Annotated in this window: 54 protein-coding genes, 5 tRNA genes and 1 riboswitch; of the genes, 21 read left to right on the forward strand and 38 right to left on the reverse strand. The window is 63.2% G+C overall.

Annotation, left to right across the window (positions count from 1 at the left end; translation table 11 throughout):
- Positions 1-251: 251 nt before the first annotated feature.
- The 3 genes from QMX96_RS16870 to phnN form a co-directional block, all read right to left on the reverse strand.
- Positions 252-680, reverse strand: coding sequence for a GNAT family N-acetyltransferase (locus tag QMX96_RS16870; RefSeq protein ID WP_054916581.1), 429 nt, complete (start codon positions 678-680; stop codon positions 252-254).
- Between the two features lie 228 nt (positions 681-908).
- Positions 909-985: transfer RNA gene (locus tag QMX96_RS16875), tRNA-Arg, on the reverse strand.
- 109 nt (positions 986-1094) lie between these two features.
- Positions 1095-1685 (reverse strand): phosphonate metabolism protein/1,5-bisphosphokinase (PRPP-forming) PhnN, encoded by a 591-nt coding sequence (phnN, locus tag QMX96_RS16880; protein WP_058540771.1) that lies wholly within the window; start codon positions 1683-1685, stop codon positions 1095-1097.
- Positions 1686-2029: 344 nt separating this feature from the next.
- Here phnN and QMX96_RS16885 point away from each other — a divergent pair, with 344 nt between their 5' ends.
- A complete protein-coding gene (locus QMX96_RS16885; RefSeq protein ID WP_003254499.1) occupies positions 2030-2356 on the forward strand; it encodes an Arc family DNA-binding protein in 327 nt (108 codons plus the stop codon).
- A 56-nt stretch (positions 2357-2412) separates the two neighbouring features.
- On the opposite strand, the gene mgtE is transcribed toward QMX96_RS16885, so the two are convergent.
- The 8 genes from mgtE to alaS all read right to left on the reverse strand — a co-directional run bounded on the left by mgtE (position 2413) and on the right by alaS (position 9211).
- Entirely contained in the window at positions 2413-3855 is a 1443-nt protein-coding gene (gene mgtE, locus QMX96_RS16890) for a magnesium transporter (protein ID WP_043860297.1), read from the reverse strand.
- A gap of 382 nt (positions 3856-4237) precedes the next feature.
- Positions 4238-4314, reverse strand: a tRNA-Arg gene (locus QMX96_RS16895).
- Between the two features lie 77 nt (positions 4315-4391).
- Positions 4392-4468 (reverse strand) — tRNA-Arg (locus tag QMX96_RS16900).
- A 77-nt stretch (positions 4469-4545) separates the two neighbouring features.
- Positions 4546-4622: transfer RNA gene (locus QMX96_RS16905), tRNA-Arg, on the reverse strand.
- A gap of 108 nt (positions 4623-4730) precedes the next feature.
- A tRNA-Ser gene (locus QMX96_RS16910) sits at positions 4731-4821 on the reverse strand.
- 72 nt (positions 4822-4893) lie between these two features.
- Positions 4894-5082, reverse strand: a complete 189-nt coding sequence (gene csrA / locus QMX96_RS16915) for a carbon storage regulator CsrA (protein ID WP_010226667.1) — start codon at positions 5080-5082, stop codon at positions 4894-4896.
- A 184-nt stretch (positions 5083-5266) separates the two neighbouring features.
- Entirely contained in the window at positions 5267-6502 is a 1236-nt protein-coding gene (locus QMX96_RS16920) for an aspartate kinase (protein WP_043860296.1), read from the reverse strand.
- A 90-nt stretch (positions 6503-6592) separates the two neighbouring features.
- Complete coding sequence (gene alaS / locus QMX96_RS16925; RefSeq protein WP_043860295.1) at positions 6593-9211, reverse strand: alanine--tRNA ligase; 2619 nt, start codon at positions 9209-9211, stop codon at positions 6593-6595.
- A gap of 213 nt (positions 9212-9424) precedes the next feature.
- Positions 9425-9576: riboswitch (FMN riboswitch) on the forward strand.
- A gap of 93 nt (positions 9577-9669) precedes the next feature.
- On the opposite strand from alaS, the gene QMX96_RS16930 reads away from it, so the two are divergent.
- On the forward strand, positions 9670-10176 hold the full coding sequence (locus tag QMX96_RS16930; RefSeq protein ID WP_043860294.1) for a 6,7-dimethyl-8-ribityllumazine synthase: 507 nt from the start codon (positions 9670-9672) through the stop codon (positions 10174-10176).
- An 89-nt stretch (positions 10177-10265) separates the two neighbouring features.
- Here the strand turns inward: QMX96_RS16930 and astE are convergent, their stop codons facing one another.
- From astE to acs, 13 genes are all read right to left on the reverse strand, one after another.
- Positions 10266-11276 (reverse strand): succinylglutamate desuccinylase, encoded by a 1011-nt coding sequence (astE, locus tag QMX96_RS16935; protein WP_043860293.1) that lies wholly within the window; start codon positions 11274-11276, stop codon positions 10266-10268.
- A gap of 12 nt (positions 11277-11288) precedes the next feature.
- On the reverse strand, positions 11289-11579 hold the full coding sequence (locus QMX96_RS16940; protein WP_043860292.1) for a hypothetical protein: 291 nt from the start codon (positions 11577-11579) through the stop codon (positions 11289-11291).
- Between the two features lie 14 nt (positions 11580-11593).
- Positions 11594-12943, reverse strand: a complete 1350-nt coding sequence (gene astB, locus QMX96_RS16945; RefSeq protein ID WP_282362070.1) for an N-succinylarginine dihydrolase — start codon at positions 12941-12943, stop codon at positions 11594-11596.
- Between the two features lie 25 nt (positions 12944-12968).
- A complete protein-coding gene (astD, locus tag QMX96_RS16950; RefSeq protein WP_173925083.1) occupies positions 12969-14435 on the reverse strand; it encodes a succinylglutamate-semialdehyde dehydrogenase in 1467 nt (488 codons plus the stop codon).
- Entirely contained in the window at positions 14432-15460 is a 1029-nt protein-coding gene (gene astA / locus QMX96_RS16955; protein ID WP_282362071.1) for an arginine N-succinyltransferase, read from the reverse strand. The genes astD and astA overlap by 4 nt, the downstream gene beginning before the upstream one ends.
- A 62-nt stretch (positions 15461-15522) precedes the next feature.
- A complete protein-coding gene (aruF, locus tag QMX96_RS16960; protein ID WP_043860288.1) occupies positions 15523-16542 on the reverse strand; it encodes an arginine/ornithine succinyltransferase subunit alpha in 1020 nt (339 codons plus the stop codon).
- A gap of 128 nt (positions 16543-16670) precedes the next feature.
- Positions 16671-17891, reverse strand: a complete 1221-nt coding sequence (locus QMX96_RS16965; protein WP_043860287.1) for an aspartate aminotransferase family protein — start codon at positions 17889-17891, stop codon at positions 16671-16673.
- A gap of 318 nt (positions 17892-18209) precedes the next feature.
- Positions 18210-19190 carry a transcriptional regulator ArgR gene (gene argR / locus QMX96_RS16970; RefSeq protein WP_043860286.1) on the reverse strand — a complete coding sequence of 327 codons (981 nt, stop codon included), beginning with the start codon at positions 19188-19190 and terminating at the stop codon, positions 18210-18212.
- Between the two features lie 107 nt (positions 19191-19297).
- Positions 19298-20062: an ATP-binding cassette domain-containing protein gene (locus QMX96_RS16975; RefSeq protein WP_043860285.1), complete on the reverse strand. Its 765-nt coding sequence runs from the start codon at positions 20060-20062 to the stop codon at positions 19298-19300.
- Between the two features lie 65 nt (positions 20063-20127).
- On the reverse strand, positions 20128-20826 hold the full coding sequence (locus tag QMX96_RS16980) for an ABC transporter permease (protein ID WP_054916584.1): 699 nt from the start codon (positions 20824-20826) through the stop codon (positions 20128-20130).
- Positions 20823-21512, reverse strand: coding sequence for an ABC transporter permease (locus tag QMX96_RS16985; RefSeq protein WP_054916585.1), 690 nt, complete (start codon positions 21510-21512; stop codon positions 20823-20825). The genes QMX96_RS16980 and QMX96_RS16985 overlap by 4 nt, the downstream gene beginning before the upstream one ends.
- A 90-nt stretch (positions 21513-21602) precedes the next feature.
- Positions 21603-22385, reverse strand: a complete 783-nt coding sequence (locus QMX96_RS16990) for an ABC transporter substrate-binding protein (protein ID WP_043860283.1) — start codon at positions 22383-22385, stop codon at positions 21603-21605.
- Between the two features lie 535 nt (positions 22386-22920).
- Positions 22921-24882, reverse strand: coding sequence for an acetate--CoA ligase (gene acs, locus QMX96_RS16995; protein ID WP_043860282.1), 1962 nt, complete (start codon positions 24880-24882; stop codon positions 22921-22923).
- A gap of 414 nt (positions 24883-25296) precedes the next feature.
- On the opposite strand from acs, the gene QMX96_RS17000 reads away from it, so the two are divergent.
- Positions 25297-25557 carry a DUF2790 domain-containing protein gene (locus tag QMX96_RS17000; RefSeq protein ID WP_043860281.1) on the forward strand — a complete coding sequence of 87 codons (261 nt, stop codon included), beginning with the start codon at positions 25297-25299 and terminating at the stop codon, positions 25555-25557.
- An 87-nt stretch (positions 25558-25644) separates the two neighbouring features.
- Here QMX96_RS17000 and QMX96_RS17005 read toward each other — a convergent pair whose 3' ends face one another.
- Positions 25645-27204 (reverse strand): sigma-54-dependent transcriptional regulator, encoded by a 1560-nt coding sequence (locus tag QMX96_RS17005; RefSeq protein ID WP_282362072.1) that lies wholly within the window; start codon positions 27202-27204, stop codon positions 25645-25647.
- Positions 27205-27475: 271 nt separating this feature from the next.
- Here QMX96_RS17005 and phhA point away from each other — a divergent pair, with 271 nt between their 5' ends.
- The 5 genes from phhA to QMX96_RS17030 all read left to right on the forward strand — a co-directional run bounded on the left by phhA (position 27476) and on the right by QMX96_RS17030 (position 31530).
- Positions 27476-28264 (forward strand): phenylalanine 4-monooxygenase, encoded by a 789-nt coding sequence (gene phhA / locus QMX96_RS17010; protein ID WP_043860279.1) that lies wholly within the window; start codon positions 27476-27478, stop codon positions 28262-28264.
- A 44-nt stretch (positions 28265-28308) separates the two neighbouring features.
- A complete protein-coding gene (locus tag QMX96_RS17015; RefSeq protein WP_036994257.1) occupies positions 28309-28665 on the forward strand; it encodes a 4a-hydroxytetrahydrobiopterin dehydratase in 357 nt (118 codons plus the stop codon).
- Complete coding sequence (locus QMX96_RS17020) at positions 28665-29858, forward strand: amino acid aminotransferase (protein WP_100634671.1); 1194 nt, start codon at positions 28665-28667, stop codon at positions 29856-29858. Before QMX96_RS17015 ends, QMX96_RS17020 begins: the two co-directional genes overlap by 1 nt.
- A gap of 203 nt (positions 29859-30061) precedes the next feature.
- The gene (locus tag QMX96_RS17025) at positions 30062-30193 is read left to right on the forward strand and encodes a hypothetical protein (RefSeq protein WP_255002693.1); all 132 of its coding nucleotides are present in this window, start codon (positions 30062-30064) and stop codon (positions 30191-30193) included.
- A gap of 137 nt (positions 30194-30330) precedes the next feature.
- Complete coding sequence (locus tag QMX96_RS17030; protein WP_058540765.1) at positions 30331-31530, forward strand: MFS transporter; 1200 nt, start codon at positions 30331-30333, stop codon at positions 31528-31530.
- Here the strand turns inward: QMX96_RS17030 and arfB are convergent.
- Positions 31524-31937, reverse strand: a complete 414-nt coding sequence (gene arfB, locus QMX96_RS17035; protein WP_043864296.1) for an alternative ribosome rescue aminoacyl-tRNA hydrolase ArfB — start codon at positions 31935-31937, stop codon at positions 31524-31526. The genes QMX96_RS17030 and arfB overlap by 7 nt on opposite strands.
- A gap of 100 nt (positions 31938-32037) precedes the next feature.
- Entirely contained in the window at positions 32038-33459 is a 1422-nt protein-coding gene (locus tag QMX96_RS17040) for an amino acid permease (protein ID WP_043864106.1), read from the reverse strand.
- Between the two features lie 426 nt (positions 33460-33885).
- Between QMX96_RS17040 and QMX96_RS17045 the strand changes: the two genes are divergently transcribed.
- Complete coding sequence (locus tag QMX96_RS17045; protein WP_282362074.1) at positions 33886-34158, forward strand: hypothetical protein; 273 nt, start codon at positions 33886-33888, stop codon at positions 34156-34158.
- Positions 34159-34162: 4 nt separating this feature from the next.
- Here the strand turns inward: QMX96_RS17045 and rluB are convergent, their stop codons facing one another.
- The 5 genes from rluB to QMX96_RS17070 all read right to left on the reverse strand — a co-directional run bounded on the left by rluB (position 34163) and on the right by QMX96_RS17070 (position 38497).
- Positions 34163-35227, reverse strand: coding sequence for a 23S rRNA pseudouridine(2605) synthase RluB (rluB, locus tag QMX96_RS17050; RefSeq protein WP_054916588.1), 1065 nt, complete (start codon positions 35225-35227; stop codon positions 34163-34165).
- Between the two features lie 153 nt (positions 35228-35380).
- Complete coding sequence (scpB, locus tag QMX96_RS17055; protein WP_058540764.1) at positions 35381-36145, reverse strand: SMC-Scp complex subunit ScpB; 765 nt, start codon at positions 36143-36145, stop codon at positions 35381-35383.
- Between the two features lie 18 nt (positions 36146-36163).
- A complete protein-coding gene (locus QMX96_RS17060; protein ID WP_162484885.1) occupies positions 36164-36862 on the reverse strand; it encodes a ScpA family protein in 699 nt (232 codons plus the stop codon).
- A gap of 128 nt (positions 36863-36990) precedes the next feature.
- Positions 36991-37620 (reverse strand): L-threonylcarbamoyladenylate synthase, encoded by a 630-nt coding sequence (locus tag QMX96_RS17065; protein ID WP_043864297.1) that lies wholly within the window; start codon positions 37618-37620, stop codon positions 36991-36993.
- A gap of 13 nt (positions 37621-37633) precedes the next feature.
- The gene (locus QMX96_RS17070; RefSeq protein ID WP_043864110.1) at positions 37634-38497 is read right to left on the reverse strand and encodes a PHP domain-containing protein; all 864 of its coding nucleotides are present in this window, start codon (positions 38495-38497) and stop codon (positions 37634-37636) included.
- Between the two features lie 66 nt (positions 38498-38563).
- On the opposite strand from QMX96_RS17070, the gene QMX96_RS17075 reads away from it, so the two are divergent.
- The 6 genes from QMX96_RS17075 to QMX96_RS17100 all read left to right on the forward strand — a co-directional run bounded on the left by QMX96_RS17075 (position 38564) and on the right by QMX96_RS17100 (position 42725).
- Positions 38564-39160 (forward strand): septation protein A, encoded by a 597-nt coding sequence (locus tag QMX96_RS17075; RefSeq protein ID WP_043864111.1) that lies wholly within the window; start codon positions 38564-38566, stop codon positions 39158-39160.
- A gap of 1 nt (position 39161) precedes the next feature.
- Positions 39162-39461 carry a YciI family protein gene (locus tag QMX96_RS17080; protein WP_043864112.1) on the forward strand — a complete coding sequence of 100 codons (300 nt, stop codon included), beginning with the start codon at positions 39162-39164 and terminating at the stop codon, positions 39459-39461.
- A 202-nt stretch (positions 39462-39663) separates the two neighbouring features.
- Positions 39664-40065, forward strand: coding sequence for a hypothetical protein (locus tag QMX96_RS17085; RefSeq protein ID WP_058540762.1), 402 nt, complete (start codon positions 39664-39666; stop codon positions 40063-40065).
- A gap of 7 nt (positions 40066-40072) precedes the next feature.
- The gene (locus QMX96_RS17090) at positions 40073-40750 is read left to right on the forward strand and encodes a response regulator transcription factor (protein ID WP_043864114.1); all 678 of its coding nucleotides are present in this window, start codon (positions 40073-40075) and stop codon (positions 40748-40750) included.
- A gap of 163 nt (positions 40751-40913) precedes the next feature.
- Positions 40914-41330, forward strand: a complete 417-nt coding sequence (locus tag QMX96_RS17095) for a Spy/CpxP family protein refolding chaperone (RefSeq protein ID WP_043864115.1) — start codon at positions 40914-40916, stop codon at positions 41328-41330.
- Between the two features lie 57 nt (positions 41331-41387).
- Positions 41388-42725, forward strand: coding sequence for a HAMP domain-containing sensor histidine kinase (locus QMX96_RS17100; protein WP_043864116.1), 1338 nt, complete (start codon positions 41388-41390; stop codon positions 42723-42725).
- Positions 42726-42853: 128 nt separating this feature from the next.
- Here QMX96_RS17100 and QMX96_RS17105 read toward each other — a convergent pair whose 3' ends face one another.
- Complete coding sequence (locus tag QMX96_RS17105; RefSeq protein WP_282362076.1) at positions 42854-43417, reverse strand: nitroreductase family protein; 564 nt, start codon at positions 43415-43417, stop codon at positions 42854-42856.
- Positions 43418-43517: 100 nt separating this feature from the next.
- Between QMX96_RS17105 and QMX96_RS17110 the strand changes: the two genes are divergently transcribed.
- Positions 43518-44972 (forward strand): TrkH family potassium uptake protein, encoded by a 1455-nt coding sequence (locus tag QMX96_RS17110; RefSeq protein ID WP_282362077.1) that lies wholly within the window; start codon positions 43518-43520, stop codon positions 44970-44972.
- Here QMX96_RS17110 and QMX96_RS17115 read toward each other — a convergent pair.
- Positions 44929-46014 (reverse strand): AraC family transcriptional regulator, encoded by a 1086-nt coding sequence (locus QMX96_RS17115; RefSeq protein WP_043864119.1) that lies wholly within the window; start codon positions 46012-46014, stop codon positions 44929-44931. The genes QMX96_RS17110 and QMX96_RS17115 overlap by 44 nt on opposite strands.
- 159 nt (positions 46015-46173) lie before the next feature.
- Here QMX96_RS17115 and QMX96_RS17120 point away from each other — a divergent pair, with 159 nt between their 5' ends.
- Positions 46174-46485: a DUF962 domain-containing protein gene (locus QMX96_RS17120; protein WP_043864120.1), complete on the forward strand. Its 312-nt coding sequence runs from the start codon at positions 46174-46176 to the stop codon at positions 46483-46485.
- A 25-nt stretch (positions 46486-46510) separates the two neighbouring features.
- Here QMX96_RS17120 and QMX96_RS17125 read toward each other — a convergent pair whose 3' ends face one another.
- A complete protein-coding gene (locus tag QMX96_RS17125) occupies positions 46511-47329 on the reverse strand; it encodes a UDP-2,3-diacylglucosamine diphosphatase (RefSeq protein WP_054916590.1) in 819 nt (272 codons plus the stop codon).
- A gap of 141 nt (positions 47330-47470) precedes the next feature.
- On the opposite strand from QMX96_RS17125, the gene QMX96_RS17130 reads away from it, so the two are divergent.
- The gene (locus QMX96_RS17130; RefSeq protein WP_043864122.1) at positions 47471-48355 is read left to right on the forward strand and encodes a DMT family transporter; all 885 of its coding nucleotides are present in this window, start codon (positions 47471-47473) and stop codon (positions 48353-48355) included.
- A gap of 1 nt (position 48356) precedes the next feature.
- On the opposite strand, the gene QMX96_RS17135 is transcribed toward QMX96_RS17130, so the two are convergent.
- Positions 48357-48641 (reverse strand): SelT/SelW/SelH family protein, encoded by a 285-nt coding sequence (locus QMX96_RS17135; RefSeq protein WP_054916592.1) that lies wholly within the window; start codon positions 48639-48641, stop codon positions 48357-48359.
- A gap of 70 nt (positions 48642-48711) precedes the next feature.
- On the opposite strand from QMX96_RS17135, the gene QMX96_RS17140 reads away from it, so the two are divergent.
- Positions 48712-50901 (forward strand): patatin-like phospholipase family protein, encoded by a 2190-nt coding sequence (locus QMX96_RS17140; protein ID WP_043864124.1) that lies wholly within the window; start codon positions 48712-48714, stop codon positions 50899-50901.
- Here the strand turns inward: QMX96_RS17140 and QMX96_RS17145 are convergent.
- Together QMX96_RS17145 and recQ are read right to left on the reverse strand one after the other, a co-directional pair.
- A complete protein-coding gene (locus QMX96_RS17145) occupies positions 50898-51332 on the reverse strand; it encodes a MarR family transcriptional regulator (RefSeq protein ID WP_043864125.1) in 435 nt (144 codons plus the stop codon). The two genes, QMX96_RS17140 and QMX96_RS17145, sit on opposite strands and share 4 nt — an antisense overlap.
- Positions 51333-51450: 118 nt before the next feature.
- Complete coding sequence (gene recQ / locus QMX96_RS17150; RefSeq protein ID WP_043864126.1) at positions 51451-53583, reverse strand: DNA helicase RecQ; 2133 nt, start codon at positions 53581-53583, stop codon at positions 51451-51453.
- A gap of 245 nt (positions 53584-53828) precedes the next feature.
- Here recQ and QMX96_RS17155 point away from each other — a divergent pair, with 245 nt between their 5' ends.
- The gene (locus QMX96_RS17155) at positions 53829-54416 is read left to right on the forward strand and encodes a YecA family protein (RefSeq protein WP_054916593.1); all 588 of its coding nucleotides are present in this window, start codon (positions 53829-53831) and stop codon (positions 54414-54416) included.
- A gap of 10 nt (positions 54417-54426) precedes the next feature.
- Positions 54427-54792 (forward strand): YbaN family protein, encoded by a 366-nt coding sequence (locus tag QMX96_RS17160; protein ID WP_058540758.1) that lies wholly within the window; start codon positions 54427-54429, stop codon positions 54790-54792.
- The last annotated feature ends 81 nt before the right edge of the window (positions 54793-54873 follow it).

Raw genomic sequence — 54873 nt, forward strand, 5'->3', positions numbered from 1 at the left:
GACTCGCTTCGATCTCTCGTAGCGGGAGGCGAATTCTACAGCGTTACAACCTGCTGTCAACCACCTTTTTCACCGCTGCCGATCTTTCGATCGAAGCACCTCCAGCCTGACCTGAAACGTCCAACTCATTGATATTCAAGGAGTTTTTCGTTCCGACTGCGCCGGAAGTGGGGCGAATTATAGAGAGATTAAATTGTGCGTCAAGGGTTTATTTCAAAATAACCTCGGCACATAGGGTCAGCATGAGCATTTCAAGACTGAAGCGTCTTTTTCAGGTAGTAGCGCTGATAACCAGGCGGGCAATCCTCCAGCATCCCCATGATGTGGTATCCCTGCTTCTGGTAGAAGTCAGGGGCCTGGAAGCTATAGGTATAAAGAAACAAACCGGTGCAGCCCCGCGCCCGCGCCTCCTCTTCGGCTCGCATCAGCAGTTCGCTGCCCAACCCATGACCGCGTGCGGCATCGCTCAACCAGAAGTAGTCGATATAGAGCCAACCCATTGCGAAATGACCGAACAGCCCACCTCTCACCTGGCCCCCGCCATCGCGGGCATACAGCTGGAAATCTTCATAGGTGTAAGGGCCGATCTGTTCGATGTTGAAGCGGCGCAGCCCTTCACGCACCACTGCCATGGCATCGGCGTCAGCGCCCAGGGTGAATCGGTAAGGGGCATCTGTCATAAGCTCTCCTGTGCGGCATTGGACTACATGAGTACGCTGCGAGCCTGCAGGCGCCGGCTCGCAGCGGATGTTAAATCGGAATTCGGGCTCACAGGTAGAAGGAGGCTCGCCAGGGGGCAGCACGAACGTCAGCCAAGGTAGCGAATCATGCGCAGAAACGAGGAGGGATGGATGGAGCAGAAGAAGAGAAGGTAAAGCGCAGGAAGCAGCCAGCCCTCGAACGAAGGATGGTGTCCCAGGCAGGGTTCGAACCTGCAACCTTCCCCTTAGGAGGGGGATGCTCTATCCAATTGAGCTACTGAGACATGCGTCTGGCGTACATGGCCCGCCATACGGAACGGCGAGCATGTTACCCAGCGAGCCAGGATTTGTCATGTCGTCTCTGCGCTTTTTACCAGTAGGTGGTTTCCAGCCTCAGGCACGTACGCCTGCCTCCTGCAAAACCATCAGCAGGCGGCGCACTGCATCGTCAAGACTGGTCGAGTTGTCCACCCGCCGGACCCGATCATCAACCTGTGTCATGGACTGTTGGTTGCGCGCCATTCGCTGCTCGATCTCGTGCTGCCCCTCCCTGCCCCGTTGAAGCAATCGCCCGCGCAATACCTGCGGATTCACACAAAGCAATATGGGCAACAGGTCCGGGTACTTCGCCTGCGCCACCGGCAGGTGCGCGCGCGACCCGTTGACCATCACGTGCCAGCCTTCGGCAAGCCACGCATCTATATAAGCAGGAACCCCATAAGCCAACCCATTGGCGCGCCACTGCAGGGCAAATTCGCCACGGTCAGCCATCTGCTCGAACTGCTGGACCGATACGGCGACTGCGTCCTCCCCCACCGCCTCGGCGGAGCGAGTGATGACACGCTTAGGAATGCGCACCTGGCTTGCCAGCAAAAGCTCACGCGCCGCATCCAGAAGACTGTCCTTGCCGGCACCGGACGGCCCCATCAAATAGATCACCCTGCCCGCCCCCGCCAAGGGAACGTCGCTTGCGTCATACTGCATAGCCACTATGCTCAGAGAAAGGAAAGCTCGCGCATTTTAGGCGCATTGCACGGTCTTTGCGCCTTTGCCGGTGATGAAAAGTCGAGCCGCCGAGGTGGCCAGGCCGAGCGCCAAATGAAAACTTTTCAAACCAGTGCGCATTTCTGATAATTGGTACTGGCATAACGCCTTTACCCAGTTCAATATTTGTCACAGAATTGACGCCAAGGAACTGGCGACACTGAGGCATGATGAAGACCTCATTCGTACTCCAGGTTGAACATTTTGTCTTAACGATGGTCGTAACACTCATCGTGCGGCCGATTTCGAGAACCGCTTCCCCCTGAACTAAACCGGTCAATTATATGCGCCCAATGAAACAGGCTATCTACTCAAGCCGCACCGCTGACAAATTTGTCGTCCGCCTGCCAGACGGAATGCGTGAGCGCATTGCCGAGGTTGCGCGTAACCACCACCGCAGCATGAACTCCGAGATCATTGCACGCCTGGAGCAGAGCCTTATTCAGGAAGGTGCACTGGGCGACGAGCTGAGCATGCGCCTGGACAGCCCAGAGCTGTCACTGCACGAACGTGAACTGCTGCAACGCTTCCGCCAGCTGTCCCATCGCCAGCAAAATGCTCTGGTCGCACTGATCGCCCATGACGTCGAGATGGCCGCAGACGCTTCCTGATTCCACCCACGCATAAAAAAGCCAGCTTTCGCTGGCTTTTTTTATGCCTTGCCTTTTTACAGCAAGAAGATCGTAGCAAGGCCCAGGAAGATGAAGAACCCGCCACTGTCGGTCATGGCAGTGATCATCACACTTGCGCCCATCGCAGGATCGCGCCCCATTCGGGCAAGCGTCATCGGGATAAGAACGCCCATCAGGGCCGCCAACAGCAGGTTCAGGGTCATCGCCGCAGTCATCACTACCCCCAGCGACCAGCTGCCATAGAGCAGGTAGGCCACAACGCCGATCACGCCCCCCCACACCAGGCCATTGATCAAGGCCACCGCAAGCTCCTTGCGCATCAATCGCGCAGTATTGCCCGGGCTGACCTGATCGAGCGCCATGGCACGTACGATCATGGTAATGGTCTGGTTGCCGGAGTTGCCCCCGATACCGGCCACGATGGGCATCAGTGCAGCCAACGCCACCAGCTTCTCGATCGACCCCTCGAACAGGCCGATCACTCGCGAAGCGACAAAGGCCGTGATCAGGTTGATTGCCAGCCATGCCCAACGGTTGCGAAGCGAACGCCAGACCGAGGCGAAGATGTCTTCCTCCTCACGCAGACCCGCCATGTTGAGGACTTCGTTCTCGCTTTCCTCACGGATCAGGTCGACCATTTCGTCGATGGTCAAACGGCCGATCAGGCGATCGCTCTTGTCCACCACCGGTGCCGAAATCAGGTCATAGCGCTCAAAGGCCTGTGCCGCATCGTAGGCGTCTTCATCGGGATGAAAACTCACCGGGTCACTGGCCATCACCTCGGCAACCTGCTTGTCGGGGTCGTTCACCAGCAGCCGCTTGATGGGCAGCACACCCTTGAGCTTGCCGTCGTAATCGACCACGAACAGTTTGTCGGTATGGCTTGGCAGCTCCTTGAGCCGGCGCAGGTAACGCAACACCACCTCAAGGCTGACGTCCTCGCGGATGGTCACCATCTCGAAGTCCATCAAGGCACCGACCTGGTCCTCGTCATAGCTCAACGCGGAGCGTACGCGCTCACGCTGCTGGGCATCGAGGGTTTCCATCAGCTCATGCACGACGTCGCGCGGCAGCTCCGGCGCAAGGTCGGCCAGCTCGTCGGCGTCCATCTCCTTGGCAGCGGCAAGCAGCTCGTGATCGTCCATGTCGGCGATCAGGGTTTCCCGAACCGAATCGGATACCTCGAGCAGGATGTCACCATCACGCTCGGCCTTGACCAGTTGCCAGACCGTCAGACGATCATCCAGCGGCAGGGCTTCGAGAATGTAGGCAACGTCAGCGGAGTGCAGATCATCGAGCTTGCGTTGCAGCTCGACCAGATTCTGGCGGTGTACGAGATTTTCGACCCGATCGTTATGGTGCCCTTCCTGACGATGTGTCAGGTCTTCGACCACTCGTTGGCGCTGCAGCAATTCGACCACCTGGGCCAGGCGATCCTGCAGGCTTTCTTGCGATTTTTTTACTTCACTTTCGGTCATACGCGTACTCCACTCCCAGCAGCGGAGCACGCCAGGAGAATCAATCAGTCAGATCGTGATTGGCAAAACAAGCTATTGAGTAACTACTGGGTAAGTCCATGGTGGTATTCCACAAGCCCCGGCGGAGCTGACGGGCGCAATCATACACGGCTTGGGCTGCTCGGGCTGAAAATATTGGCCAGAACAATCGCTTGCGAGATAAAGCTGTGACAACGTCCAGCTCTGACAGTGCGACGGCTGGCACACCCCAAAGAACACATTGAAGACGCAAAAGTTAGCAGAGGCCGGTAAACGCATCGATGACAGTTTATTCATCGCGCCTTACGGAAAAGTGAAAAGCCGAAAAGCAGAAGGCCCGCTTAAAAGCGGGCCTTCTGTTGTATGGTGCACTCGACAGGATTCGAACCTGTGACCGCTCGGTTCGTAGCCGAGTACTCTATCCAGCTGAGCTACGAGTGCAGGGTTGGCGCTTGATAGACCAGATCACCTCTGGTTGAAGCTGAAACAACTTCCAGACTGGAAACTGCTTCGTCGTATGGTGCACTCGACAGGATTCGAACCTGTGACCGCTCGGTTCGTAGCCGAGTACTCTATCCAGCTGAGCTACGAGTGCAGGGTTGGTACTTGATGGACCAGATCACCTCTGGTTGAAACTGAGGCAACTTCCAGACTGGAAACTACTTCGTCGTATGGTGCACTCGACAGGATTCGAACCTGTGACCGCTCGGTTCGTAGCCGAGTACTCTATCCAGCTGAGCTACGAGTGCATTTGTTGCCGCGCATTATAGACCGCTTAATCGATTTGCCAACCACTTTTTCGTTTAATTTCAACTACTTAGCGATTCAAGCAAGATTACAGCGCCCTACATGAATAATGGCGGAGAAGGGGGGATTCGAACCCCCGATACCCTTGTGAGGTATACTCCCTTAGCAGGGGAGCGCCTTCGGCCACTCGGCCACCTCTCCGCAACACGGGGCGTATAATAACCAGAGCCTTCCCCGTTTGCAAACCCTTTTTTGAAAAAATATCGATAAAAATTAATGGGTTGGTTCTTCGTCCTTCTCTTTCTTGATCCGCAGGTAGATTTCCTCACGGTGCACGGCCACTTCCTTGGGCGCGTTCACCCCAATCCGTACCTGGTTTCCTTTGACGCCGAGCACGGTCACGGTGATTTCGCCGTCGCCAATTATCAGGCTCTCTGCGCACCGACGAGTCAGAATCAACATACCTTTCTCCTCACGCAATTCAGTTCAGGGATAACAGTCTGCAAAAAAAAGGGCTTCAACCCGCCGCCAGAACAGCGGCGGACCTACGCCTGAACGTTGACCGACACCCGACAACCCACAGGTTTCTTGTACCGTTCAAAAACACGAAGGGCGCGGCCAGGCCGCGCCCCAGTGAGCACAACGCTTACTCGCCCTGACGGGAAGGCGCGTCGAGTTCGAAAGCGGTGTGCAAGGCACGCACAGCCAGTTCCAGGTACTTCTCTTCGATAACCACCGACACCTTGATTTCCGAAGTGGAGATCATCTGGATGTTGATGCTCTCCTTGGCCAGCGATTCGAACATGCGGCTGGCAACGCCCGCATGCGAGCGCATGCCCACACCCACGATCGATACCTTGGCGATCTTGGTATCACCCACCACTTCGCGGGCATTGAGCTTCAGGGCGGTTTCACCCAGTACCTTCTGCGCCTTTTCGTAATCGTTGCGGTGTACGGTGAAGGTGAAGTCGGTGGTGTTATCGTGCGAAACGTTCTGCACGATCATGTCGACTTCGATATTGGCTGCACTGATGGGGCCCAGAATCCCGAATGCCACGCCCGGGGTATCCGGCACACCGCGAATGGTCAGCTTGGCTTCATCGCGATTGAAGGCGATGCCGGAAATGATCGGCTGTTCCATGGATTCCTCTTCATCAATAGTAATGAGGGTACCCGGACCCTCCTGAAAACTGTGCAGTACACGCAGCGGTACGTTGTACTTGCCGGCAAACTCCACGGCCCGAATCTGCAGCACCTTGGACCCGAGGCTGGCCATTTCCAGCATCTCTTCGAAAGTGATCTTGTCCAGCCGCTGCGCCTGGGACACCACGCGCGGATCGGTGGTATAGACACCATCGACGTCGGTGTAGATCTGGCACTCGTCAGCCTTCAATGCAGCCGCCAAAGCCACGCCGGTGGTATCGGAACCGCCACGCCCCAGCGTGGTGATGCTGCCGTGCTCGTCAACGCCCTGGAAACCGGCTACCACGACCACGCGACCTGCCTTGAGGTCGGCACGAATCTTCTGATCATCGATCTGCAGGATGCGCGCCTTGTTGTGCGCACTGTCGGTGAGAATACGCACCTGGTTGCCGGTGTAGGACACCGCAGGCACACCCCGCTTGATCAGCGCCATGGCCAGCAACGCGATGGTCACCTGCTCGCCGGTGGACACGATCACGTCCAACTCGCGCGGAACCGGCTGATCGCTGATTTGCCTCGCCAGCTCGATCAGACGATTGGTTTCCCCGCTCATTGCCGACAGCACGACCACCAGGTCGTCGCCAGCCTCGCGGAACTTCTTCACCTTGTCGGCAACCTGTTCGATGCGCTCGACCGTGCCCACCGAGGTGCCGCCAAATTTCTGTACGATCAACGCCATTTCAAAGCCGCCTCAGCCCGTGAAGGGCACCCAATAAACACAATTACCCAACGCCAGGGCCCGCCATCGGATGGCGGGCCACCGGGCGCTTCAGACACCCTGTTCTACGAATGGCACGGTCAGAGCCAGTGCACCGTCCAACGCTGCGGCATCCACGCCACCGCCTTGCGCCATGTCCGGACGACCACCGCCTTTGCCGCCCACCGCTGCAGCGGCTTGCTTCATCAGATCACCGGCTTTGAGTTGGCCGGTCAGGTCCTTGGTCACGCCTGCGACCAGTACGACCTTTTCTTCGTGGACACTGCCGAGCAGGATCACTGCGCGGCCGAGTTTGTTCTTCAACTGGTCGACCAGGGCCAGCAAGGCTTTGCCGTCCTGCCCGTCCAGACGCGCGGCCAGCACCTTGACGCCCTTGACGTCGACTGCGCTGGCAGACAGGTCATCGCCGGCAGCACTGGCGGCCTTGGCCTGCAGTTGCTCCAGTTGCTTTTCCAGCTGACGGTTGCGCTCGAGCACCGCCGACAGCTTGTCGACCAGGTTCTCGCGGCTGCCCTTGACCAGCTGGGCAGCTTCCTTGAGCTGCTCTTCGGCAGCGTTCAGGTAGGCCAGTGCGGCGGCGCCAGTGACCGCTTCGATACGACGCACCCCGGAGGCCACACCGCCTTCGCTGATGATCTTGAGCAGACCGATATCGCCGGTGCGCTTGGCATGGATGCCGCCGCACAGCTCGACGGAGAAATCACCGCCCATGCTCAGCACGCGCACGCTGTCGCCATACTTCTCGCCGAACAGCGCCATGGCGCCCTTCTGCTTGGCAGTCTCGATGTCGGTCTCTTCGGTCATGACCTCGGTGTTGTTGCGCACTTCGCGGTTGACGATGTCTTCCAGCGCCTTGAGCTGCTCTGGCTTGACCGCCTCGAAATGGCTGAAGTCAAAACGCAGGCGCTGGCTGTCGACCAGCGAGCCTTTCTGTTGTACGTGCTCGCCCAGCACCTGACGCAATGCCGCGTGCAGCAGGTGGGTGGCCGAGTGATTGAGCGAGGTGGCATGACGAACCTGCGCATCGACCCGGGTTTCAACCTGGGCACCGACGCTCAGCTTGCCGCTGGCAACCACACCGTGGTGCAGGAAGGCACCGCCGGTCTTGGTGGTGTCACGGACATCGAAGCGGACGGCACCGGCCTGCAGGTACCCGCAGTCACCCACCTGGCCGCCGGACTCGGCGTAGAACGGCGTGCGGTCGAGGATCACCACACCCTCCTCGCCTTCACCCAGCTGCTCGACGGCCTTGCCGTCCTTGTACAGTGCAACGACGCTGGCAGCGCCTTCGGTGGTGGCATAACCGGTGAATTCGGTGGCCACATCGACCTTGACCAGGGTGTTGTAGTCCAGGCCGAAGGCGCTGGCCGAACGCGCGCGCTCACGCTGCGCCTCCATCTCGCGCTCGAAACCGACTTCGTCGATTGTCAGGCTGCGCTCACGGGCGATGTCGGCCGTCAGGTCCATCGGGAAACCGTAGGTGTCATACAGTTTGAACACCACGTCACCGGGCACCACGCTGCCCTTGAGTTCGGCCAGGTCCTGCTCGAGGATCTTCAGGCCCTGCTCCAGGGTCTTGGCAAACTGCTCTTCCTCGGCCTTGAGCACGCGCTCGATGTTGGCCTGCTGCTGCTTGAGTTCCGGGAACGCCTCGCCCATCTCGGCAACCAGCGCCGCAACGATCTTGTAGAAGAAGCTGCCGGTGGCACCGAGCTTGTTGCCGTGACGGCAGGCGCGACGAATGATGCGACGCAGCACGTAGCCACGGCCTTCGTTGGAAGGCAGCACGCCATCAGCAATCAGGAAGCTGCACGAACGAATGTGGTCCGACACTACCTTGAGCGACGACTGGTCTTCGTTGCTGCAGCCGATGGCGGCAGCCGACGCGCTCAGCAGGTTCTTGAACAGGTCGATTTCATAGTTCGAATGCACATGCTGCATCACCGCACTGATGCGCTCCAGGCCCATGCCGGTGTCCACCGACGGTGCAGGCAGCGGGTGCAGCACGCCGTCGGCAGTGCGGTTGAACTGCATGAAGACGTTGTTCCAGATCTCGATGTAACGGTCACCGTCTTCTTCCGGCGAGCCTGGCGGGCCACCCCAGATGTCGGCGCCGTGGTCATAGAAGATCTCGGTGCACGGGCCGCACGGGCCGGTATCGCCCATGGTCCAGAAGTTGTCCGAGGCGTAGGGCGCGCCCTTGTTGTCGCCAATGCGCACCATGCGCTCGGCCGGCACACCGATGTGCTGGGTCCAGATGTCGTAGGCCTCGTCATCGGTGGCATACACGGTGACCCAGAGCTTTTCCTTGGGCAGTTGCAGCACGCCGGTGAGGAAGGTCCAGGCGTAGGTGATGGCATCACGCTTGAAATAGTCGCCGAAACTGAAGTTGCCCAGCATTTCGAAGAACGTATGGTGACGCGCGGTATACCCGACGTTTTCCAGGTCGCTGTTCTTGCCGCCGGCGCGCACGCACTTCTGGCTGCTGGTGGCGCGGGTGTACGCGCGCTTTTCCTGGCCAAGGAAGCAGTCCTTGAACTGGTTCATCCCCGCGTTGGTGAACAGCAGGGTCGGGTCGTTGCCCGGGATCAAGGAGCTGGAGGCAACTCGGGTATGGCCCTGCTCTTCGAAGAAGCGAAGGAAGGCTTCACGGATTTCTGCGCTTTTCATAGGTTCTTCCACGGAAACGGCGGCCTGCGTCAAATTGACGAAACGACGGCAAAGGGCCGCATTATATCGAGCCTTAACACGAGGTGCAGTGAGTTTATACATCGCCAACCGCCATTTGAGGATGAAATGACCTTCATCCGGCGCGGTTTGCTTAGCAGGCTATACGTTCTGCCGACATCTATGCTACAACGTGTGCGTCGTCAGCCACTGGCGGCACGTTCTCAGGGCGGGGTGCAATTCCCCACCGGCGGTAATTGCGCCCATTGCGCATAGCCCGCGAGCGCTTGCAGGCAACCCTGCAAGGTCAGCAGACCCGGTGTGATTCCAGGGCCGACGGTCATAGTCCGGATAAAGAGAGAGCGGGATAGGCACGCGAGTGCCTGCGTCTGCACATCTGCGCAACGACAATCCCCTTCGATCCACTGCCCTGTTTCTCATACAAACAGGAGTTCGTTTCAATGCAAGCTACCCCAATCGACAGCAAAGGCCATCACAACGATCGCATCGCCTTCGTCCAGGCCTGCTGGCACAAGGATATTGTTGACCAGAGCCGCAAGGGTTTCGTCGAAGAGATGGCCAAGCAAGGCTATCAGCTGAGCGATATCGACTTCTATGAAGTCGGCGGTGCCTTCGAAATCCCGCTGCACGCCAAGCTGCTGGCCCGCAGCGGCCGTTACGCCGGCATCGTGGCTGCAGGCCTGGTGGTGGACGGCGGCCTGTACCGCCATGAATTCGTCGCCCAGTCGGTGATCAGCGGCCTGATGCAGGTGCAGCTGGAAACCGAAGTGCCGGTGTTCTCGGTGGTACTGACCCCGCATCACTTCCATGCCGGCGACGAGCACCAGAAGTTCTTCTTCGATCACTTCGTGCACAAGGGCGCCGAAGCGGCAGTGACCTGCGCCGACACCCTGCTCAAGCTGCGCTCGCTGCGCCGCAATGAAGTACCGCAGAAGATGGCGGGCTGATTGCACTGCCCCTTTCGCCGGCAGGGCCGGCTGCTACGGGATGCGCGACACCTGTAGCAGCCGGCCTTGCCGGCGAAGGTGTTTCATCTTCAGACCAACTGCTCATCCGACGCAGGCACGATCAGCATCCCCGCACGCAGCCCGTTCTTCACCTTGGGGTTCGGGAAAATGATCCGCGCGCCCTCCTCCTCGACAACCCAGCGCGTCTCGGCCAGGTCCTCGGCCAGCAGATACCCTCTGGAAAGCTCGGAAAAGTTCTCGATATCCGCCGGCAGGTGCAGGTGGAAGCTGTCGCTGTGCTTGATGATCTCGCGCGCGACGCTGAACAGTTGCAGCCCGCCGATCCCTTCATCTTCAGCCGGCTCGTTACCCTCGATGATCGCCCTGAGCCGCGCTTCGAGCTTACCGAGTTTGATCTCGCCGTTCTGGCCGAACGGCCGCGCCTTGCCCAGCTCGAGGGTGAACGCTTCGGCCCCCAGGGTTTCGTAGGTAAATGCGGTAAAGGTGATCGAAGGCTTGCTCTGCAGCAGCACAGCCTGCATGCCGGCGGCGCGCAAGCGAGCCAGTTCCCGACGCGAGTGCTGACGGCCTTCCTTGTAGGGATACAGCGCAAACTGCTCGATCTTGGAGCCGCGAATGGCGGTGTGCAGGTCATAGTGCAGGCGGGTACGGCCCTCTTTATAGAAAAAAAAGGCCGTTGCCAGACGCTCCAGCGCACAGGCACGCAATGCCTCGACACCACTGGACTGCTCATGACGCCGGTTGAACAGACGGTTGACGTCGTGCTCGATATACCGCGCGCCCGTGCGCATCGCCTCGGGGTTGCCGAACAGGAACAGCACACGCGCCCGCGGCTTGATCTCCCCCCTGGCAATGCCATGCAGGAGCTCGTCGAGCAACTCGATCGGTGCAGTCTCGTTGCCATGAATACCCGCAGACAGCAGCAGGTCCATGCCATTGTCACGCCCCTCGGGCGGGGTCACTTCAAGCGCCCCCTCGTCGAGCCAGCGCATGCGCACGCCTTCGACAGTCAGCTGGGTCTTCTCTGCCGGTTCACGACCGGCAAGGGTCAGTTCAAGCAGTTTGCCGAGGGCGAGCATGGGCGGTGTTCCTTAGTGGTGATGCCCGCAATCGGGGCCGTGGACGTGGTCGTCATCTTCGCCAGCATCGGCCGGCTCCATTTCCAGCTGCAGGCTCACCAGGTTGGTGGCCAGCGGGCGCAGCAGCAGGTTGGCATACTCGGCGTCGCCTTCTTCAACATCGACACCGATCAGCAGCTGGCCGCGGCCATCCTGCTGAATCCACACTTCCTTGCCTTGCCACAGCACGGCAAAACGGGTGCAGGAAGTTTCCAGCTGGGTGCCATCTTCATCTTCGAGGATCAGCTGCAGGGCATCGGACATAATCGAGTTCTCTTTCAAGGTTGGAGTTGGAACGGATACACCGAACCCAGCTTGAGGATCTGGGTCAGCTCATCCAGTGCCGTGCGACATTCCAGCAACAGCTGCGGGTCAGCCAGGTCGCGTTCGCTCAGGCTGTCGCGGTAGTGCCTGTCGACCCATTGGGTCAGGGTGTCGTACAGCGGCGCGGTCATGATAACCCCTGGGTTGACGGCCGCCAGTTCCGTTTCGTTGAGCGCCACGCGCAAACGCAGGCACGCGGGGCCGCCGCCATTCTGCATGCTCTGCTTGAGGTCGAAGACCTTGACCTCGGTCACCGGCCCGCCCTGGCCGGTCAAGGCCGACAGATAGGCCCAGACCCGCTCGTTGTTGCGGCATTCCTCCGGCACGATCAGCAGCATCGAACCGTCTTCACGGGACAGCAACTGACTGTTGAACAGATACGAACGCACGGCGTCCTCGACCATCACCTGGGCCCGCGGCACGCAGATGGCCTTGAACTTGCCGCCACATCCGGCCAGTTTAGCCTGCAGCTCGGCCAGCACCGCTTCGGTGTCGAGGAAGGCGTCCTCGTGATAGAACAGCACCTCGCCGTTGCCCACCGCGATCACATCGTTGTGAAACACGCCCTGGTCGATCACGGCAGGGTTCTGCTGAGCATAGACCACGCCGTCGGCACTCAGGCCATGCAGCCGGGCAACCGCCTGGGAAGCCTCCAGGGTCTGGCGGGCCGGGTATTTGTGCGGCGCCGGGTAGCGCGCATCGAATGCACTGCGCCCGAACACGAAGAACTCCACGCCCGGTTCGCCATAGGCACGGCAGAAGCGCGTGTGGTTGGCAGCACCTTCGTCACCGAACTGCGCCACCGCCGGCAACGCGGCATGGTGGGCAAAGTGCTGCGTATTGGCGAACATCGCGCCCAGCACACGACTGGTGGTCGGGTGCTCGATACTGCGGTGGTACTTGCAGTTCAGGTTGGCCGCCGTGAAGTGCACGCGTCCATCGGCCGTATCGGCGCTCGGACTGACCGTGGCGGCGTTGGCCACCCACATGCTGGACGCAGAGCAACTGGCGACCAGCAACGGCATCGCCTCCCTGGCCGCCCGCTCGATGACCTGCGCATCGCTGCCGCCAAAGCCCAGGCGACGCAGCGCAGCCACATCCGGACGCTCCTGCGGGGCCAGTACGCCCTGCACAAAGCCCATCTCCATCAGCGCCTTCATCTTCGCCAGGCCCTGGCGCGCCGCTTCACGCGGGTTGGATGCCTGCTGGCTGTTGCTCTGCGAAGCAACGTTGCCGTAGGACAGCCCGCCGTAGTTGTGCGTCGGCCCCACCAGGCCATCAAAATTCACTTCAAATGATTTCATCGGCTAAGGCTCCGTGAAGCTGTTGTTATAGGGTGACGCCGGGCGTCAGCGTGGCGGGCAGCACAAGGCTGGATGCCTCCAGCGACGCCACCGGGTAGGCGCAGTAGTCGGCCGCGTAATAGGCGCTCGCCCGATGATTGCCACTGGCCCCGACACCACCGAACGGTGCGCTGCTGGCGGCACCGGTCAGTTGCTTGTTCCAGTTGACGATACCGGCGCGGCTTTCCAGCCAGAACTGCTGGTAGCGCGCCTCGGAATCGGACAACAGCCCTGCGGCCAGGCCGTACTGGGTGTTGTTGGCTTCGCGGATCGCGGCATCGAAATCGCTGTAGCGGATAACCTGCAGCAGCGGCCCGAAGAACTCCTCGTCCGGGCGCTCGGCCACCGAGGTCACGTCGATGATGCCCGGGGTCAGCAACGCCGCATCGGCCTGTGGCTGGGTCATCGGCAGCAGCGACTGTGCGCCGCTGGCCAGCAACTGGGCCTGGGCATCGAGCAGCGCGCGGGCCGCCCCCAGGGAGATCACCGAGCCCATGAACGGCGCCGGCTGCTGATCGAACGCGCCCACCGAAATGTTCCGGCTTACGGCCACCAGCCGCGCCAGCAGGGTGTCGCCCCATTCGCCTTGGGGTACCAGCAGGCGGCGTGCACAGGTGCAGCGCTGGCCGGCGGAAATGAAGGCCGACTGGATGATGGTGTATACCGCAGCGTCCAGGTCCTGCACCTGGTCGACCACCAGGGGGTTGTTGCCCCCCATCTCCAGGGCCAGGATCTTGTCCGGGCGCCCCGAGAACTGCTGGTGCAGCAGGTTGCCGGTGCGGCTGGAGCCGGTGAAGAACAGGCCGTCGATGCCGGGGTTGGCCGCCAGGGCCACCCCGGTTTCCCGCGCCCCCTGCACCAGGTTGAGCACGCCAGCCGGCAGCCCGGCCTCGATCCAGCACCTGAGCGTCAGCTCGGCCACTTTCGGCGTGAGCTCGCTGGGCTTGAACACCACGCTGTTACCGGCCAGCAGCGCCGGCACGATATGCCCGTTGGGCAGGTGGCCCGGGAAGTTGTACGGGCCGAACACCGCCACCACACCGTGGGGCTTGTGCCGCAGTACCGCCGTGGCGTCAGCCAGCGGGCCGCTCTTCTCGCCGGTACGTTCGCGGTAGCTCTGCACCGAAATGGCCACCTTGTTGACCATGCTGGTCACTTCGGTGGTGGCCTCCCACAGCGGCTTGCCGGTTTCTTCGCCGATGCAGCGGGCCAGTTCATCGGCGTGGGCCTTGAGGCTCGCGGCAAAGGCTTCGAGCACGCTGATACGCGCCTCCAGCGGCTGGCGAGCCCAGCCAGCAAAGGCTTGACGCGCAGCCTGTACCGCGGCCTCGACCTGCCCCGCGTCGGCGCCCTGGCCCTGCCAGATCACCTGTTGGCTGACCGGGTTCAGCGACTGCAGGGCCTCGCCCTGGCCGGCCTGCCATGTACCGGCAATGTAGTGCGTGGTCATTATTTGGCCTCCCGTGCTGCGGACAGTGGCACCGCACGTACCTGGTCACCGGCGCTCAGGCGCAGGCGCTTGGCCGTCAGCGGGTCGACCACCAGGGTGCCCGCAGCCAAGCGCGCGGGCGCTGCGGTGATACGGCAGTCCTCGCGCTTGCGGTTGTGGATGATGAAAGGGGTGGTATCGTCGCCCGGCGTGCCGATCGCCAGCACCAGGGCCTGGCTGTCGTGCACCGCGCGAATCTTGCTGGTCTGGCACTCGACCGCCGGGCCCGCGTCGAAGATGTCGACGTAGCCCTGATAGCTGAAGCCTTCGCTCTGCAGCATGGCCAGCGCCGGTTCGGTATCGGTGTGCACGCGCCCGATCACATTGCGCGCCGCCTCGGACAGAAAGCAGGTGTACAGCGGGAACTTGGGCATCAGCTCGGCGATGAACGCCTTGTTGCCGACCCCGGTCAGGTAGTCGGCCTGGCTGAACTCCATCTTGAAGAAGTGTCGGCCCAGGCTCTCCCAGAAGGGCGAACGGCCCTGCTCGTCGGACATGCCGCGCATTTCGGCAATGATCTTGTTGCCGAACAGCTCGCTGAATTCGGCAATGAACAGCAGGCGAGCCTTGGCCAGCAGACGACCATTGAGGCCACTGCGGTAGTCGCTGCGCAGAAACAGGGAGCACAACTCGGAGTTGCCGGTCAGGTCGTTGGCCAGAAACAGCGTGGGGATCTCGCGGTAGATGTCCAGTTCCTGGGACGCGCTGACGGTCAGGCCCACCCGGTAGTTGTACCAGGGTTCACGCAGCCCAACGGCACCGGCGATGGCCGAAATGCCCACCACTTCGCCTTCGTCGTTCTCGAGCACGAACAGGTAGTCGGCATCGCCACGCTCGGCTTCGCCGCGGAAGGTCTTCTCGGCCCAGCCCACCCGGTGGGCCAGGCGCTCTTCGTTGGCCGGCAGAGTGGTCAGGCCGGTGGTGCCGGTGCTGCGCGCCAGCTCGATCAGCGCCGGTAGGTCGCTGCTGCGTACGGGACGAACAATCATGCTATCTCCTCGGGCAGGTGCCTGCTGGCCCCTGCGAAACTCGACCTGGGGTAGCCAGGCAATCAGACCGCGACCAGCCGCACGCTGGCGCCCTCACCCACTCCCAGCGCCTCGGCGGCGGCCAGGTCCAGCTGCACCGGCTTGCCAGGGGCCCAGTCCAGCTCCAGCATCACGGCGCGGTAATCCTGCAACTGGCCGTTGGATACCAGGTACGGGCGCCCACCCTTGACGGCCTGCTCCTGCAGCTTGACCGGCACCAGCCGGCTCTGGGCGATGGAGCGGATGCCGGACACTCGCGCATGCAGGGTCGGCCCACCGTCGAAGATGTCGATGTAGTGATCGGTCTCGAAGCCTTCGCGCATCAGGATGTCGAAGGTGATCTGCGCGCGCGGGTGCACCTGGCCCATGGCCTCCTGCGCGGCATCCGGCAGCAGGGGCACATAGATGGGGTAATGCGGCATCAGCTCGGCAAGGAAGGTACGGCTCTTGAGCCCGCACAGGCGCTCGGCGGCAGCGTAGTTGAGGTCGAAGAAGTTGCGCCCGATGGCATCCCAGAACGGCGAGTCGCCGTGCTCGTCGCTGTAGCCGACGATCTCGGTCACCACCGAATCGGCAAACCGCTCCGGGTGCGCTGCCATGAACAGCAGCCGGCCGCGGGAGTTGAGCTCGGCCCAGCCGGTGCCCACCAGTTCGGGCAGCACGTAGAAGCTGGTCAGCAGGCTGTTGCCGGTCAGGTCGTGACACTGCGACAGCACATGGATCTTGTTGTGGATCTTCAGCTCGCGCGAGGCGTGCACGAAGGTCTCGTTGCGAAAACTGTAGAACGGCTCGGAATAGCCGGCCGAGGCCACGATGGCCGAACAGCCGACCAGCTTGCCGGTCTCGCTGTCTTCGAGCACGAAGAAGTAGCTCTCCTCGCCATTGAAGCTGACTTCGGCGGCAAAGGAGGTTTCGGACGCGGCGATCTTGTCGCCCAGGCGACCGGCATCATCCGGCAGGGACGTGACACCGATGGGACTGTCCGCGGCCAGACGCTGCACTTCACCCAGGTCAGCCATTTGCGCGGGGCGCATCACCAGCATGGTGTCACTCCTTTAGGGAAAATCGGGCCGACAGCTGCCGGCGCAGAAGAAGCGGCGCGTGCCACGGGCACGGGCCACCAGAATCGGTTCGCTGGCCACCGGGGCCAGCGAAGGACCGCAGGCCGGTATCAGGCCTTGGTCAGTGCAGCGGCAGCGCGTTCGAAGCGGTCAAGGCCTTCATCGATGTCGGCATCTTCCACCACCAGGCTGGGGGCGAAACGCACCACGTCCGGGCCGGCCTGCAAAACCATCAGGCCTTCTTTCTCGGCAGCATTGAATACGTCCTTGGCCTTGCCCTTCCAGGCATCGGACAACACGCAACCGATCAGCAGGCCCAGGCCGCGGACCTGGGTGAACAGGCCGTACTGCTGGCCGATCTTCTCCAGGCGCGCCTTGAAGCGCTCGTGCTTTGCCTTGACGCCCGCCAGCACTTCGGGGGTGTTGACCACATCCAGCACCGCAGAGGCCACGGCGCAGCCCAACGGGTTGCCGCCATAGGTGGTGCCGTGGGTGCCCACGGCCAGGTGCTTGGCCAGCGCTTCGGTGGTCAGCATCGCGGCAATCGGGAAGCCGCCGCCCAGGCTCTTGGCGCTGGTCAGGATGTCGGGGGTCACGCCGTAGTGCATGTAGGCGAACAGCTCGCCGGTACGGCCGACGCCGGTCTGCACTTCGTCGAAGATCAGCAGTGCGTTGTGCTTGTCGCACAGCTCGCGCGCGCCTTGCAGATAGGCCTTGTCGGCCGGCACCACGCCGCTCTCGCCCTGGATCGGCTCGATCACCACCGCGCAGGTCTTGTCGCTGATCTGCGCCTTGAGCGCTTCGAGGTCGTTGTACGGAACATGGCTGATGCCGGTGATCTTAGGGCCGAAGCCGTCGGAGTACTTGGGCTGGCCACCGACGCTCACGGTGAACAGGGTGCGACCGTGGAAGCTGTTCACGGTAGCGATGATCTCGTGCTTTTCAGGGCCGAAGCGGTCGTGGGCCACACGACGGGCCAGCTTGAAGGCGGCCTCGTTGGCCTCGGCGCCGGAGTTGCAGAAGAACGCACGCTCGGCAAAGGTGGCGTCGACCAGCTTGTGGGCCAGACGCAGGGCTGGCTCGTTGGTGAACACGTTGGACACGTGCCACAGCTTGTTGGCCTGCTCGGTCAGCGCACCGACCAGCGCCGGGTGGGCGTGCCCCAGGACGTTTACGGCGATGCCGCCAGCGAAATCGATCAGCTCGCGCCCCGCCTGGTCCCATACACGGGAGCCCTGGCCACGCACGGGGATGAAAGCGGCCGGCGCATAGTTGGGGACCATTACCTGGTCGAAATCGGCGCGTTGCACCGGAGCTTGCTCAACGGACATCGGAGTCTCCTGAAGAGGAACGCCTGCCTGGAACTGGCGAGCGATGGGGGGATTGTAAGGACTGATGAACGCCCGGCCTTGCCGCCAAGCGACAACTTCTTATAGCGCCAAACCCTGTTTTGCCAAGGCTTTCGGCAATGCGACAAATAGGGTCGCAAAGGCGCAGTTTAAACGGTGCGCGGTGCTGGCGGGGAGATTGTGTCACGCACGGATTTGCGGGGGCTTCTTCGCTGGCAAGCCAGCGCCCTCGGGCCTGTGCAGCCCCCTTCGAAGCTGTGGGCGCTGGTTTGCCGCCGAAGGTCGCGCTGCGCTACCGAATCAGCCGCGCTCGGCAGGCGCCGACGACAACTCGAACGGGCTGTTGCTGCGGCGCTGGTTGCGGTCTTCGCGTGGCGTTGCGCCAAAGAAGTTACGGTAAGCGCTGGAAAAATGCGGCCCCGACGAGAACCCGCACGACAGGCCGATCTGGATGATCGACTTGCTGGTCTGCATCAGCATCTGGCGCGCCTTGTTCAAGCGCAGCTCCAGGTAATACTGGCTGGGCACCCGATTGAGGTACTGCTTGAAGATCCGCTCCAGCTGCCGGCGCGATACGCACACATGCTGGGCAATCTCGTCGGTGGTCAACGGCTCCTCGATGTTGGCCTCCATCAGCAGCACCGCCTGGGTCAGCTTCGGATGGCTGGAGCCCAGGCGATTCTGCAGCGGGATGCGCTGACGCTCGCCCCCCTCGCGAATGCGCTCGACCACCAGCTCTTCGGAAACCGCACCGGCAAGCTCGGCGCCATGGTCACGGGCCAGCACGGCCAGCAGCAGGTCCAGTACCGACATGCCACCACAGGCGGTCAGCCGATCGCGATCCCAGTCGAACAGGTGGCTGGTGGCGATGACCTTGGGGAAGCGCTCGGCGAAGTCATCCTGCCAGCGCCAGTGCACCGCGGCGCGATAACCATCCAGCAGGCCCAGCTGGGCCAGCGGATACACACCTGCCGAAAGACCGCCCACCACGCACCCCGAGCGCACCAGTTGCTTGAGCGCGCTGCCCAGCGCCGCGCCTACCGCCTGCGGCGGCTCATCGGCCAGCAGAAACAGCTTCTGGCAACCTTCCAGCCGCCCCACCCAGGCTTCGCCAGGCAAGCGCCAGGCGCCCTCCGGCGCAGGTTCGGCCTGCAGGAACAGCAGCTCGTAGACCACTTCGGGGTGCACCTTCTGGGCCACCCGCAAGACCTCTTCGGCCAGCGCCAGGGTCAAGGCCTTGGTGCTGGGCCAGAGGAGAAAACCGATTCGCTGGGTGGTCATTGGATAAGGTCCGAAACCTGAGAGGAGTCTGGGAGAAAAGCCTCGATCGAGGCGCAGCATGCCCTATTCTGGTGCAAAGCGGCAGCCTCGAACTGTAGCACGGTCGATTATTTCAGGCTGCCGGACAGGAACTGCTGCAACCGCTCGGACTGCGGGTTGACCAGCACTTCACGCGGGTTGCCGCTCTCTTCGACCACACCCTTGTGCAGGAACACCAGCTGGTTGGACACCTCGCGGGCGAAGCCCATCTCGTGGGTCACCACCACCATGGTGCGGCCTTCCTGGGCCAGCGCCTGCATCACCTTGAGCACATCGCCCACCAGCTCCGGGTCCAGCGCCGAGGTCGGCTCGTCGAACAGCATCACTTCAGGCTCCATCGCCAGTGCACGGGCAATCGCCACACGCTGCTGCTCACCACCGGACATATGGCCCGGGTAGGCATCCTTGCGATGGGACACACCGACCTTGGCCAGATAGTGCTCGGCCTTTTCCAGCGCGTCCTTGCGGCTCATGCCCAGCACGTGCACCGGTGCCTCGATGATGTTCTCCAGCGCAGTCATGTGCGACCACAGGTTGAAGTGCTGGAACACCATCGACAGGCGCGAGCGCATGCGCTGCAACTGCTTGGGGTCGGCCGCCTTCAGCGCGCCGTCCTTGTTCGCCACCAGCTTCAACTCTTCGTTGTTGAGCAGGATCTTGCCGGCATGCGGCTGCTCGAGCAGGTTGATGCAGCGCAGGAAGGTGCTCTTGCCCGAGCCGCTGGAGCCGATGATGCTGATCACATCGCCCGCCTTGGCCGCCAGGGACACACCCTTGAGCACTTCGTGACTGCCATAGCGTTTGTGCAGGTCTTGGACTTCGAGTTTGTACATGCTGTCGGTTCTCACAAAGCGTCAGTCCCGGGCCTGCGCCCGGGGCGAAAAAGTTGCCGCCGGGCTCAGCCCTTGCGCGGCGCCAGGTAGCCGAGCCAGCGGCGTTCAGCCAGCTTGAACAGGCGCACCAGAATGAAGGTCAGGCACAGGTAGAACACACCAGCGGTGATGTACGCCTCGAACGGCAGGTAGTACTGGGCATTGACCGTGCGCGCCGCACCGGTGATGTCGATCAGGGTCACGATCGACGCCAGGCTGGTGGTCTGCAGCATCATGATCACTTCATTGCTGTATTGCGGCAGTGCCCGGCGCAGGGCCGAGGGCAGCAGGATGCGGCGGTACATCTTGACCCGCGACATGCCCATCGCCTTGGCCGCCTCGATCTCGCCGTGGGGCGTGGCCTTGAGGCTGCCGGCGATGATCTCGGCAGTGTAGGCACTGGTATTGATGGCAAAGGCCAGGCACGCACAGAAGGTCGCACTGGACAGCCACGGCCACAGGAAGCTCTCGCGCACCGCCTCGAACTGGGCCAGCCCGTAATAGATCAAAAACAGCTGTACCAGCATCGGCGTGCCGCGAATCACGTAGGTGTAGAGCCAGGCGCTCATGTTCACCAGCGGCTGCTTGGATACCCGCATCAAGCCCAGCGGCACTGCCACCAGCAGGCCGAACAGCAACGACAGCGCCAGCAGCTTGAGCGTGGTCAGCATGCCGCTCAGGTACAGCGGCATGGCCTCCCAGATGACGTTGTAATCGAAAATCATAGATCAGCCGCCTTTACGCCAACCGAGTAGCGTTTCTCGAGGTAACGCAGGGCCAGCAACGAGACGCTGGTGATCACCAGGTACAACGCCGCGACCGCCAGGAAGAACGTGAACGGCTCGCGGGTCGCGTCCGCCGCCTGCTTGGCCTTGAACATCATGTCTTGCAGGCCCACCACCGAAATCAGTGCGGTGGCCTTGGTCAGTACCAGCCAGTTGTTGGTGAAGCCAGGGATCGCCAGGCGAATCATCTGCGGCACCAGCACCCGGAAGAAGATCTGCAGGCCGCTCATGCCATAGGCCATGCCGGCTTCGGCCTGCCCCTTGGGGATGGCCATGAAAGCGCCGCGGAAGGTTTCGGACAGGTATGCACCAAAGATGAAGCCCAGGGTACCGATACCCGCCATCAGCGGATTGAGGTCGATGTAATCGTCGAAACCGAGCAAGGGTGCGACGCGGTTGAGCAGGTCCTGACCGCCGTAGAAGATCAGCAGGATCAGCACCAGGTCGGGGATCCCGCGGATCACCGTGGCGTACAGGTCGCCCAGCCAGGCCAGCCAGCGCACCGGCGACAGCCGCAGCGCCACGCCGATCAGGCCCAGTACGATGGCCAGGGCCATGGACGACAAGGCGAGCTGTAGCGTCAGCCATGCTCCATCGAGGATGACTGCCCCGTAGCCTTTCAACATGTTGAGGTCCTCGACCTTAGGGATGAAAAAATGGTGCAAACCTCAGCGCTTCTGCTGCTTGCACCATTGAACAGGTGAAACGTCGACGGATTACTGCGCGTCAGGGCCGTAGATGTCGAAGTTGAAATACTTGTCCTGGATCTTCTTGTACTCGCCATTGGCACGGATGCCGTCGATAGCGGTGTTGATCTTGTCCTTCAGGGCGTCGCCCTTGCGCACGGCGATACCGATACCGTCACCGAAGTACTTGGCGTCGGTGAAGGACGGGCCTACGAATGCATAGCCCTTGCCGGCGTCGGTCTTGAGGAAACCGTCTTCGAGCAGGGTCGCATCGGCCACGGTGCCATCCAGACGACCGGCGGCAACGTCCAGGTAGATTTCGTTCTGGGTGCCGTAGGGAACAATGGTGGCGCCTTTGGGGGCCAGCACTTCCTTGGCGAAACGGTCGTGGATCGAGCCACGCTGAACGCCGATCTTCTTGCCCTTGAGTTCGTCCAGGCTGTCGCTGACGGTGGTACCGTCCTTCATCACCAGGCGGGCCGGCGTGAGGTAGTAGCGCTTGGTGAAGTCCACGGACTTCTTGCGATCATCGGTGATCGACATGGACGACAGGATGGCGTCGATCTTGCGCACCTTGAGCGCCGGGATCAGGCCGTCGAACTCCTGCTCGACCCAAACGCACTTGACCTTCATCTCTGCACACAGCGCGTTGCCGATGTCGTAGTCGAAGCCCACGATGCTGCCGTCCGGCGCCTTGGAAGCGAACGGTGGGTAGGCGGCCTCGATGCCGATCTTCAGTGGTTTTTCATCAGCCAGCGATGCCAGGGAAAACACGGACAGCGCCAGGGCGCCAAGCAGTGCGAGTTTCTTCATCTGGGAACTCCATCGGTAAAGGGCAATACGTGACAGGCCGATTGGCCGTCGACGTTGCGAATGGGTACAACGCGAGCTGCGCAGGGCTCGACGAAACAGGGTCGAGGCATCACGAGCGAGTGATTGGCATTTTAGCGACAGCTCCGAACCCGATATTTCTTCAATGCGACAACTAGTTACAGAAGCGCCGGAAGTCAGGGCCGGAGATATTGACAGCTTTCGCGGAATATGCAAAAGCGAGAGACAAATAACCTATCAATCAAGCAATAACCGCGCCCATTATTGGCAAAGCCTTGTAATCCGGCAAGTGCAGCGTGGCAGCCATGCAAAATTGGCGTGGTGGATGCGCCCGGATCGGGCGGCGGCGTTTCCCAATGCCCCGTTTGTGTGCGAAACCGGTGACAGAAAAGGTTACCGATGAAAGTCGGCGTAACAGGCATGAAAAAGCCCCGCAGTGCGGGGCTTTGTGCTGACAGCCAACCGGCCCTATCGCCGGCAGGCCGACCCCTACAAGGGCCGGCCTGCCGGCGATGACTCAGGCCGACGCCAGGTTCATCGACTTGTGCGTGTCGATCAGGTGCTGCACCACACCCGGGTCGGCCAGCGTCGAGATGTCGCCCAGGCCGTCGTACTCGGCCGTGGCGATCTTGCGCAGGATACGGCGCATGATCTTGCCCGAGCGGGTTTTAGGCAGCCCTGGCGCCCACTGGATCACGTCTGGCGAGGCGATCGGCCCGATCTCCTTGCGCACCCAGTTCTTCAGCTCCAGACGCAATGCTTCGCTCGGCTCCTCGCCACCGTTGAGCGTGACGTAGACATAGATGCCCTGCCCCTTCAGATCATGCGGCACACCGACGACCGCCGCCTCGGCGACCTTCGGGTGCGCAACCATGGCGCTCTCGATCTCGGCGGTCCCCATGCGGTGGCCCGAGACGTTGAGTACGTCGTCGACCCGGCCGGTGATCCAGTAGTAGCCGTCTTCGTCGCGGCGCGCGCCGTCACCGGTGAAGTACATGCCGCGGAAGGTCTTGAAGTAGGTGTCGACGAAACGGTCGTGATCGCCGTACAGCGAACGCGACTGGCCCGGCCACGAATCGAGGATCACCAGATTGCCCTCGGCGGCGCCGTCGATCAGGTTGCCCAGGTTGTCCACCAGCGCCGGCACCACGCCGAAGAACGGACGGGTGGCCGAGCCCGGCTTGAGCGCAGTGGCGCCCGGCAGCGGGCTGATCAGGATGCCGCCGGTCTCGGTCTGCCACCAGGTGTCGACGATCGGGCAACGCTCCTTGCCCACAGTGGTGTGGTACCAGTTCCAGGCTTCAGGGTTGATCGGCTCGCCCACCGAGCCCAGCAGGCGCAGGCTCGAACCGTCGGCATCCTTCATGGCCGCCTGACCTTCGGCCATCATCGCGCGAATGGCGGTGGGCGCGGTGTAGAGGATGTTGACCTTGTGCTTGTCGACGATCTTCGCCACACGGGTGATGTCCGGGTAGTTCGGCACGCCTTCGAACAGCAGGGTGGTGGCGCCGTTGGCCAGCGGGCCATAGACGATGTAGCTGTGGCCGGTCACCCAGCCCACGTCGGCGGTGCACCAGTACACGTCACCAGGGCGATAGTCGAACACGCGCTCATGGGTCAGCGAGGCGTACACCAGGTAGCCGCCAGTGGTGTGCAGCACGCCCTTGGGCTTGCCGGTGGAGCCGGAGGTATAGAGGATGAACAGCGCTTCTTCGGCGCCCATCTCTTTCGGCGCGCAGTGGGCAGAAGCCACTTTCATCAGGTCTTCGTACCAGATGTCGCGGTGCTGGTGCCAGGCAATGTCGCCACCGGTGCGCTTGCACACGATGATCTTCTGCACGCTGGCGGTTTCCGGGTTGGTCAGCGCCAGGTCGACGTTGGCCTTGAGTGCGGTACGACGCCCGCCACGCAGCCCTTCGTCGGCGGTGATCACGACCTTGGACTTGCAGTCGATGATGCGCCCGGCCAGCGCCTCGGGCGAGAAGCCGCCGAACACCACCGAGTGGATCGCGCCGATACGCGCGCACGCCAGCATGGCGACCACGGCTTCGGGAATCATCGGCATGTAGATGGTCACCACGTCGCCGCGGTGAACGTCCTGGCCACGCAGGGCGTTGGCGAACTTGCAGACCTGCTCGTGCAGTTCGCGATAGGTGATGTTGCGGTGCTCGGAAGGGTCGTCGCCTTCCCAGATGATCGCCAGCTGATCGCCACGCTCGGCCAGGTGACGGTCCAGGCAGTTGTAGGAAACGTTCAGAGTGCCGTCGGCAAACCACTTGATGTCGACATGGTGGTCGTCGAACGAGGTCTGCTTGACCTTGGTGAAGGGCTTGATCCACTCGAGGCGCTGAGCTTGCTCGCGCCAGAAGCCGTCAGGGTTGATCACCGACTGCTGGTACATGGCCTTGTAGGTCGCCTCGTCGGTCAGCGTGTTGGCCGCAACCTCGGGACGCACGGGATACAGGGGAGCCGCACTCATCTTTGTTACCTCGGTGTAATAGTTGTTTTTGTATGACCTCGTTTTAACTGTACCAGAGCGCCAAGGGCCATTCGACGTTGGTAGTAACGGGACCTGCATTTGGTCCAACACTGCGCGCCGACCGCTCTGGCACGGGCGTTCCAGCGCGGCAACAGATAGAAAAATAAATCCCGAGGTGAAATTTCAACTGATTGTTACAGTTTCCGCCAACAGTGTTTATCAAAACGGGCTCTGTTTCGGGGCCCGCCACACTCCTAGAATTCACCTCGCCAGCAACGGCAACGCGAATTAACTGGTAACAGCCCCCACGAAGGCATGTTAATCCCGCGATAACCCTGAAAGTTTCAACTTGCTGCACACGCCGCGCCACAAGCGCAGCGTGACCCCTTACGACCTTAGACAGGTAACTTGAAGATGAAAGCTTTACTGGTATTGGCACTCGGTAGTTTTTGCGCATCGGCCATGGCGGCTGAAGTTGCAGATGTTTCCGCCGAGCAGATTCCGGTTGAACAATACAGTTACTCGCAACATCTGGACATCGCCAAAGTCATTTCCATGACCGAAGTCCCGAACGTCTGCGAAGTGGTTCCGGCCCGCATGACCTACGAGGACTCCCAAGGCCAGAAGCACATTCTCGAATACCGCGTCATGGGTAACGGGTGCTCCAACGGCTGATAGAGCACACTGACGGTAGTTGCGCCTCGGGCCTTGTGTCGACGAGGCGCACCCTCGCTGCAAACAGTAACTTCCCCGCCTTTCAAGTCACTCCACAACTTTGCCGATTGCGTAATCACGCAACTTGTTGGCAATGGTGGTATGCGAAACGCCCAGGCGTTTACCCAGTGCTCTGCTACTGGGGAATTCACCCTGCAAACTTTCAAGTACGGCTTTTTCGAAACGACCGACTATTTGCGACAAGTCACCTTCCAGGGAAAACTCGCCCAAAGGTTGGCGCGCGCCATAATCGGGCAGGCGAATATGCTCGGTCTTGACCACCCCGCCGTCGCACAATGAAACCGCCTGGAACAGTACGTTCTCCAGTTGCCGCACGTTGCCCGGCCAATGGTATTGGCTCAGGCGCTCCATCGCCGCCGGTGCCAGGCTCGGCAACAGGCAGCCAATCTGACGGCTGGCCTGGTCGAGAAAATGCTCCACCAGCGGCGCCAGGCCGTCCAGGCACTCGCGCAGCGGTGGAATGTGCAGCGACAGCACGTTGAGGCGGTGATACAGGTCCTGGCGAAACTCGCCGCGGGCGCACAACTCCGACAAGTCCACCTGGGTCGCGCAGATCACCCGCACATCCAGGTACACCTCCTCGTCACTGCCCACCCGGCGAAAGCAACCGTCCTGCAGAAAGCGCAACAGCTTCACCTGCAGGCGCGGGCTCATCTCACCCACGCCGTCGAGAAACAGCGTGCCGCCCGCGGTCAGTTCCAGCAGGCCAAGCTTGCCCTCGGCGCGGGCGCCTTCGAACGCCCCCGGCCCGTAGCCGAACAGCTCGGTCTCGGCCATCGACTCGGGCAGCCCGGCACAGTTGAGCGCCATCAGCGGCGCCTGCCCACGCGGACTGGCCAGGTGGCAGGCACGGGCCAGCAGCTCCTTGCCGGTACCGGTCTCGCCCTCGATCAGCAGTGGCGCATCCAGCGGCGCCATGCGACGTGCCTCGCGCACCACCGCCGCCATCACCCTGGAGCTCTGGAAAATGCTGTCGAACCCACGCAGCTCCTGCTTGCGCACGTTGTAGATGCGTTCGCCGATGCGGTCAGCCCGGTGCAGGGTCAGCACGGCCCCTGCCAGCGCCTCGCTGTCATCGTGCTCGGACTGCAGCGGTGCGATATCGGCCAGGAACACATCGCCTTTGATCTTCACCCGCAAGCCGTTGATGCGTGACTTGTTGGCCCGCACCAACTCCGGCAGGTCGAAATCCTCGGCATACCGCGACAATGCAATGCCCGGCACTTCGTCCACCCGTACCCCGAGCAACTGCGCCGCCGAACGGTTGGCCGCGACGATCGAGCCCCCCATGTCGATCGACAGCACCGGAAAATCCAGCGCACCCAGCAAGGCATTGAGCTCCATGTGCCGGCGCTCGCTGGGCATCAGGCCCACGCGCTTGACCCCGAACACACCGGTAATGGCTTCGAACTTGGGGCGCAGCGCCTGGAACTGCAGGTTGATCAGGTTCGGGCAGTGCAGGTAGATGGCATTGCCATGCTCGCCCCCCACCTCGCCGCGGGCCACGTTGATCCCGTACTCGACCAGCAGGTTGAGCATGTCGCGCAAGATACCGATGCGGTTCTGGCAGTGCACTTTGATACGCATTAAAGGTCCTACAAACAAGAAGACGAGGCCAACTATCTGCACAACGGCATGAATTCTCGTAAAGAATACGTTACAAAAAGGCGGATTCAAAGCTACCAGCACCTGCGTTTTCTCGGCACTTCGGCACCACCGTAAAATCTGCGTTACAAAAATACGGTTGAACCGCCCGCCGGGCACGAGGCAACGGGATGCAAACACCAGGGTGAGGGGGTATTCCTAGGGCATGGCGAAAGCCACCCTATAACAATAAGGCCCTCATCAGGAGAGCAGCATGAAACAGACGCACTACGTGGCCCGCGAGCCCGATGCGCAGGGTTTTATCGATTACCCGCCGCAGGAACATGCGGTGTGGAATACCCTGATCACCCGCCAGCTGAAGGTGATCGAGGGGCGCGCGTGCCAGGAGTACCTGGACGGCATCGAACAACTGAACCTGCCTCATGACCGCATTCCGCAACTGAGCGAGATCAACCAGGTACTGGGCGCCACCACCGGCTGGCAAGTTGCCCGCGTGCCGGCCCTGATCCCCTTCCAGACCTTCTTCGAACTGCTGGCCAGCAAGCGCTTTCCGGTGGCCACCTTCATTCGCACCGAAGAAGAACTCGACTATCTGCAAGAGCCCGACATCTTTCACGAGATCTTCGGCCACTGCCCGCTGCTGACCAACCCCTGGTTTGCCGAATTCACCCACACCTACGGCAAACTCGGCCTGGCCGCGACCAAGGAACAGCGCGTCTACCTGGCCCGCCTGTACTGGATGACCATCGAGTTCGGTCTGGTGGACACCCCGCAGGGCCGCAGGATCTACGGCGGCGGCATCCTCTCCTCGCCCAAGGAAACCGTCTACAGCCTGTCCGACGAACCGGAACACCAGGCCTTCGATCCGCTCGAGGCCATGCGCACGCCGTATCGCATCGATATCCTGCAGCCGGTGTACTTCGCCCTGCCGCAGCTCAAGCGCTTGTTCGACCTGGCCCACGAAGACATCATGGGCATGGTTCAACGCGCCATGCAGCTGGGCCTGCACGCCCCCAAATTCCCCCCCAAAGTGGCCGCTTGAGCCACCCTGTACACCTATAACAACCACTTGCGGAAGAATCACCTATGAACGCCTTGAACCAAGCCCATTGCGAAGCCTGCCGTGCCGACGCCCCACAGGTCAGCGACGAAGAACTGCCGGTACTGATCAAGCAGATCCCGGATTGGAACATCGAAGTGCGCGACGGCATCATGCAGCTGGAAAAAGTGTTCCTGTTCAAGAATTTCAAACATGCCCTGGCGTTCACCAACGCAGTAGGCGAGATCTCCGAAGCCGAAGGCCATCACCCTGGCCTGCTGACCGAGTGGGGCAAGGTCACCGTGACCTGGTGGAGCCACTCGATCAAGGGCCTGCACCGCAACGACTTCATCATGGCCGCGCGCACCGATGAGGTCGCCAGCACCGCAGAAGGTCGCAAGTAATGCACTTCGGCGCCATCGCGCGCGTGCCGGGCGACCCGATTCTGGGGCTGATGGAGGCGTACGCCAGGGACACCAACCCCGACAGGTTCGACCTGGGGGTTGGCGTGTTCAAGGACGCCCAGGGCCTTACCCCGGTGCCCAGGGCGGTCAAGCTGGCCGAACAGCGCCTGCTCGACGGCCAGACCAGCAAGAGCTACGTAGGCGGTCACGGGGATGCAGCCTTCGGACAACTGATCGCGCAACTGGTACTCGGTGACGACGCGCCACTGCTCGCAGCCCGGCGCGCAGGCGCCACGCAAACCCCGGGCGGCACCGGCGCACTGCGACTGGCGGCGGAGTTCATCCGCCAGTGCCTGCCAGGGCGTGGCATTTGGCTGAGCGACCCGACCTGGCCGATCCACGAAACGCTGTTCGCCAGTGCCGGCCTGAAGGTCAGCCACTACCCCTATGTGGGCGCAGACAACCGCCTGAACGTGACCGGCATGCTCGCGGCACTGGAATCGGTGCCCACGGGCGATGTGGTGCTGCTGCACGCCTGCTGCCACAACCCCACCGGCTTCGACCTGTCGCAGCAGGACTGGCAGGCGGTGCTGGAAGTGGTCAAGCGCCGCGAACTGCTGCCGCTGATCGACTTCGCCTACCAGGGCTTCGGTGACGGGCTGGAGCAGGATGCCTGGGCCGTGAGGCTGTTTGCCCAGGCCCTGCCGGAGCTGCTGGTGACCAGTTCGTGCTCGAAGAACTTCGGCCTGTACCGCGAGCGCACCGGTGCGCTGCTGGTATGCGCCGACAGCGCCGAAAAGCTGCAGGATGTGCGCAGTCAGCTGGCATCCATTGCACGCAACCTGTGGTCGACGCCGCCAGACCATGGCGCGGCGGTGGTGGCGACGATTCTTGGCGATCCGGCGCTCAAGCGCCTGTGGGCCGACGAAGTCGACGCCATGCGCCAGCGCATCGCCATGCTGCGGGTCGGCCTGGTCGAGGCGCTGCAGCCCCATGGGCTGAGCGAGCGGTTCGCGCATATCGCCGCGCAACGCGGAATGTTCTCCTACACCGGCCTCTCACCGCAGCAAGTGACGCAACTGCGCGAGAAGCACAGTGTGTACATGGTCGGTACCGGGCGGGCGAACATCGCCGGGGCGGATGCGGCCAGGCTGCAGGTGCTGGCGGCGGCCATCGCGGACGTCTGTCGCTGAAGCCTTCGTCGGCAAGGCCGGCTCCTACAGGGACGACGTCGATCCGTGTAGGCGCTGGCCGTGCCGGCGAAGCCGCTGAAGGCCACCAATCAGCAGGAAAATTCATACTGTCATCCAGACTCCTGTATCCTGCCCAGGCTTTATCGAAGCCAAGCGCGCCTTGCGCAGCCTTTCCACCTTATAAACTTGCGAGGAACGACGAGATGCATGAAATCCCGAATCTTCCCTTCCCAAGCCTGAACCAAGCCGAGCAGCCTGCTGCTCCTCTCAGCGCCGAACCTGCCCACGTGGCAGATTCCGATGGCGACGAAACCCCGAGCGCCGAACAGGAATAAACCGCGCACTACCCGGCGTGTGAAAACCACTACGACAGGGGACGACCCCGGCAACGGGTTTTCACACCGCCAAGAACCCTCCCCGCGCTCCACAGGTCTATGATAGGCACTCCAGCCCGTCACCTCCCGGACCTTCCATGCCTGTCACACCGCGCCCCCTGGCGGTCACCCTGCAAGTCGTCTCCATCGTGCTGTTCACCTTCATCGGCTACCTCAACATCGGCATTCCCCTGGCCGTGCTGCCCGGCTTCGTGCACGACACCCTGGGGTTCGGCGCCGTGGTCGCCGGCCTGGTGATCAGCGTGCAATACCTCGCCACCCTGCTCAGCCGCCCCTATGCCAGCCGCCTCATCGACAATCAGGGCTGCAAGCGTGCGGTGATGTACGGCCTGGCCGGCTGCGGCCTGAGCGGCGTGTTCATGTTGCTGGCCGCCTGGCTGCAGGCCACGCCCTGGATGAGCCTGACCAGCCTGCTGGTGGGGCGCCTGGTGCTGGGCAGCGCCGAAAGCCTGGTGGGTTCGGGCGCCATCGGCTGGGGCATCGGGCGGGTGGGCGCGCAGCACACCGCCAAGGTGATCTCCTGGAACGGCATCGCCAGCTACGGCGCGCTGGCCATCGGCGCACCGCTGGGGGTGGTGCTGGTACAGCAGCTGGGGCTGTGGAGCATGGGCGTGAGCATCCTGCTGCTGTGCGCGGCAGGCCTGGCGCTGGCCTGGCCCAAGCAGGCGGCGCCGATCGTCAGTGGCGTGCGCATGCCGTTTCTGCATGTGCTGGGGCGGGTGTTCGGGCATGGCTCGGGGCTGGCGCTGGGCTCGATCGGCTTTGGCACCATCGCCACCTTCATTACCCTGTACTACGCCAGCCAGTCCTGGCACAACGCCGCCTTGTGCCTGAGCCTGTTCGGCGCCAGCTTCATCAGCGCACGCCTGCTGTTCGGCAACCTGATCAACCGTCTGGGCGGCTACCGTGTCGCCATTGCCTGCCTGAGCGTGGAGACGATCGGCCTGTTGCTGCTGTGGCTGGCCCCCAGCGCCGAACTGGCACTGGCCGGTGCGGCACTGAGCGGCTTCGGCTTTTCGCTGGTATTCCCGGCGCTGGGGGTAGAGGCGGTCAATCTGGTGCCGGCGGCCAACCGCGGTGCCGCGGTGGGGGCCTACTCACTGTTCATTGACCTGTCGCTGGGTATCACTGGACCACTGGCGGGGGCCGTGGCGGCAGGTTTCGGCTTTGCCTCGATCTTTCTGTTTGCGGCAATCGCCGCCTTGTGCGGCCTGCTGCTCAGCCTTTACCTGTACCGCCAGGCACGACTGAACCCGGTACGCCACACGCTTCAGTAGTCGATCTTGCCGCGCCCGGCCTTGATCGCCCCGCGCTTGCTCTTTGACTCCAGGCGACGGGTCTTGGAGCCCAGGGTCGGGCGCGTAGGCCGCCGCGCCTTCTCGACCTTCACCGCCGCCAGAATCAGTTCGCGCAAGCGCTCCAGGGCGTCGGCCCGGTTCTGCTCCTGGGTACGGTATTGCTGGGCCTTGAGCACGATCACCCCGTCGCTGGTGATCCGGCTGTCACGCAGGCCCAGCAACCGTTCCTTGTGAAACGGCGGCAGTGACGAGGCATTGATGTCAAAGCGCAGGTGCACGGCGCTGGAGACCTTGTTGACGTTCTGCCCACCGGCGCCCTGGGCGCGAATGGCGTTCAATTCGATCTCGTCATCGGGAATGTGCACGGCGTTGGAAATGATCAGCATGGGCCTGGCTTTGCGCGAATTGGCCTTCAGGATACCCGCCCTGGTGCACAAAACCAAAAAGCCCGGCACAAGGCCGGGCTTTCATTGCAGCATCCTGCGCTTACTTGAGGGCGGCGCTCGGCACTGCAGGGGCGCCGTTGGCGCTGCGCTTGCTCTTGAGCCAGTAGAAGCCCCACATCACCACCAGCCATACCGGAATCGCGTACACCGACACACGGATGCCCGGCATCAGCAGCATGATACCCAGGATGAACACCACGAACGCCAGGCAGAGGTAGTTGCCGTAGGGGTAGATCAGCGCGCGGAACAGCGACTTCTGACCGGTACGGTCCATGTGCTGGCGGAACTTGAGGTGCGAGTAGCTGATCATCGCCCAGTTGATCACCAGGGTCGCCACCACCAGCGACATCAGCAGCTCCAGGGCGCTGTGCGGCATCAGGTAGTTGAGCAGCACCGCCACCACGGTAACGGCTGCCGACGCCAGAATCGAGCGTACCGGCACGCCACGCTTGTCGATCTTGGCCAGGCTGGCCGGCGCATCACCCTGCTCGGCCATGCCGTAGAGCATGCGCGCGTTGCAGTAGGTGCCGCTGTTGTACACCGACAGCGCCGCGGTCAGCACCACGAAGTTGAGGATATGCGCTGCGGTGTTGCTGCCCAGCAGCGAGAACACCTGCACGAACGGGCTGGCGCTGTAGGCATCGCCCGAGCTGGTCAGGCTGCTGACCAGGCTGTCCCACGGGGTCAGCGACAGCAGTACCACCAGGGCACCGATGTAGAAGATCAGGATGCGGTAGATGACCTGGTTGATCGCCTTGGGGATCACGGTCTTCGGCTTGTCGGCCTCGGCTGCGGTGAACCCGAGCATTTCCAGGCCGCCGAAGGAGAACATGATGATCGCCATGGCCATCACCAGGCCGCCGACGCCGTGCGGGAAGAAACCGCCGTGGGCCCACAGGTTGGTGACCGAGGCTTCAGGGCCGCCGCTGCCACTGACCAGCAGGTAGCTGCCCAGGCCGATCATGCCGACGATGGCCAGCACCTTGATGATCGCGAACCAGAACTCCGCCTCGCCGAACACCTTCACGTTGGCCAGGTTGATCGCGTTGATGAGGATGAAGAATGCGGCTGCCGAGGCCCAGGTGGGGATCTCCGGCCACCAGTAGTGGACATACTTGCCGACCGCGGTCAGCTCCGACATCCCCACCAGGATGTACAGCACCCAGCAGTTCCAGCCCGACAGGAAGCCGGCGAAACCGCCCCAGTACTTGTGGGCGAAGTGGGCGAAGGAGCCGGCCACCGGCTCTTCGACGATCATCTCGCCCAGCTGGCGCATGATCAGGAAGGCAATGAAGCCGCAGATCGCATAGCCCAGGATCATCGACGGGCCGGCCGATTGCATCACCCCGGCCGAACCCAGGAACAGGCCGGTGCCGATGGCGCCACCGAGGGCGATCAGCTGGATGTGGCGGTTTTTCAGGCCACGCTTGAGCTCACCTGAATGCGAGTTTTGTCCACTCATGAACGGAGTCACCTGTTTGTTTTTATCTGTGACGGAATCGGACCCACCGCGCTCGTGGCGCAGCGGAATTAACAAGGTGGTATACCTTGAGGAGTCTTGGACCAGAGCCTTCGGTACGGGCGGCAGCCCGAGGCGAATCAGCCCGGAGTCAGCAAGGTTGCGCGGTACGCAGTTGGGTCACAGTTAAAACGCGGCGCATTGTATACCCTTGCTTTGGCGCAGGGGTCAACACGTTGCGTGACTGTCGAATGACAAGACGCAGCGGTCCGGCGGGGGTTCTGAAGCCTGGGGGAGTGTACGGCGTGCATGGCGCCTCCATTTCTTGTTATGGCTTGCCCAGCTCTGCGGCGGGGCTTTTGCACTTGGCAATGGCGGCTATCACACCGTGGTTGCGGGGGTTGGGCAAGAGGTTGACGTGGACGGAAGGTGAGCGTCGCCGACGTTTTCGGCAAGGTTTGTTTACAGCCTGAAGGATGGGCGGGCTTGCCCAATCAGTACGCCACAAGTCGTAACGAATTATTTACGACGCGGTTCAAAAAGTTTCCACCGGTTGCCTTGAAGTGTCTGCGCCGGCCCTTCGCCGGCAACGCCGACTCCTACACTGCGAGTGCAATGCCTGTAGGAGCCGGCCTTGCCGGCGAAGGGCACGTGAAAACACCACAGGCACAAAAAAGCCAACCCGAAGGTTGGCTTGTGTGAGCGCTTACTCAGCCCGCGGCGGCTTGCCACGGCTGCTGCCCGGCCGCTTGGGTGCGGAGCCGGCCGGCTTGCGCTTGTTCATGTCGCTCGGACGCTCGGCCACGGTGCTGCGGCCCTTGCGTGGCGAGTCGTCACGCGGCTGGCGCGCTGCGCGCTCGGTGGTCGCGCCACCTTCCTTGGCCGGGCGCAGGGTGCGCACGCGCTCGCCACGGCCCACTGGCTTGGACGACTTGCGCTGCATGCGCTCGAGCTTGTCCTTGACCTTGGCCTTCATCGCTGGCATCGCCACCGGCTTGAGTCCCACTTCGGCAGCCAGGATGTCCACTTCGCCCTGGCTCATTTCGCGCCAGCGGCCCATCGGCAGGTCGCTGTTGAGGAACACCGGGCCAAAGCGCACACGCTTCAGGCGGCTGACCACCAGGCCCTGGGATTCCCACAGGCGACGCACCTCACGGTTGCGGCCTTCCATCACCACGCAGTGGTACCAGTGGTTGAAACCTTCACCGCCCGGGGCTTCCTGGATGTCGGTGAAACGCGCCGGACCGTCTTCGAGCACCACGCCCGCCTTCAGGCGCGCGATCATGTCTTCGTCCACTTCGCCGCGTACACGCACTGCGTATTCACGGTCCATTTCGGACGACGGGTGCATCAGGCGGTTGGCCAGCTCACCATCGGTGGTGAACATCAGCAGGCCGGTGGTGTTGATGTCCAGACGACCGACGTTGATCCAGCGGCCCTCTTTCGGGCGCGGCAGGCGATCGAACACGGTCGGGCGACCTTCCGGGTCGTCACGGGTGCAGATCTCGCCGTCGGGCTTGTTGTACATGATGACGCGGCGCACGGTCTCGGCGGCTTCTTCACGCTTGATCAGGCGGCCGTCGACCGAAATCGCGTCGTGCATGTCGACGCGCTGGCCAAGGGTGGCGTCCACGCCATTGACCTTGATGCGACCCTGGCTGATCCAGGCCTCGACGTCGCGGCGCGAACCCACGCCAATGCGCGCGAGTACCTTTTGCAGTTTTTCGCCGGCTGGACGCGGCGGGCTATCGTGCAGATCCTGTTCACTCATCTGGGCACCTCCCGGTGTAGTGCTGCTGAAAATCATTGAATTGGCCAAACAAGCGCCAAAAAAGGTCGCGAATCATACGCCGAACCGACGACAAACGCACCACAGACTAGCCGATATTGCACCCCAGGACGCTGTTTTCCGCTCGAAGGCCGCTCAGCCCTGCGGCGAACCGGGCGCTGCCTGGCCCTCATCGGGTTCATCGGCCTCCTCGAGCAGGTCGTCGAAGTCGGTCTTGAGCCCCTGCTCCATCGAGTCCAGCTCCAGCAACAGGCTGTGAAAGCTGGTCTCCTCGACCGGGGCTTCTGGCTCGGCGCTCTCGTCGGCCAGGGCCTGCAGGTGGGCCGGCACCGGTGCGTCATCCACTTCCAGCAATGGCTCGGGCTCCATCTCGCGCAACTCGGCCAGCGAGGGCAGCTCGTCGAGGTTCTTCAGGTTGAAGTGGTCGAGAAAGGCCTTGGTGGTGGCGAACATCGCCGGTTTGCCGGGCACTTCGCGGTAGCCCACGATGCGCACCCACTCGCGCTCGAGCAGGGTCTTGATGATATTGGTGTTCACCGCCACGCCCCGCACATCCTCGATCTCGCCACGGGTGATCGGCTGGCGATAGGCGATCAGCGCAATGGTTTCGAGCAACGCACGCGAATAGCGCTGCGGCCGTTCTTCCCACAGCCGCCCGACCCAGGGCGCGTAGTCCTCGCGGATCTGCAGGCGGTAGCCCGAGGCCACTTCCTTGAGCTCGAACGCGCGCCCGGCACAGGACTTGCGCAGCACCTCGAGGGCCTTCTTGAACACGCCGGGCTCAGGGCGCTCGGCCTCTTCGAACAGCTCGTACAGGCGCTCCAGCGATTGCGCCTTGCCAGAGGCGAGCAGGAAGGCTTCCAGCAGCGGCGCCAGGTCACGGGGGTCGGTCAGGTTCATTGGGGTGCTCGTGTACGGTTATTCGGCCCGGGCGCGGACATGGATGGGAGCGAAGGGCTCATTCTGCACCAGTTCGACGAGAGATTCCTTGACCAGTTCGAGGATGGCCATGAAGGTCACCACCACCCCCAGCTTGCCCTCCTCGGCCGTGAACAGCTCGACGAAGGGCACGAAGCCGCCGCCCTTGAGGCGCTCGAGCACATCGCTCATGCGCTCGCGGGTCGACAGCGCCTCGCGGCTGACCTGATGGCTCTCGAACATGTCGCCGCGGCGCAGCACCTCGGCCATCGACATCAGCACCTCTTCCAGCGCAACGTCGGGCAACAGCTTGCGCGCCTTGGCCTGGGGTGCCTCCAGGCGCGGTACGATCACCTCGCGGCCAACCCGGCTCAGGCCGTCGATGCCTTCGGCGGCGGCCTTGAAACGTTCGTACTCCTGCAGCCGGCGAATCAGTTCGGCACGCGGATCGTCCTCTTCCTGCTCCACTTCGGCCGAGCGCGGCAGCAGCATGCGCGACTTGATCTCGGCCAGCATCGCGGCCATCACCAGGTACTCGGCGGCCAGTTCCAGGCGTACGGTCTTCATCAGCTCGACATAGCCCATGTACTGGCGCGTGATCTCCGCCACCGGGATGTCGAGAATATCCACGTTCTGCTTGCGAATCAGGTACAGCAGCAGGTCGAGCGGGCCCTCGAAGGCTTCGAGGAACACTTCCAGCGCATCGGGCGGGATGTACAGGTCCACCGGCATCTCGGTCATGGCTTCGCCATACACCATCACCAGTGGCAGCTCCTGCTGGGCGCCGGCCTGTGGGTCCAGGGCCGGCTCGACCGCAGCGACCTGGTTCACGCTTCGGCCATGAAGGGCGCCGGGTCGCCGCAGCCTTCACGCACCAGCACCGCCTCCTCCCCGGTCAGGTCGATGATGGTGGAGGCCTTGAGGTCGCCGTAACCGCCGTCGATGATCAGGTCGACCTGTTTTTCCAGGCGCTGACGTATCTCGTACGGGTCGGTCATGGGTTCGTCGTCGCCTGGCAGGATCAGGCTGACGCTCATCAACGGCTCGCCCAGCTCTTCGAGCAAGGCCAGCAGAATGGGGTTTTGCGGCACGCGCAGGCCGATGGTGCGGCGCTTCTCGTGCAACAGCAGGCGCGGTACTTCGCGGGTGCCATTGAGGATGAAGGTATAGGGCCCCGGCACATGCGCCTTGAGCAGGCGGAACGTGGCGGTGTCGATCTTGGCGAACAGGCCCATCTGCGACAGGTCGCAGCAGATCAGCGTGAAGTTGTGGCTCTTGTCCAGCCCGCGCAAGCGGCGCACGCGCTCCACGGCAGACTTGTCGCCGATCTGGCAACCCATGGCGTAGGACGAATCGGTAGGGTAGACCACCACCCCACCCTTGCGGATGATCTCGACGGCCTGCTTGATCAGGCGCGGTTGCGGGTTTTCCGCATGAATCTGGAAAAATTGACTCACGTTTTCTACCTGTTCAGACGGGTGCAGTGGGCTGCTCATGTTTGAATCGACGCCACAGGGGTGGCAGGTCCTCCGGCAACGGCCGGTAGACACCGATCTCAGACCAGGCGCCCGGGCCATGGAAATCGCTGCCGGCGCTGGCCAGCAGACCGAACTCACGGGCCAGGATCGACATCGTGCCCACCTGTTCGGCGGGCATCATCCCGTTCACCACTTCCAGCGCCTGGCCACCTGCTTGAATATAGTCGGCAATCAGGCGTCGACGCTTGCTGCGGGTTAATTCGTAGTGCATCGGGTGGGCAAGGCTGACCCATGCGTGGGACTGGCGCAGGGTCTGCACGGTGTCTTCCAGGCTTGGCCAGTGCAGCTTCACATCCCCCAGCTTGCCGGCGCCCAGCCACTTGCGAAAGGCTTCGCCGCGGTCCTTGACGTGGCCGGCACGCACCAGGTACTCGGCAAAGTGCGGACGGGCCGGCGCATTGCCGCTGTCACCCAGCTCCTGCTGGATGGCACGGGCGCCGTCCAGCGCGCCGGGCATGCCCTTGAGCGCCAGCCGCCGGTCGATTTCCTCGGAGCGCAGCCAGCGTCCACGGTGCAGCGACTCGACGGCGCGCTGCAGCGGTTCGGCATCGAGCGGGAAGTTGTAGCCCAGGATGTGAATCGTCGCCCCGCCCCAGGTGCAGGACAGCTCGACCCCGCTGACCCACTGCATGTCCAGCGCCTGGGTGGCAGCCTGGGCTTCGAGCTGGCCTTCGAGGGTGTCGTGGTCGGTCAGCGAAAGCATCCGCACGCCGTGTTCATGGGCGCGAGCGACCAGCGCCGTGGGCGACAGGGCGCCATCGGAAGCGGTGCTGTGGCAGTGCAGATCAACATTCATAGGTGGCGCATACGCTCTCATTGATGTTTGTTATTATGCCGTCACATCCTGCTTCTGGCTGCCACTGTGAAACAATTCATCGATTTCATCCCGTTGTTCCTGTTTTTCATCGTCTACAAGCTCGACCCGCGCACGGTCGACGTTGCCGGCCAGTCGTTCGAGCTGGGCGGCATCTACAGCGCCACGGCGGTGCTGATCATCAGTTCGCTGGTGGTGTATGGCGCATTGCTGATCCGCCAGCGCAAGCTGGAGAAGGGCCAGTGGCTGACCCTGGTGGCATGCCTGGTATTTGGCGGCCTGACCCTGGCCTTCCACAGCGAGACCTTCCTCAAGTGGAAGGCCCCGGCGGTGAACTGGCTGTTCGCCACCGCTTTTGCGGGCAGTCACTTCATTGGTGACCGTGTATTGATCAAGCGCATCATGGGCCATGCGCTGACCTTGCCCGAGCCGGTGTGGACGCGCCTGAACCTGGCGTGGATCGCGTTCTTCCTGTTCTGCGGCGCGGCCAACCTGTTCGTTGCCTTCACCTTCCAGGACATCTGGGTGGACTTCAAGGTATTCGGCAGCCTGGGCATGACCGTACTGTTCCTGGTGGGCCAGGGTGTCTACCTGTCCCGCCACCTGCACGACAGCGACCCTACTACCCCCAAGACCGAGGACTGACATGCTCTACGCCATCATCGCCACAGACGTTGCCGATTCGCTGCAAGCCCGCCTGGCTGCACGCCCGGCGCACCTTGAGCGCCTGCAGCAGCTCAAGGCCGAAGGCCGCATCGTACTGGCCGGCCCGCACCCGGCGATCGACAGCAACGACCCTGGCGCGGCCGGGTTCAGTGGCAGCCTGATCGTCGCCGAGTTCGACTCGCTCGAGGCTGCCAAGGCCTGGGCAGATGCAGATCCTTACATTGCGGCGGGTGTATATGCCGAAGTGCTGGTGAAGCCGTTCAAGCAGGTCCTGCCGTAACCTGATCGGCGCGACGAGCCCGTCGTCGCGCCGATTCGCCTCACCTTCTGCGCACCCTCGCACACACTCCCTGCTCCCCTTCCTGGCTTTGCCCACTACAGCGGGCCTGTAGTGCTACGCCTTAAAATCCACTCGAATGTTCATCATTCTCGTCCACCTGCCGACAACCTACGCAACACCCGATTGGAATCAAGGAGTTCCGATGCGTCAAGGTCCGTTGTCCATGCTGCTGTGCCTGTTGCTGCTGACCCCGCTCGCCAAGGCCGCCGAAGCCTCCGCCAGCACCCCTTTGTCGTTGAGTGCGGGTAGCCAGATCTCCGAGCTGCAGCAACGCCTCAAGGAAAGTGAGCGCCAGCACGAAGCGCTCAAGCAGCAGCTGAAAAATGTCGAGAACGAACGCGAAAGCGCCCAGCTGACCCGCCTGCGCCAGGAGAACCAGCGCCTGAAGCAGCAGCTCGAGCAACACCAGGCCAACCCGCTGCCCAAGCTGCTCACCGATCAGCAGCAATGGTTCGTGATTGGTGCCGGAGTTGCCCTGTTGGCCGTGCTCTGCGGTATCTTTGCCAGTGGCAGCCACAGACGGCGCCGGCAATGGTTGAATTGAGTGAGACATGAGCGAGCTGCTACTGATTGATGATGACCAGGAACTGTGCGAGCTGCTGAGCAGCTGGCTGACCCAGGAAGGCTTTCAGGTGCGTGCCTGCCATGATGGCCAGAGCGCCCGCAAGGCCCTGGCCGAGCACGCCCCGGCAGCGGTGGTGCTGGATGTGATGCTGCCCGACGGCAGCGGCCTGGAACTGCTCAAGCAATTGCGCAGCGACCACGCCGAACTGCCAGTGCTGATGCTGTCTGCTCGCGGCGAGCCGCTGGACCGTATCCTGGGCCTGGAACTGGGCGCCGACGACTACCTGGCCAAGCCCTGCGACCCCCGCGAGCTCACCGCGCGGCTGCGCGCCGTGCTGCGCCGCAGCCACCCGGCCGCCACACCCACCCAGATGGAAGTGGGCGACCTGCGCTTCAGCCCCGCCCGTGGCGTGGTCGACATCGACGAACGCGAGCTGACCCTGACCCTTTCCGAAAGCCGCATTCTCGAAGCCCTGCTGGGCCAGCCGGGTGAGCCGCTGGACAAACAGGAACTGGCGCAGCTCGCCCTGGGCCGCAAGCTGACCCTGTACGACCGTAGCCTGGACATGCACGTCAGCAACCTGCGCAAGAAGATCGGCCCGCATCCCGATGGCAGGCCACGCATCGTCGCCCTGCGCAGCCGCGGCTATTACTACAGCCTGTAGGCGCCAGCCTTGCTGGCAAAGGGGCGCACGCCAACGCCCCACCGTGTAAACACCCTCGCCCACCGTCTTTACCCAAGCTTTACCCTTGCCTGACCGCCGCTGACCTTGATCTCCCTAGACTGGGCACATCCGGTAACGACCGGCCTCAACAAGGAGAGTCACCATGCGCAAGACCCTTATCGCCCTGATGTTCGCTGCCGCCCTGCCAACCGTAGCCATGGCCATGCCCGATGGCGGCCCCCGTCACGGCGCCGAGCACCAACGCGGTGGAGCGCCTTTCGCCCAGCTGGACCTGACCCGCGAGCAGCGCCAGCAGATCCGTCAACTGATGGGCGAGCAGATGAAGAGCCGCCACGAAATCACCCAGCGCTACCTGGCCAAGCTGCCGGCAGCCGACCAGAAGGCACTCAAGGACGAACTCAAGGCAAGCCACGACAAGGTCGACACCCAGATCCGCGGCATGCTCAAGCCAGAGCAGCAGAAGCAGTTCGATGAAATGAAGAAGAAGCAGGCAGAGCGCAAGGCCGAGTGGGCCGAGTTCAAAGCCTGGAAAGCTGAAAAAGCCAGCAAGGCCCAGTAAGCTGTCCACACCCCGCCCGACCTGCCCCCGCAGGTCGGGCTTCTTTCGTTTGAGGTAATGCCCTTGCGTTCACTGTTCTGGCGCATCCTGGCCAGCTTCTGGCTGGCCATCACCCTGGTTGCCGGGCTGTCGATCCTGCTCGGCCACATGCTCAATCAGGACGCCTGGATCCTCAGCCGCCACCCGGGGCTCAATACCCTGGCCATGAACTGGTCGGCGCGCTACGAACAGCAAGGGCCCGAGGCCGCGCAGCGTTATCTGGAGCTGCGCAAGCGGCGCTACAACATCGACGTGCAGGTGCTCAACGAAAGCGGCGAGGCGGTGGTGCCAGGCACGTTCCCGCGCCGCGCAGCAGCCTTCGAGGCGCGCCGGCACAACGGCGAGCCGCTGCCCTGGCGACGCCTCACCGAGGAGTACACCAGCCCCGGCACGGGCGACACCTACCTGCTGATCTACCGCATCCCTCACCCCGAACTCGACGCCTGGCACCGCGACAGCCTGCTGTGGCCGCTGAGTGCATTGGGCATTGCCCTGGTGGTACTGACCCTGTTCAGCCTGCTGGTGACCCTGTCGATCACCCGCCCCCTCAGTCGCCTGCGTGGCGCGGTACATGACCTGGGGCAGACCACCTACCAGCAGAACAGCCTGGCACGCCTGGCCAACCGGCGCGACGAATTCGGTGTGCTGGCCAATGACTTCAACCGCATGGGCGCGCGCCTGCAGAGCCTGATTGCCAGCCAGCGCCAACTGCTGCGTGACGTGTCCCATGAACTGCGCTCACCCCTGGCACGCCTGCGGATCGCCCTGGCCCTGGCCGAGCGGGCAGAGCCTGCACAGCAGCAGGCCTACTGGCCGCGCCTGACCCGCGAGTGCGACCGCCTCGAGGCGTTGATCAGCGAAATCCTGGTGTTGGCGCGGGTGGATGCCGAAAGCGCCAGCGCAGAACCGGTCGACCTCAATGCGCTGCTGGCCAGCGTGCGCAAGGATGCTCAGCTCGCAGCGCCGGAACAGGACATCCAGCTGCACGACACGCCAGGGCTGAGCCTGCAGGGCTGGCCGACACTGATCGAACGTGCGCTGGACAACCTGCTGCGCAATGCCGTGCGCTTCAATCCGCCGGGGCAACCGATCGAGATGAGTGCACAGCGTGAAGGCGAGCGTATCGTGCTGACGGTGCGCGACCACGGGCCGGGGGTGGCCGACGAGCACCTGGCGCAGTTGGGCGAGCCGTTTTTCCGCGCTCCGGGGCAGACCACGGCCGGGCATGGCCTGGGCCTGGCGATCGCGCGCAAGGCGGCGGAACGTCATGGTGGCAGCCTGGTGCTGGGCAACCATGCGCAGGGCGGGTTCGTGGCGACGCTGGAGTTGCCGGTGGCGGGGCCGGCTAGCGCCTGAATAAAGACGGGTGGTGGCTTCTTCGCTGGCAAGTCGGCCCCCACAGGCATGTCACCGTCCTCCAGGGCAAGTGCGCACCTGTGGGAGCTGGCTTTGCCAGCGAAAGGGCCATCTGATGCCTGTATAGCTTAGCGGGGCTGCTCCCAGGCGCTGACAAACGCCTCGACAGACACCACTGGCGCCGTACGCGGCGGGTTAAGCGGCGTGCCCACATACAGGAAGCCGATCAGCTCTTCGGTATCCGCCAACCCGAGGCCCTTGGCCACCTGCGGGCTGTAGGACAGCTCGCCGGTTCGCCACACCGCGCCGATCCCCTGGGCATATGCCGCCAGCAGAATGGCATGCGCCGCACACGCGGCCGCCAGCCGCTGCTCGGACTTGGGCACCTTGAAGTGATCCTGCACGTTCGCGATCACCACAATCAGCAACGGCGCCCGCAGCGGCATGGCATGGGCCTTTTCCAGCGCTGCCTCGGTGGCTTCGCCCTGCGCCTGCACCGCCTCGGCCAGCAGCGCCCCCAATTGTTCGCGGGCCGCGCCTTCGATGGTCAGGAACCGCCAGGGCCGCAATTGGCCATGGTCCGGCGCACGCGAGGCCGCCCGAAACAGCAACTCGCGCTGCGCAGCATCAGGTGCCGGCTCTACCAGGCGAGGAACGGAAACACGGTTGAGCAATGCGTCGAGAGCCTCCATCGGCTACCCCCTGTCGAGAAATGTGCGGCTATTCTACCGTTTACTTAAAGAGGCCCATAGGTAGAATGGCGCCCCTCCGTTTCAACCCAGAGCAGATCACATGGCGTTGCCGACCTTAAGGATCATCGGTTTCATTATCGGCATCTTCCTGATTACCCTGGCGATCAGCATGACCGTGCCCATGGCCACCCTGGTCATCTACGAGCGCACCGGCGACCTGCCGTCGTTTCTGTGGGCCAGCCTGATCACCTTCATTGCCGGCCTGGCCCTGGTCATACCCGGGCGCCCCGAGCACGTGCACCTGCGTCCACGCGACATGTACCTGCTCACCGTGAGCAGCTGGCTGGTGGTGTGCATCTTCGCCGCCCTGCCGTTCCTGCTGACCCAGCACATCAGCTACACCGATGCCTTCTTCGAGAGCATGTCGGGCATCACCGCCACCGGCGCCACCGTGCTCAGTGGCCTGGACAGCATGTCGCCGGGCATCCTGATATGGCGCTCGCTGCTGCACTGGCTGGGCGGCATCGGCTTCATCGGCATGGCGGTTGCGATCCTGCCGCTGCTGCGCATTGGCGGCATGCGCCTGTTCCAGACCGAGTCCTCGGACCGCTCCGAAAAGGTCATGCCCCGCTCGCACATGGTCGCCAAGTCGATCGTGGCGGTGTACGTGGGCATCACCACCATCGGCGGGCTGGGGTTCTGGCTGGCCGGCATGACCCCGTTCGATGCCATCAACCACGCCATGTCGGCGATTTCCACCGGCGGTTTCTCCACCTCCGACCAGTCGCTGGCCAAGTGGGACCAGCCGGCCGTGCACTGGGTGGCGGTGGTGGTGATGATCCTGGGCAGTGTGCCGTTCACCCTCTACGTGGCCACGATGCGTGGCAATCGCAAGGCACTGATCAAGGACCAGCAGGTACAGGGCCTGCTCGGCCTTCTGGTGGCCACCTGGGTGGTGCTGGGTACCTGGTACTGGGCCACCACCAGCCTGCCGTGGTTCGATGCCTTGCGCCACGTGGCGCTGAACGTGACCTCGGTGGTCACCACCACCGGCTTCGCCCTGGGCGACTACAGCCTGTGGGGCAACTTTTCGCTGATGCTGTTCTTCTACCTGGGTTTCATCGGCGGCTGTTCGGGCTCGACCGCGGGCGGGATCAAGATCTTCCGCTTCCAGGTGGCCTACATCCTGCTCAAGGCCAGCCTCAACCAGCTGATTCACCCGCGCGCGGTGATCAAGCAGAAATACAACGGTCACCGCCTCGACGAAGAGATCGTGCGGTCGATCCTGACCTTCTCGTTCTTCTTCGCCATCACCATCTGCATCATCGCGCTGCTGCTTTCGCTGCTGGGCGTGGACTGGATGACTGCCCTGACCGGCGCGGCCAGCACCGTATCCGGCGTAGGCCCGGGCCTGGGCGAAACCATCGGCCCGGCGGGCAACTTCGCCACCCTGCCCGACGCCGCCAAGTGGATCCTGGCCGGCGGCATGCTGCTGGGCCGCCTGGAAATCATTACGGTGCTGGTTCTGTGCATGCCGGCGTTCTGGCGGCACTGACGCCCTGGGCCGACGCCTCGGGGCCGGCACTGCGCGCCAGCTCCATGCGTGTGCGGTATTCCCCGGGGGTGAGGTCGAACCAGCGCCGGAAGGCCCGGAAGAAGTTGCTCGGGTCGGCAAAACCCAGCAGGTAGGCAGCCTCCAGCAATGTCATGTTCGGCTGCGCAAGGTACTGCTCGGCAAGTTCGCGACGGGTATCGTCGAGCAGGGTCTGAAAGCTGGTGCCCTCCTCCTGCAGGCGCCGCTGCAGCGTGCGCTGCGACAGGTGCAGGGCCTGGGCGACCATTTCGCGCTTGGGTTCGCCCTGGGGCAGCATGCGGCACAGCACCTGACGTGCACGGTGGGTCACCCGGCTTTCGGAAAAACGCGCCAGGTACTCGCCGGCAAAACGGTCGTGCAGAATCGCCATGGCCTCGTTGGCCGTGGGCAACGGCGCCTCCATGTCGGCGCGCTCGAACACCAGCGCATCGTGGGGCGCACCAAACACCAGCGGGGCACGAAACGCCTGCTTGTAGGGTTCTATATCCTGAGGCTGCGGGCCTTGTACCAGCACCCGGCGCAGCTGGATGGTGCGCCCGCTCAACCAGCAGCACAGCGCCAGGGCGCAGGCCAGCGAGGCCTCGGCGCTGTGCCGGGTGGGCGGCAGGTGATCGCCATGCACGGTCAGCACCAGCGAGTAGCCTTCCGGCCCCAGGCGAAAGCTCAGGTCGGAACTCTCCGCGATAATGCGCTGGTAACGCACCAGGCGCTCGAACCCCTCGGCCAGGGTGCGGCTGGACATCAAGGCATAGCCGACCACGTGAAACGATGCCGGGCGCACCACCCGCGCCATGTTCAGGCCGATGGCACGGTTGCCCGACAACTCTTCGGCCAGTTGCCACAAGCGGGTCATGGAGTCCTGGGTGAAACGTGCGTCGGGGTCGTCCAGCGCGGCGAAGTCCAGGCCGAGCTGCTTGAACAGCGCAGGGCAATCGAGCCCTTCGAATTCAAGTGCCTTGACGATCCCCGAGGCCCAGCTTGCTGACGTGGTTCTTTCGCTCATGGCTGGCTTCTTTTGGGTAAGACCGCTCCTGCGGTGAACGCAAAGGATACTAAAGTGGCGCTTATTGTCACTGACTGATACTGCGACACAATTCTAGACTCGGTTCAGGCTCCACGCCGTGCATGTTTCGCCACCTTCGACCGATACGGGAGCGACGCAGTGAACAGCCCCCCACGCTTCAACAGCTTTGCCGAGTTCTATCCGTATTATCTGGGTGAGCATAGCAACCCTGTCTGCCGCCGCCTGCACTTCGTCGGCACCAGCCTGGTGATCGCCCTGCTGGCCTACGCCCTGGCCAGTGCCAACGGCTGGCTGCTGCTGGCGGTCCCGGTGGCCGGTTACGGCTTTGCCTGGGCAGGCCACTTCTTTTTCGAGAAGAACCGCCCCGCCACCTTCACCTACCCCTTCTACAGCCTGCTGGGCGATTTTGTCCTGTACCGCGACATGCTGCGCGGCAAGGTGCAGTTCTGACCATCGCCCGCCCCCTGCGCGTGGCCTAGAGGCTGGGCTCACCCACCGCCCGGGCCTGGCGCAGGGCCTCACGGGCCTGGGCGTCGGCCAGGCGGTACAGCTCGATCGTGCCGTCCCAGTGCTCGATCAAGGCAGTGCACGACTCCACCCAGTCGCCGCAATTGAGGTAGTCCACCTCTCCCACCTTGCGGATTTCGGCGTGGTGGATGTGCCCGCACACCACCCCGTGAAACCCTCGCTTGACGCATTCGCGTGCAATCGCCTCCTCGAAGTCGCTGATAAAGCTCACCGCCGTCTTGACCTTGTGCTTGAGGTAGGCCGACAGCGACCAGTAGCCATAGCCATACCGCGCGCGCCAGTGGTTGAGCCAGCGATTGAGGGTAAGGGTCAGTTCATAGGCCCAGTCACCCAGGAAGGCCAGCCAGCGGTGATAGCGGGTAATCACGTCGAACTGGTCGCCATGGATCACCAGTAGCCGCCTGCCGTCGACGGTGAGGTGCTCGGCCTGGTCCACCAGCTGGATATTGCCCAGCACCAGCTTGGAGTAGCGACGCAGGAACTCGTCGTGGTTGCCGGTCACATAGATCACCTCGGTGCCGCGCTTGCTCATGGTCAGCAGGCGCCGGATCACGTTGGTATGGGCCTGGGGCCAGTACATGCCACCCCGCAGCTTCCAGCCGTCGATGATGTCGCCCACCAGGTAGATGCGATCGGCCTGGTAGCCCTTGAGAAACTGCGACAGATGCTCGGCCTGGCAGTCGCGGGTGCCAAGGTGCACGTCCGAGATCCACAGCGTGCGCACGCGCTGCTTGCGCGAAGGTTTGCCAAGCTCGGCATGGGTCATGGGCAGGCTCCGGGAGAGTTTGTGCGAGCTTGCCTGTGGGCAGTGAATCGACCATGACCGTTGTGCGGCAGTCCTGTGACAGGCCGTCGGGGCATGTACACTGCGTGGCCTGTGCTCCCGATCCAAGGCAACCGCCCGCCAATGACCCCTCGTACCGCCCTGGGCGCCCTGCATGCAGGCGCGCTGTTGTTCGGCCTGACCGGCGTGTTCGGCAAGCTGGCCAGTGCCGGCCCGTCGGTCATCGTGTTCGGCCGTGCGGCCTTCGCCGTGCTGGCCCTGGCCATCTTCGTCGGCGTTGCCCGACAACACTGGCAACCCCTGAAGGCACGGGACTGGCGCGGGCTGACATTGGCCGGGATGTTGCTGGCCGGCCATTGGGTCAGCTTTTTCGTCGCGGTCAAGGTGGCCGGCGTGGCCATCGCGACCCTGGGCTTTGCCAGCTTCCCGGCGTTCACGGTCATTCTGGAAGGGCTGTTGTTCCGTGAGCGCATCCGTCGCAACGAAGCCTTGCTGGTACTGCTGGTGAGCATCGGCCTGGTGTTGGTGACGCCCGATTTCGACCTCGCCAGCCAGGCCACCAGCGGGCTGCTGTGGGCGTTGTTCTCGGGGTTGCTGTTCGCCCTGCTGTCACTGCTCAACCGTGCAGGCTCGCGGCACATTCCGGCGGTACAGGCGGCGCTGTGCCAGAACGCCGTGGTGGCACTGTGTCTGCTGCCGGTGGCGGGCCCGCTGCTGCCTTCGGTGAGCGCGCTGGACTGGCTGTGGCTGGGGCTGCTGGGGGTGTTCTGCACCGGCGTGGCACACAGCCTGTTCGTGGCCAGCCTGGCGGTGATCAAGGCCCGTACCGCCGCCGTGGTGTTTGCCATGGAGCCGGTCTACGGCATCGCCATGGCCTGGGTGATCTTCGCCGAGCAGCCCACCTTGCGCATGCTGATGGGCGGGGTGCTGATCATTCTGGCCATCGTGATTTCAAGCCGTCTGGCCGCCGGCGCACCACACACCGCACCCGCCACCTCCGGCGGCTGAGTCAGGCGCGGTCGTTGTGGCCCAGGTCGCGCTGCGGGTCGATCTGGTCGCGGACCCGCTGCTTGAGCACCTTGGCCTCGGGGAAACCGCCATCGGCCTTGCGTTCCCAGATCTGCACGCCATCGCAGGTGATGCGAAAGTTGCCGCCCGTGGCCGGTTCCAGGGCCACCCGGGCCAGGTCGTCACTGAAGGTGCTCAGCAGTTCCTGGGCCAGCCAGGCGGCGCGCAGCAGCCATTGGCACTGCGTGCAATAGGTGATGACAATTTCGGGTTTGGATACGGACATGGGGTAACGGTCTCCTGATAGGTGGTCGCGCTTATACTAGCCACCTTTAGCCTTTGCTCCGAGAGCCGCGATGCGTCGTCTGCTGTTGTGCCTGTTGCTGTCCCTTACCTCCCTTGCCCTCTGCGCCGCCGAGGCCGCCCGGCCCAAGGTCGGCCTGGTGCTGTCCGGCGGGGCGGCGCGCGGCCTGGCCCACATCGGTGTGCTCAAGGCGCTGGAAGAACAGGGGGTGAAGATCGACGCCATCGCCGGCACCAGCATGGGCGCGGTTATCGGCGGGTTGTACGCCTCGGGCTACAAGATCGACGAGCTGGAGAAGCTGGCCCTGGCCATCGACTGGCAGCAGGCGTTGTCCGATGCACCGCCGCGCAAGGACATCCCCTTCAGGCGCAAGCAGGACGACCGCGACTTCCTGGTCAAACAGCGCCTGAGCTTTCGCGACGACGGCAGCCTGGGCCTGCCGTTGGGGGTGATCCAGGGGCAGAACCTGGCGCTGCTGCTCGAAAGCCTGCTGGCCCACGCCAGTGACACCCGTGACTTCGACAAGCTGCCGATCCCGTTCCGCGCAGTGGCCACCGATATCGCCAGCGGCGAGAAAGTGGTGTTTCGCAAGGGCCACCTGCCCCAGGTGATCCGCGCCAGCATGTCGATCCCGGCGGTGTTCGCCCCGGTCGAGCTGGACGGCCGCCTGCTGGTCGACGGCGGCATGGTCGATAACATCCCGCTGGATATCGTGCGTGAGATGGGTGTGGACATGGCGATCGTCGTCGATATCGGCACGCCGCTGCGCAATCGCAAGCAGTTGGCCACGGTGGTCGATGTGCTCAACCAGTCGATCACCCTGATGACCCGGCGCAACTCCGAAGAGCAACTGGCCTCGCTGCACCGCGACGACATCCTGGTACAGCCGCCGCTGTCGAGCTTTGGCGTCACCGACTTCGGCCGGGCCCAGGACATGATCGACGCCGGCTACCGCGCCACCCGCCTGCTCGACCCGCGCCTGGCCAGCCTGCGCCGGGTCAACGACACGGCGGTGCAACTGGCCGAGGCGCGCTCGGCCGGGCAACGCACTCCGGTGATTACCGCCATCAAGGTCGAGAACGACTCCAAGGTCAGTGACGACGTGATCCGCTACTACATTCGCCAGCCCATCGGCGAACCGCTGGAGCTCGACCGCCTGCGCACCGACATGGGCACCCTGTACGGCCTGGACTACTTCGACCGGGTGCAGTACCGCGTGGTGCACAAGGGCGACGAGAACACCCTGGTGATCAACGCCCGGGGCCGACGTGGCGGCACCGACTATCTGCGGCTGGGGCTGAACCTGTCCGATGACCTGCGTGGCGACAGCGCCTTCAACCTGGGCGCCAGCTACCGCGTCAACGGCATCAACCGCCTGGGCGCCGAGTGGCTCACCCGAGCCCAGATCGGCGACAAGCAGGAGCTCTACAGCGAGTTCTACCAGCCGCTGGATACCGGGTCGCGCTACTTCGTGGCGCCCTACCTGGACATCGGCTCGCAGAACATCGAGGCCACCCTGGACAACGACCCCATCGCCGAGTACCGCCTCGAACGCTATGGCTTCGGGCTCAACCTGGGCCGCCAGATCGGCAACAACGGCGAAGTGCGCCTGGGGGTGGGCCAGGCCTGGGGGCAGGCCGAGGTACGCATCGGCGAACAGGGCCTGCCCAAGGTGAACTTCAACGAAGGCTTCTATGACCTCAAGTATTCGTTCGACACCCTGGACAACGTCTACTTCCCCCACAGCGGCGAAGACGTCAGCCTGACCCTGCGCCAGTTCGAGCCGGGCCTGGGCTCCGACCAGCGCTATCGCCAATGGGACATGAAACTGGACAAGGCCCTGAGCAGCGGGCCGAACACCTGGGTATTCGGCGGTCGCTATGCGCGGACTCTGGATGATGCCGAGGTGGTCACCTCGAGCTTCGTGATGGGCGGCGCCCGGCAGCTGTCGGGCTTTCGCCAGGACTCGGTGTCAGGCCAGAACCTGAGCCTGATGCGCATGGTCTACTACCGGCGCCTGACCCCGCGCTCCTACCTGCCGCTGGACTTCCCGCTGTATCTGGGCGGCTCGCTGGAACGCGGCCGCGCCTGGAACAACGACAACGAGTTCGACAGCGGCTACATCAACGCCGCGAGCATCTTCCTGGGCTTCGAAACGCCGCTGGGGCCGCTGAACTTCAGCTACGGCATGAACACCGAGAACCAGAAGGCGTTCTACCTCAACCTGGGGCAGACCTTCTAGGACTTCTCCAGGTTGCCCAGGATGCGCGCGTGCACCCGCATGCACACGCGCAGCTCTTCTTCGTCGATGCCTTCGAACAGCTCGACGCGCAAGGCGTTGGCAATGGTCTCGATCTGGTCGATCAACGGCTTGGCGGGCGGGCACAACACGATCTTCTTGGCGCGCCGGTCCTCCAGCACGGCCTGGCGCTTGACCAGGCCCTGGGCCTCGAGGCTGTCGAGCAGACGGGCCAGGGTCGGCCCTTCAACCCCCACGCTCTGCGCCAGTTCACGCTGGGTGGGGGCCTCGTCGAAGCGCGCCAGGTGCAGCAGCACCAGCCAGCGCGCCTGCGACAGGTTGAGCCCGGCCAGGCGGCGGTCCAGCTCGGCGCGCCAACCCCGGGACATATGGGCCAACTGCATCCCGAAACGGTGGTGATCGGTCAACGGCATAGGAAACTCATCATCAGAACTAATTAATAGGCAGCTAATCATGCCCTTGGGCCTTAGGCAAGGCTCATGCCGTCGGCAGGCGCTGCATAATCGTCATAAATGATGACAAACAACCTTTCTACATCTCGAACTCGGCCGCCAGTGCGGCGCGCACGCAATACAGCACGCCCTCAGGCACGCGTCCGCCAAACTGCTCGATGATCGCCGACACCGGCGGCAACTCGCCTTCGCCGTCGAGGAACGCGTCCTGGATCTCGCCCATCAGGTCCTCGGGCAGGTCCAGCGCCTGTTCCAGTGACAGCTGTTGGCGACCGATGGCCTCGGCCAGCAGGCTGTAAACGTTCTTTTCACTGCATTGCAGCTGGCCGGCGATCTGCAGCGGAGTCATGCCCGCGCGGGCCAGGCTGATCAGCTCGTGGCGCAGGTCGGCGACCGGGGCCGGGGCCTCTGCAGCGCCGCCCAGCACCTCGAGGAAGGCCTGGCCGTAGCGCTCCAGCTTGCGTGCCCCCACGCCACTGACCTGGGCCATCTCGCTGAGGCTGCCGGGCTGACTGCGCAGCATCTCCAGCAGGGTCGAGTCGGGGAAGATGACATACGGCGGCACGCCATGCTCCTCGGCCAGCTTGCGCCGCAGGGCGCGCAAGGCGTCCCACTGTTCGCGTTCCTCGCCGCGCACCAGCTGGCTGGCCGGGCTGCCCGAGCTGCTGCTCTTGCTGCTGGTCTGCGGCTTGAGGTCGCGGCGCAGCTCAAGGGTGACTTCACCACGCAGCAAGGGCCGGCACGTATCGGACAGGCGCAGCCCGCCATAGCCTTCCAGGTCGATATCGGCCAGGCCACGCGCCACCAGCTGGCGGAACAGCGAACGCCACTCGCCTTCTGCGCGAGCCTTGCCCACGCCATACACGGCAAGCTTCTCGTGCCCGAAGCTGCGGATCTTCTCGTTGTCCTTGCCCAGCAGCACGTCCACCAGATGCCCCACGCCGTAGCGCTGGCCAGTACGGTAGATGGCCGACAGCGCCTGGCGCGCAGGCTCGGTGGCGTCCCAGGTCTGCACGCCGTCGACGCAGTTGTCGCAGTGCCCGCAGGGCTGGGGCAGTTCTTCATCGAAATAGTTGAGCAGGGTCTGGCGACGGCAGCGGGTCTCTTCGCACAGTGCCAGCATGGCATCGAGCTTGTGCTGCTCGACCCGTTTGTGACGCTCGTCACCTTCGGAGTTCTGCAGCATCTGCTTGAGCATCACCATGTCCTGCAGGCCGTAGGCCATCCAGGCATCGGCGGGCAGGCCGTCACGGCCGGCGCGACCGGTTTCCTGGTAGTAGGCTTCCAGCGACTTGGGCAGGTCCAGGTGGGCCACGAAACGCACGTTGGGCTTGTCGATGCCCATGCCGAAGGCGATGGTCGCGACCATGATCAGGCCTTCCTCGTTGAGGAAGCGGCGCTGATTGCTGGCGCGGGTCTCGGCAGGCAGGCCGGCGTGATAGGGCAGCGCCGGGAACCCCTGCTCGCACAAAAACGCGGCCACATCGTCGACCTTCTTGCGCGACAGGCAATAGACGATGCCGGCGTTGCCGCGCCGCTCGTTGAGGAACGCCAGCAACTGCTTGCGCGGCTGTTCCTTGGGCACGATGCGATAGAAGATGTTCGGCCGGTCGAAACTCGACAGAAAGCGCTCGGCGTTCTGCAGGTGCAGGCGGGTGACGATCTCTTCGCGGGTACGCATGTCCGCGGTGGCGGTCAGGGCAATGCGCGGCACGTTGGGGAAGAGTTCGGCCAGTTGCCCCAGTTGCAGGTATTCAGGGCGGAAGTCATGGCCCCATTGCGACACGCAATGCGCCTCGTCGATGGCGAACAGCGCGATGTCCAGGCTGCGCAGAAAATCCAGCATGCGTGGCTGCACCAGGCGTTCCGGGGCCAGGTACAGCATCTTGAGCTCGCCGCGACGAATGCGCATGGCCAGTTCGCGCTGCTGGTCGGCGCTCATCGTGGAGTTCAGCGAAGCCGCGGCGACACCCAGCTCGTCGAGGGTCGCCACCTGGTCGTCCATCAGCGCGATCAGCGGCGACACCACCACTGCCAGGCCTTCGCGCAGCAGCCCCGGAACCTGGAAGCACAGCGACTTGCCGCCGCCGGTGGGCATCAGTACCAGCGCATCGCCGCCTTTGGCCACGCATTCGATGATCGCCCCCTGGCGCCCGCGAAAGCTGTCGTAGCCGAAGATGTCCTTGAGGACGCGCTGAGCCTGTTCGAGCATAAAAACTCCATAAATCGCAGAACCATCCTGGCCACAGGCTGGATGAAAAGCTTCCCCGCCACACCTGAAATTGCGTAAGCGGCTTTTGCCGGGGCCGCATGCTGGCGTGACCGGGCGCAAAAGCCGGGCATTATACCGGACACGGCGCCCGTGCAGGGGGCTCTGCGATAGGCGTCATCCTTTGCCTCGCAGGCGCCGCAAGATGCTAGAATTCCAGCATCGTTTATTCCCAAGGTAGCCCTGTAATGTCCTTCGCTGAGCAATTAACCCGCCTGCAAGCCTTCCTCGACGCTGACGAGCTGCACGAAGAAGCACTGGACTACGTTGCCGCACACGGCTACCTGACCGCGCTGTCGATCTGCTCCGAAGCCGTTCCCGAGCGTGAATGGATCGACGCCCTGTTCGCCGAGCCGCCGCACTACAAGGACGAGGCCCAGCGCGAAGAAATCGAAAGCACACTGATCAAGCTCAAGGATCACATCGCCCGCCAACTGGCCAGCGATGAGGAGTTCGAGCTGCCGTGCGACCTGGACCTTGGCGACGAGCCGGACGACTCCGAGCTGCGCGGCTGGTGCATCGGCTTCATGGAAGGGGTGTTCCTGCGTGAAGCGGCCTGGTTCGAAAGCGCCGAGGAAGAGGTCAGCGAAATGCTGCTGCCGATCATGGTCGGTTCCGGCCTGTTCGACGAAGAGGCCGAGTTCGCCGACATCGCCAGCGACGCCAACCTGATGGACGACATGATCGTGCAGATCCCCGAGGCGCTGACGGCCTTGTACCTGCTGTGCCATGCCCCGGACGAGAAACCTGCGCTGCTCAAGCCTCGCCACCACTGAGTCTGCATCCATGCGCTACCTGCTGCTGGCCATCGGCTGGCTCAGCGTCGCGCTGGGGGTGATCGGCATCTTCCTCCCGGTGCTGCCGACCACCCCTTTTCTGTTATTGGCGGCAGCCTGCTTTGCGCGCAGCTCGCCCCGCTTTCACGCATGGCTGGTCAATCACCCGCGGCTTGGGCCGTGGATTCGCGACTACCTGGGCGGTGAGGGCATTCCGCTCAAGGCCAAGGTATACGCCATCGGGCTGATGTGGCTGAGCATAGGCTTTTCGTGCTACCTGGTGCCCTTGCCGTGGGCACGCGGGTTCATGCTCACCAGTGCGGTACTGGTGACCGTGTACATCGCGCGGCAGAAGACCTTGCGCAAGCGTACCTAGGCGCAACCACGCGCCCACCCCATCGCGGGCCAAGCCCGCTCCCACAGCTACTTCATTGCTCTTGTGGGAGCGGGCTTGGCC

The organism is Pseudomonas sp. PS01300 (genome assembly GCF_029960155.1).
In the GTDB taxonomy this organism is placed as follows: domain Bacteria; phylum Pseudomonadota; class Gammaproteobacteria; order Pseudomonadales; family Pseudomonadaceae; genus Aquipseudomonas; species Aquipseudomonas palmensis.

Excerpts from the sequence above, each read along its gene's own strand:
- QMX96_RS16870 (WP_054916581.1), bottom strand. The coding sequence starts at position 680 with ATGACAGATGCCCCTTACCGATTCACCCTGGGCGCTGACGCCGATGCC.
- phnN (WP_058540771.1), bottom strand. The coding sequence starts at position 1,685 with ATGCAGTATGACGCAAGCGACGTTCCCTTGGCGGGGGCGGGCAGGGTG.
- QMX96_RS16885 (WP_003254499.1), top strand. The coding sequence starts at position 2,030 with ATGCGCCCAATGAAACAGGCTATCTACTCAAGCCGCACCGCTGACAAA.
- mgtE (WP_043860297.1), bottom strand. The coding sequence starts at position 3,855 with ATGACCGAAAGTGAAGTAAAAAAATCGCAAGAAAGCCTGCAGGATCGC.
- csrA (WP_010226667.1), bottom strand. The coding sequence starts at position 5,082 with ATGTTGATTCTGACTCGTCGGTGCGCAGAGAGCCTGATAATTGGCGAC.
- QMX96_RS16920 (WP_043860296.1), bottom strand. The coding sequence starts at position 6,502 with ATGGCGTTGATCGTACAGAAATTTGGCGGCACCTCGGTGGGCACGGTC.
- alaS (WP_043860295.1), bottom strand. The coding sequence starts at position 9,211 with ATGAAAAGCGCAGAAATCCGTGAAGCCTTCCTTCGCTTCTTCGAAGAG.
- QMX96_RS16930 (WP_043860294.1), top strand. The coding sequence starts at position 9,670 with ATGCAAGCTACCCCAATCGACAGCAAAGGCCATCACAACGATCGCATC.
- astE (WP_043860293.1), bottom strand. The coding sequence starts at position 11,276 with ATGCTCGCCCTCGGCAAACTGCTTGAACTGACCCTTGCCGGTCGTGAA.
- QMX96_RS16940 (WP_043860292.1), bottom strand. The coding sequence starts at position 11,579 with ATGTCCGATGCCCTGCAGCTGATCCTCGAAGATGAAGATGGCACCCAG.
- astB (WP_282362070.1), bottom strand. The coding sequence starts at position 12,943 with ATGAAATCATTTGAAGTGAATTTTGATGGCCTGGTGGGGCCGACGCAC.
- astA (WP_282362071.1), bottom strand. The coding sequence starts at position 15,460 with ATGATTGTTCGTCCCGTACGCAGCAGCGACCTACCGGCGCTGATCGAG.
- aruF (WP_043860288.1), bottom strand. The coding sequence starts at position 16,542 with ATGCTGGTGATGCGCCCCGCGCAAATGGCTGACCTGGGTGAAGTGCAG.
- QMX96_RS16965 (WP_043860287.1), bottom strand. The coding sequence starts at position 17,891 with ATGTCCGTTGAGCAAGCTCCGGTGCAACGCGCCGATTTCGACCAGGTA.
- argR (WP_043860286.1), bottom strand. The coding sequence starts at position 19,190 with ATGACCACCCAGCGAATCGGTTTTCTCCTCTGGCCCAGCACCAAGGCC.
- QMX96_RS16975 (WP_043860285.1), bottom strand. The coding sequence starts at position 20,062 with ATGTACAAACTCGAAGTCCAAGACCTGCACAAACGCTATGGCAGTCAC.
- QMX96_RS16980 (WP_054916584.1), bottom strand. The coding sequence starts at position 20,826 with ATGATTTTCGATTACAACGTCATCTGGGAGGCCATGCCGCTGTACCTG.
- QMX96_RS16985 (WP_054916585.1), bottom strand. The coding sequence starts at position 21,512 with ATGTTGAAAGGCTACGGGGCAGTCATCCTCGATGGAGCATGGCTGACG.
- QMX96_RS16990 (WP_043860283.1), bottom strand. The coding sequence starts at position 22,385 with ATGAAGAAACTCGCACTGCTTGGCGCCCTGGCGCTGTCCGTGTTTTCC.
- acs (WP_043860282.1), bottom strand. The coding sequence starts at position 24,882 with ATGAGTGCGGCTCCCCTGTATCCCGTGCGTCCCGAGGTTGCGGCCAAC.
- QMX96_RS17000 (WP_043860281.1), top strand. The coding sequence starts at position 25,297 with ATGAAAGCTTTACTGGTATTGGCACTCGGTAGTTTTTGCGCATCGGCC.
- QMX96_RS17005 (WP_282362072.1), bottom strand. The coding sequence starts at position 27,204 with ATGCGTATCAAAGTGCACTGCCAGAACCGCATCGGTATCTTGCGCGAC.
- phhA (WP_043860279.1), top strand. The coding sequence starts at position 27,476 with ATGAAACAGACGCACTACGTGGCCCGCGAGCCCGATGCGCAGGGTTTT.
- QMX96_RS17015 (WP_036994257.1), top strand. The coding sequence starts at position 28,309 with ATGAACGCCTTGAACCAAGCCCATTGCGAAGCCTGCCGTGCCGACGCC.
- QMX96_RS17020 (WP_100634671.1), top strand. The coding sequence starts at position 28,665 with ATGCACTTCGGCGCCATCGCGCGCGTGCCGGGCGACCCGATTCTGGGG.
- QMX96_RS17025 (WP_255002693.1), top strand. The coding sequence starts at position 30,062 with ATGCATGAAATCCCGAATCTTCCCTTCCCAAGCCTGAACCAAGCCGAG.
- QMX96_RS17030 (WP_058540765.1), top strand. The coding sequence starts at position 30,331 with ATGCCTGTCACACCGCGCCCCCTGGCGGTCACCCTGCAAGTCGTCTCC.
- arfB (WP_043864296.1), bottom strand. The coding sequence starts at position 31,937 with ATGCTGATCATTTCCAACGCCGTGCACATTCCCGATGACGAGATCGAA.
- QMX96_RS17040 (WP_043864106.1), bottom strand. The coding sequence starts at position 33,459 with ATGAGTGGACAAAACTCGCATTCAGGTGAGCTCAAGCGTGGCCTGAAA.
- rluB (WP_054916588.1), bottom strand. The coding sequence starts at position 35,227 with ATGAGTGAACAGGATCTGCACGATAGCCCGCCGCGTCCAGCCGGCGAA.
- scpB (WP_058540764.1), bottom strand. The coding sequence starts at position 36,145 with ATGAACCTGACCGACCCCCGTGACCTGGCGCCGCTGCTGGAAGCCTTC.
- QMX96_RS17070 (WP_043864110.1), bottom strand. The coding sequence starts at position 38,497 with ATGAATGTTGATCTGCACTGCCACAGCACCGCTTCCGATGGCGCCCTG.
- QMX96_RS17080 (WP_043864112.1), top strand. The coding sequence starts at position 39,162 with ATGCTCTACGCCATCATCGCCACAGACGTTGCCGATTCGCTGCAAGCC.
- QMX96_RS17085 (WP_058540762.1), top strand. The coding sequence starts at position 39,664 with ATGCGTCAAGGTCCGTTGTCCATGCTGCTGTGCCTGTTGCTGCTGACC.
- QMX96_RS17090 (WP_043864114.1), top strand. The coding sequence starts at position 40,073 with ATGAGCGAGCTGCTACTGATTGATGATGACCAGGAACTGTGCGAGCTG.
- QMX96_RS17095 (WP_043864115.1), top strand. The coding sequence starts at position 40,914 with ATGCGCAAGACCCTTATCGCCCTGATGTTCGCTGCCGCCCTGCCAACC.
- QMX96_RS17100 (WP_043864116.1), top strand. The coding sequence starts at position 41,388 with ATGCCCTTGCGTTCACTGTTCTGGCGCATCCTGGCCAGCTTCTGGCTG.
- QMX96_RS17105 (WP_282362076.1), bottom strand. The coding sequence starts at position 43,417 with ATGGAGGCTCTCGACGCATTGCTCAACCGTGTTTCCGTTCCTCGCCTG.
- QMX96_RS17110 (WP_282362077.1), top strand. The coding sequence starts at position 43,518 with ATGGCGTTGCCGACCTTAAGGATCATCGGTTTCATTATCGGCATCTTC.
- QMX96_RS17115 (WP_043864119.1), bottom strand. The coding sequence starts at position 46,014 with ATGAGCGAAAGAACCACGTCAGCAAGCTGGGCCTCGGGGATCGTCAAG.
- QMX96_RS17125 (WP_054916590.1), bottom strand. The coding sequence starts at position 47,329 with ATGACCCATGCCGAGCTTGGCAAACCTTCGCGCAAGCAGCGCGTGCGC.
- QMX96_RS17130 (WP_043864122.1), top strand. The coding sequence starts at position 47,471 with ATGACCCCTCGTACCGCCCTGGGCGCCCTGCATGCAGGCGCGCTGTTG.
- QMX96_RS17135 (WP_054916592.1), bottom strand. The coding sequence starts at position 48,641 with ATGTCCGTATCCAAACCCGAAATTGTCATCACCTATTGCACGCAGTGC.
- QMX96_RS17140 (WP_043864124.1), top strand. The coding sequence starts at position 48,712 with ATGCGTCGTCTGCTGTTGTGCCTGTTGCTGTCCCTTACCTCCCTTGCC.
- QMX96_RS17145 (WP_043864125.1), bottom strand. The coding sequence starts at position 51,332 with ATGCCGTTGACCGATCACCACCGTTTCGGGATGCAGTTGGCCCATATG.
- recQ (WP_043864126.1), bottom strand. The coding sequence starts at position 53,583 with ATGCTCGAACAGGCTCAGCGCGTCCTCAAGGACATCTTCGGCTACGAC.
- QMX96_RS17155 (WP_054916593.1), top strand. The coding sequence starts at position 53,829 with ATGTCCTTCGCTGAGCAATTAACCCGCCTGCAAGCCTTCCTCGACGCT.
- QMX96_RS17160 (WP_058540758.1), top strand. The coding sequence starts at position 54,427 with ATGCGCTACCTGCTGCTGGCCATCGGCTGGCTCAGCGTCGCGCTGGGG.